This window comes from Streptomyces sp. NK15101 (genome assembly GCF_020400725.1).
In the GTDB taxonomy this organism is placed as follows: domain Bacteria; phylum Actinomycetota; class Actinomycetes; order Streptomycetales; family Streptomycetaceae; genus Streptomyces.
In genome coordinates this window covers 56,878-113,243 of the sequence record NZ_JAINVG010000015.1, presented here as the reverse complement: position 1 = coordinate 113,243, position 56,366 = coordinate 56,878, and the positions used below count along the sequence as shown (strand labels likewise).

Genomic DNA, 56,366 nt, shown 5'->3' with positions numbered 1-56,366 from the left:
CTCCTGCTTCCCGGAGCCCACCTCGGTGCGGATGCTCTCGATGTGGCTCAGCCCCGCCGACTGCGCCCGCCTCCTGCACGCGGCGCTCACCGCCGAGGACGTGGCCCACACGGTCGTGTACGGCTCGTCCGCCAACACGCGCGCGTGGTGGGACCTCTCCACGGCCCGGGCACTCGGCTACGCGCCGGAGGACGACTCGGAGGTCTACGCGGAGAAGATCGTCGCCGAGAAGGGCCTCCCGGCCGAGGGCAGCCCCGACGACCTCTACGTGGGCGGCCACTTCTGCGCCGACCCGCCCCGCTGGCCGCACTGACCGGAGGGGGTACACGGGCCCCGGCCGGACTGATACGGGGGAGCCGGCCGGGGCCCGGGCCTCGGTGCGCCGACGCACCTGACCAGCTCACCGTAGGTCCGGCCGAAGATCATCGCGAGCCGCGGAACGCGGTACCTGTCCGGATTGCGCGGTGGGCCGGTGCACCGGAAGCACACCCGCCCACGCGGACGCGCCCCCTCCTCGGCCCAGCGGCCCTCCGCCCAGCGCCCCTTCCTCGGCTCAGCGGCCCGCGCGGAGCGTCCGGGACGGCGACTCGCCGAACCTCTCCCGGTAGCGGGCCGCGAACCGGCCCTGATGGGCGAAGCCCCAGCGCCAGGCCACCTCGCTCACGCTCACCTCGTCCGGTGCGGCCGCCCGCAGCTCCTCGCGGACCCGGTCGAGCCGGACCTCCCGCACGTACGCCATCGGCGACATCCCCACGTACTCCCGGAAGGACTCCTGCAGACGCCGCACGCTCACCCGGCCCAGGGCGGCGAGCTCGGTGGTCGTGAACGGGTGCTCGGGGCGCTCCCGCACCGCGTCCATGGCGCGTTTGACCGGGGCCGGCCGCCGCGCCTCCCCCGGATGGGCGAGCGCCTCCCGCCACGGGTGCTCGGCGGCCAGCAGCAGCCCGTTCAGCAGCGCCTCCTGCAGGGGCCTCGCGACCAGCTCGTGCGTGGCGAGCCCCTCCCCGGCGAGCGCCTCGGCGGCGACCTGGCGGGCGAAGCGCACCCAGCTCAGGCCGGGGCCGCGCGTGATGTCCAGGCGGGGCTCGAAGACCAGCGGGCCACGCGGCGGGCGGCCCGTCAGCTTTTCGAGGCGGTCACGCAGTTCGGCCGCGCCGATCTTCACGGACAGGGTCCGGCAGTCCCCGCTCCAGCGGTCGAGGAAGGTGTCACCGGCCGGGTCGAGGAGCAGCGCCTCGGCGGGCGTCGCGACGATCCGGGAGCCGCCGCCCTGGCGCATCTCCATCGTCCCGCTCAGCGGCGCGTTGAGGTGGTACGCGCCGAGCTCGCCGAAGCTCATCCGCACATCGGCGCCGCAGCTGAGGTCGCCGATGACCAGCGGCCCGAGCGAAACGGTGTCGAAGCGGGCCGCGAAGGGGCGCCGTTCCCCGTCGACGACGGCCATGCGGTTGGCGTAGTAGCGCGCGTCGAGCTCCTCTCGCGCCTCGTCCACGTCCCCCGTCCGGAACGAGCTCCCGCCCGTCACCCCCGCGCCGCCCGCGGGCCCCACAGCTCCCATGAACCGAAAGAATATTCATATGACGGATCTGACCGGGAACGGCAGGATGCCCGGCATGCCACGACCCCATGGATTCGCCTACGAACGGCGCCGCGACGGCTCCGTCGCCCTCACCCACCGGGGACGCGCCGCGGGCGTGCTGCGCGGCGGGCGCGCCGAGAAGTTCCTCGCCGAGGTGGAGACGGGCGACGCCCAGCTGGTGATGGCCCGCTGGACGGGCTCGTACCGCTTCGGCAACGAGCGGCAGGCCGGGAACCACCCGCGTAACCGGAGTGGCCGAACCGGCCGCCGGTAAGGGAACGGCAAAGGGGGCCGGATCGTTACCCCTGGCATGACCGCTATGACCCCCGGCTCGAACATCCCTCTCACCGCCGCGCGCGTGGCGGTGGACGTGGCCGCCCCCGTGCGGCTCGACGTCTCGGGCCTGCTGCTCGGCGCCAACGGCAAGGTGCGCTCGGACGACGACTTCATCTTCTACAACCAGCCGGCCGGGCCGGGTGTCACCTACCGCTCCGGCGGCGGGGCCACGCCCGACGCGATCCTGGTGGACACCGGCGCCCTCCCGGCCGGCATCGAGAGGATCGTCGTCACGGCGAGCCCGGACGCCGCGGGCCAGACCTTCCAGGGCATCGAGCCGACGGCCACCATCCGGAACGCGGACGACGGCGCCGTGATCGCCACGTTCACGCCGCCGCGCCTGGCCACGGAGACGGCACTGGTGGTCGTCGAGATCTACCTGCGCAACGGCGTCTGGAAGGCCCGCGCGGTGGGCCAGGGGTACGCGAACGGGCTGGCCGGCATCGCGACCGACTTCGGCGTCTCGGTGGACGACGAGCCCGCCGCCGCCCCGTCCCCCGCGCCCGCCGCCCCCGCGCCCGCCGCCCCCGCGCCCGTCGCCGCGGCCCCCGTGGCCCCGCCGGTGCCGCCCGCCGCCCCGGTGGACCCGCGCATCGCGGCCCCGGTCCCGCCGGCCCCGGCCGCCGCCCCCGTCTCCACCGGCAAGATCAACCTCGACAAGGGCCGGGTCAGCCTCCAGAAGAACCAGACGGTGTCCCTGGTCAAGGGCGGCCGCCCGCTGCTCTCCCAGGTCAAGATGGGTCTCGGCTGGGAGCCCGCCTACCGGGGCAAGGACATCGACCTGGACGCCTCCGTCATCGCGTACGGCCCGCAGCGCAACCACCTGGACAGCTGCTACTTCGGCAAGCTGTCCATCCTGAACGGCTCGGTCAAGCACTCCGGCGACAACCTCACCGGCGAGGGCGCGGGCGACGACGAGGTGATCACGGTCGACCTCGGCCGGCTGCCGGCCGACGCCACCGGCCTGGTCTTCACGGTCAACTCCTTCTCGGGCCAGAAGTTCACCGAGGTCGCCAAGGCCTACTGCCGGCTCCTCGACGGGACGACGGGCGAGGAGCTGGTCCGCTTCGACCTGACCACCGCCGAGCCGCAGACCGGCGTGATGATGGCCAAGCTGATCAAGCAGTTCTCCGGCGAGTGGGAGATGACGGCGATGGGCGAGTTCGTGAAGTCGCGGACCGTCCGGGGCATGGTGAAGCCGGCCGCCCAGGCGCTCTAGGGCCGTCCGGCCCCGATCCGCCGGACGGCCCTCGGCGACGGGACGCCTCTCAGAACAGCGCGCTGTAGGCGTTGAGGGCGGGCTGGCCGCCCAGGTGGGCGTAGAGCACGGTCGAGTCCCGGCCGATCTCTCCCCGGTCCACCAGGTCGACCAGACCCGCCATCGACTTCCCCTCGTAGACGGGGTCGGTGACCATGCCCTCGGTGCGGGCGGCGAGCCGCATCGCGTCGAGGGTGGTCTCGTCCGGAACGCCGTACGTCCCGGCGTGGTAGCGCTCGTCCAGTTCGACGTCGGCCGCCGTCACCTCGCGCTCGACGCCGATGAGGGCGGCGGTGCTCCGGGCGATCCGGGTGATCTGCTCGCGCGTGGGGACGGGCTTCGCGGACGCGTCGATCCCGATGATCCGCCGGGCCGGGCCGCCCTCCTCGGCGAGCGCGGCGAAGCCCGCGACCATGCCGGCCTGGGTGGAGCCGGTCACCGAGCAGACGACGACCGTGTCGAAGAAGACACCGAGCTCGCGCTCCTGCTCGGCCACCTCGTAGGCCCAGTTGGCGAAGCCGAGACCGCCGAGGCGGTGGTCGGAGGCGCCCGCCGGGATCGCGTACGGCTTCCCGCCGCCCTCCTCGACCTCGCGCAGGGCCTGCTCCCAGCTCTCCTTGAAGCCGATGCCGAAACCGGCCTTCACCAGGCGCACGTCGGCGCCCGCGAGGCGGCTGATCAGGATGTTGCCGACCTTGTCGTAGACGGAGTCGGGCCAGTCGACCCAGCTCTCCTGGACGAGGACGCACCCGAGTCCGGCGCGGGCCGCGACGGCGGCGACCTGGCGGGTGTGGTTGGACTGGACCCCGCCGATGGAGACGAGGGTGTCGCAGCCCTGGGCGAGCGCGTCGGCGACCAGGTACTCCAGCTTGCGGGTCTTGTTCCCGCCGTACGCCACGCCGGAGTTGCAGTCCTCGCGCTTGGCCCAGAGGGCGGCGCCGCCGAGGCGGTGCGTCAGCCGTTCGAGGGGGTGGACCGGGGAGGGCCCGAAGAGGAGCGGGTAGCGGTCGAAGTCGGTGATCGGCAAAGCGGCTCCCGGTGGATGCGGCGACGGGTCGACGGTCCTGGACGCTCTACGGGACGGGCGGCGGGCTCCCCGGGGCTGGGGCGCCGGCGGGCGGGGGCGCGGGGATGCCGGTCACCTCGGCCACCTCGATGGCGTCGTCCGCGAGCTGTTCGAGCGCGGCCCAGATCTCCGTGGTGACCCGCACCGCCTCCTCCGCGTCCCCCGCCTCGCACGCCTCGATGAGCCGGGCGTGCAGCTCGGCCGATCCGCAGCTCCCGGCATCGCCGAAGAGGCGCCGCTCGACGCGGCGGATCAGAGGGGTGTACCGCGCGATCGTGGCGGCGGCCGCGTGGTTGCCGCTGGCGACGACGAGGACCTGGTGGAGCTCGTCGTCGGCGTTCAGGGCGGCCTCCACGTCGGAGGAGCGGACGGCCGCCGCGAAGCGCTCGTTGGCCTCGCGCATGGTCCGGATGCCCTCGGGGCCGAGCAGCGGCACCCCGGTCCTGGCGGCGAGCTCGTGCATCACCCGCACCACCGAGGCGGCGTCCCGGACGACCCTGCTGACCGGCCGGGTGACCCGGGTGTAGCTCTGCGGCTTGGACTCGACGAGCCCCTCGTCGCCGAGCCGGGCCAGGGCCTCGCGCACGGGTGCGCGCGAGAGCCCGAGCCGTTCGGCGAGATCGGCGTCCTTCAGCGGGGAGCCGGGGGCGAGGTCGCCGCGGACGATGGCCTCGCGCAGCGCCTCGTACGCCCGGTCACGCAGCAGGGTCCGGCCCACGGGCCGCAGTGCGTCCATGGACTGACATGTTAGATGTCGGTCCACGGGTCCGGCCAGAGATCGGTTCCGGCGTCAGCGGCGGGGCTGGCGGCGCCAGGGACCGGTGATCGCGACCATGATGCCCGGACTCTGGATGCAGGCGAACAGCGTGTCGCCGTCGGGCGAGAAGACGACGCCCGTGAACTCGCTGTCGTTGAGGTCGTTGCGTGCGATGGGGTAGGTGCGGCCCGAGTCGGTCGCGCCGAAGAGGTGCTGGACGCCCTCGCCGTCCTCGGCGATGACGAGCCCGCCGTACGGGGAGACGGTGATGTTGTCGGGGCCGTCGAAGGCGCCGTCCTCGTCCGGGGCCGCGTTCACCCCGAGGAGCACCTTGAGGGTGAGGGTGCGGCGCTTGGGGTCGTAGAACCAGACCTGACCGTCGTGCGCGGTGCCGGGGCTCTCCTCGCGCGCGTAGGAGGAGACGACGTAGGCGCCGCCGTCGGCCCACCACATGCCCTCCAGCTTGCGGGCGCGGGTGACCTGGCCGTCCGTGAACTGCTTGCGGACGGGGGTGGTGCGGGCGTCGCGGTCGGGGACGTCGACCCAGTCGACGCCGTAGACGGTGCCGATCCGGGTGGCGCGGGACAGGTCGTCCACGAAGCGGCCGGAGGAGTCGATGCACCTGAAGGCCTGGAGCACACCGGCGTCGTCGGCCAGGGCGCGGAGCTTGCCGCGGCCGTGCTCGAAGCCCTGCGGCGGCACCCAGCGGAAGAACAGCCCGTTGGGGCCGGAGGCGTCCTCGGTCAGGTAGGCGTGGCCGCGCTTGGGGTCGACGACGACGGCCTCGTGGGCGTAGCGGCCGAAGGCCTTGACCGGCTTCGGGGCGAGGTTGGCGCGGCGGTCGTACGGGTCGACCTCGAAGACGTAGCCGTGGTCCTTGGTCATGCCGTTCTTGCCGGCCAGGTCCTCGGTCTCCTCGCCGGTCAGCCAGGTGCCCCAGGCGGTGCGGCCGCCCGCGCAGTTGGTGGAGGTGCCGGCGATGCCGACCCACTCGGCGACGGTGCCGTCGCGGTGCACCTCGACGACCGTGCAGCCGCCGGCCGCGGCCGGGTCGTAGACGAGCCCCTCGGTGAGCGGGACGGGGTGCTCCCACTTGCCGCGGGGGCCCTTGAGCTCGTGGTTGTTGACGAGGTACGTGGTGCCGCGCGGTCCGGCGAAGGCGGCGGTGCCGTCGTGGTTGGAGGGCGTGAACTCGCCGGACTCCAGGCGCGTCACGCCGCTGTGGGTGATGACGCGGTACGAGAAGCCCTCGGGCAGGGCGAGGATCCCGTCGGGGTCGGCGACCAGCGGGCCGTACCCGAGCGTCCGCCCGTGATCGTGGCCCGCGCCGTACGCCTCCGGCTCGTCGGACGCGAGCGCCTCGGGCGCGGTGGCGAGGGCCCCGACGGCTCCGGTGAGGGCGAGGCCCGCGCCGGCGACGGCGGACTGCTTGGTGAACTCTCTGCGGTTGAGCGGCATGGTGGTGGGTTCTCCCTGTGATGGCCGGATCTCGCGCCGCTACCCTCCCGCGCCGCTACGAACACCGCCTGAACACCACGGGAACACCACAGGGCCGCCCTGACGGGGCACCACGCCCCGCGCCTTGCTCCCCCGGCGCCGCTTTCCGGACATCCGCGCGGAGCGCCTTGGAAGGGGGTGTCCCGCGCGGAGCGCCACGAAAGGGGCGTCCCGCGCGGGGGCGCCCCTTTCCGTGGCCCCGGGTCAGGAGCCCGAGCGGGAGCGGGCCTTGAAGGCGGCCTTGCGGGCCTCCTTCGCCGACGCCTTGTCCCGGTGCAGGCGGCCCATCGCCTCCAGGACCTCCGCCGTGGCCGGGTGCTCCACCCGCCAGGCCGCCTCGAAGAAACCGCTGTGGCGGCCGGTCAGGCCCTCGATCAGCTCCTGGAGCTCCTGGAGGTAGCCGTCCGAGGAGAGCTGGGCCGCGATCGTGTCGATCGCCAGCCAGAAGATCATCGACTCCGGCGGCGCGGGCACGTCCGCCGCGCCGCGCTCCGCAAGCCAGACCCGGGCGAGGCCGCCGAGTTCCGCGTCGTCCAGGACCTCCCGGACGGCGGGCTCCGCCTCGGCGCCCACGAGGGAGAGCGTCTGCTGGCAGTGGAGGCGGCGGAGCGGGGAGCCGGCGTCGGCGCCCCGGGCGGCGTGCAGCAGTTCGCGGGCGGCGCCGAGCGCGTCGCGGCCGGCCAGCCACGCGGCGGTCTCCTCGCGGGCGGCGGCCGCCGGGTAGCCGGCGATCCCGTCGAGGAGCGCGTCGGCGTCCTTCTCCGTCAGGTCGCCGACGGCGGGCGCGTCCACGCCGGCCTCCAGCATCCTGGTCCGGACGCCGTAGAGCCCGAGCGGGGTGAGCCGGACCATGCCGTAGCGGGTGACGTCCTCGTCGTCGACGGGCGGCGCGGGCTCCTCGCCCTCCTCGGCCATGAGGGCCTCGTCGACGGGCTGGTACTCGACGAGCCCGATCGGTTCGAGCAGCCGGAACTGCTCGTCGAGCCGCATCATCGCGTCCGAGACCTGCTCCAGGACGTCGTCGGTGGGCTCGCCCATGTCGTCGGGGACGACCATCGACGCGGCGAGCGCGGGCAGCGGCACGGGACCCTCGCCGGCTCCGCCCTCGCTGACGGTCAGCAGGTAGAGGTTGCCGAGGACGCCCTCCAGGAACTCGGCCTCGGCCTCGGGGTCCCAGTCGAGCGCCTCGATGTCGATCTCGCCGTCCTCGCCGAGGATCGCGTCCAGGTCGTCGAGGACGGGCGCGACGGCGTCGGCGAAGACGGCGTCGAAGCCGTCCAGCCAGAGTCCGAGGACGTCCTGGGGCGAACCGCCCGTGACCAGCGCGAGGTTCTCGCCGGGGCCGGCCCGGCCGGGGAGGTCGGCGTCCTCGCCCTCCTCGCCGTCCTCGACGGTGACGAGGCCGGTGTCGACGGCGAGCCGCCAGGCGTCGCCGGCCCAGGTCTCGCCGTCCTCGTCGTCGGCGAGGCCCAGCACTTCGGCGGCCTCGGGGAGTTGTTCGTCGACGAGATCGCCGCCCGCGTCGACCCGGGTCGCGGGTCCGGCCCAGCGGGCGAGCCGTACCGCCTGGGCGAGAAGGGGTGCGGCCAGGGCGTCCCGCGCCAGCTCCGCGTCCGCAGGCAGCCGAACGGGGGGAAGGGTGGGGTGCTCCGCTGACATCTGGGGGGTCTCCTCGACGCGTGCGTGGGTGAAGGGGATGAGGGGCTCATCGAGCGTCCTCAGGGTAGACGCATCCGGGACCCCGCCCGTCGGTTCACGGATCCGTCAGCCTTCGTACACCGTTCTTGGCGTTGTCAGCCGGTGTCGGCAGCACGCACGAAGCCGGGCCGGTGAGGGCCCGGTGACCTCGCGAACGGTCTTCGAGGTCGGGGAACAGCGCGAGCTGGTCACCTCGGCACGGTCGAGTCTTGCCGCCTCCGTGTGGCGTGCTCGCCGTCCTGGGTGGGCTCGCGGCCCCACGTGCCCTGGGGACGAGTGCGGCCTGGCCGGTAGCTCTCCGTGCCACGATCCTCCGGTCGTGGACGGTCACACCTGGCCGACGCCGCACTCGGTGCCCCAGGGCGCGTCGTCCGATGGCCACCGAGGCACCGTGGTGCCCGGTGACGGTGGCCTGCCGGTTGTTCTGCTGGAGCGGGGCCTTCCAGTACCGCCCGCCCCAGACGCTGGTGTACGCCGGATCGACCGCGATCACCACGAGTCCGGCGTGAAAGGCCATAGAGCGCAGCCGCTCCCGGAAGCGGGCGGTGGGGATGGCGGCGACGGTGCGGCGGAACTTCTTCCCGCGCCCGCCGCGCCCCATGGTCTCCCGGCCGGTGGCGCGGGCGTCGCCGAAGCCCAGGTCCTCGATCGCGATGCCCGTGCAGTGATGCGCACGGGCAACGGCGAGGAGCCGGCTGATCGCGGCCCGCAGACGGCCGTCCCGCTGGGACGCCGGTCCCTCGACGGCGATCGGCACGGTGATGGGTTCGCCGACGGGGTTGCCGTGCGGGTCGAGGACGTACGCGGCGAGGTGTTCGGCGTTGAGGTCGACGCCGAGGAGACGTTCGCCGCGGGACCGGATCTCCTCCGGCGTGGGCAGCACGGCCGCCTCGACGGCCCAGGAGGCGTCGAGGTACCAGCGGCCGCGCACCGGATCGTGCACGATGTCGTACCGCACGGCCCGGTTCGCGGTGGCCCGGTCCAGCCACTCCTCCCGCCGGTGCGAGAACCGCACGGGGCACGACAGCTCGTAGCGGCCCCTGGGGGCGTTCGCCAGATGCCGCAGCGGCTCGGGCAGCACCATCGACACCTCGCCGGTCTCCGGCGCGACGGTGATGGTGTAGTTGCCGTGCGGGGCGCCGGATTCGCCGTCGGCGGTCAGGAACAGACGGGCGGCGTCCCACCGCTGCCGCCACTCCGCCTCGGTGAGCCGGGCGTCGGCCAGGTTGTGGCGGGTCTTCAGCAGGCGCCGACCCCCGGCCGTGATCGTAGGGCGCCCGGCTTCGATGCGCTGCTCGACGCCCGCAAGTCGGCCGGTGAGGACCTGGAGGCGGCGCTGCTTCTCGAAGCGTTCGGCTTGGGTGGAATAACCTCGCGCACGGGACTTCGAGCGCTGCCCGCACGGCACCGCGAGCCGCTTCTCCACGGTGCGCACGGCACGGCGCAGGGAGGACCTCTCATTGAACAGGGCCCGGACCGAAAGCTGGTATTGGTCCTCCGAGGCACGGGTCATGGCCCCGGCCCAACGGGAGGAGGAGACGGCCGTGAGGGACTTCTTTCGCGGTGCGCGCCGATTGTCCTTCGCCGCGACCCTGCCAAGGCCGATGCGCTGGGCGAGATCGGCCCGCTGGTGCCGGCCCAGGTGCTCACCGACGAGCCGCAGCACCTCCGCCTCACCCGCACTCACCCGCAGCCGGTCCCGGATACGGGCCCCGGTGGGCGCGGAAACCGTGAACGGGGCCGCGACGGCCCGCAGCTCCCGCTTCCTGCCGCGCCTGCGCGCCACCGGCCACCCTCCCCCGACCGCATCGAACCCGTCTGCCACCACCGATCGTCCGTGCCGCAGAGCACAAGATCCCGGGAACCGCCCCCGTTCACCCCATCGAGGGACACACCGGCCAACCACGACCGACAGCCGAGCCAGCAGCTGCCAACCCGTCGACTCTTGACAAGTGCGGGGCTCTCACAAGAGATTGACGCGCGTAGATTCATCTGCCTTTCCTCCAAGCACCCTCGGAGCCTCTGATGTCTTCGTCCATACCGAGATTCGCCGCGGTCTCCGCCGTCGTCGCCTCCGCCCTCGCCGCCGGTCTGCTCGCGGGCCCGTCGAGCGTCGCCGCGGAGATCACCACCGCGGAGGCCGCCGCCGCGGACGGCGCGGCCGCCGGCGTCCGCATCCACGACATCCAGGGCACGACGCGCGTCTCCCCCCTCGTCGGCAAGCAGGTCACCGGCGTCACGGGCATCGTCACCGGCGTCCGCACCTACGGCTCGCGCGGATTCTGGATCCAGGACCCGGAGGCCGACGCGGACCCGGCCACCAGCGAGGGCATCTTCGTCTTCACGAGCTCCGTCCCGACCGTCGCCGTCGGCGACGCCGTCAGCCTGAACGGCACGGTCACCGAGTACGTCCCCGGCGGCCTGAACTCGGGCAACCAGTCGCTGACCCAGATCTCCAAGCCGGTCGTCACGGTCGTCTCGAAGGGCAACCCGGTCCCGGCCCCGGTGACGATCTCGGGCTGGTCGGTCCCCGACGCGTACACCCCCGAGGGCGACCCGGCCGCGGGCGGATCGATCAACGGCCTGACCCTGGACCCCGAGACGTACGCCCTGGACTACTACGAGTCCCTGGAGGGCACCAACGTCCGGATCGACTCCTCGCGGGTGGTCGGCGCCACCGACGCGTACGCGGAGCTCTGGGTGACGGTGAAGCCCTGGGAGAACCCCAACCTGCGCGGCGGCACGGTCTACGGCTCGTACGAGTCCCAGAACACCGGTCGGCTCCAGATCCAGTCGCTGACCCCGCTCGCCCAGCAGCCCTTCCCCAAGGCGAACGTGGGCGACCGGCTGACCGGCACCACCGAGGGCCCCCTCGACTTCAACCAGTTCGGCGGCTACACGCTGACCGCCCGCACCCTCGGCACGGTCGTCGACGAGGGCCTGGAGCGCGAGACCACGGACAGGCAGCACAAGAACGAGCTGGCCGTGGCGACGTACAACGTGGAGAACCTCGACCCGGGCGACCCGCAGGAGAAGTTCGACGCGCTCGCGAAGGCGGTCGTCGAGAACCTCGCCTCGCCCGACATCGTCGCCCTGGAGGAGATCCAGGACAACAACGGCGCCAAGAACGACGGCACGGTCGCCGCCGACGCGACGGTGAAGAAGTTCACCGACGCGATCGTGGCGGCCGGCGGCCCGGCGTACGAGTGGCGCTCCATCGACCCGGTGAACGGCAAGGACGGCGGCGAGCCCGGCGGCAACATCCGTCAGGTCTTCCTCTTCAACCCCGAGCGGGTCTCCTTCACGGACCGCGCCGGTGGCGACGCGACCACCGCCACCGCCGTCACGGGCACCAAGGGCCGCGCCGCGCTGACCCTCTCCCCCGGCCGCATCGACCCGGCGAACGCCGCCTGGGAGGCCAGCCGCAAGCCGCTCGCGGGCGAGTTCGTCTTCCGCGGCCGCACGGTCTTCGTGATCGCCAACCACTTCGGCTCGAAGGGCGGCGACGAGTCCATCGTCTCGCACCACCAGCCGCCGAACCGTTCCTCCGAGGCGAAGCGACTCCTCCAGGCGCAGGCCGTCAACGCCTTCGTGAAGGACATCGTCGCGGTCGACAAGCAGGCCGACGTGCTCGTGGTCGGCGACATCAACGACTTCGAGTTCTCCGGCACGGCGCAGGCGCTGACGGACGGCGGCGTGCTCTACCCGGCCGTGAAGTCGCTGCCGGCCGGCGAGCGCTACTCGTACGTCTACCAGGGCAACAGCCAGGTCCTCGACCAGATCCTGACCAGCCCGGGCGTGCACCACTTCGAGTACGACAGCGTGCACATCAACGCCGAGTTCGCCGACCAGGACAGCGACCACGACCCGCAGGTCCTGCGCTTCCGCCCCTGACGGCCGGGGCCGTCACACGCCCGCGCTCAGACTGAGCGCGGGCGTGTACCGCCGCACCCGGCTGCCCGCGAGTCCCGGGTGGTGATGCACCCGCTTCCAGGCCTCGCTCAGCCGGGCGTCGTCCGCCAGCCACTCCGCGTGGGCCTGCTCGCTCTCCCACTCGGCGTAGTTCAGGACCCGGCCGCCGTCGGTGGACAGGTGGAACTGGGCGCTGATCCCGCCGGAGGCCGGCCGCTTCGCCGCGTCCTCGTCCAGGGCGGTGAACACGGTGTCCACCCAGTCCTCCCGGCGCCCCGCCCCGGGCCCGTCGAAGTCGGCCTCGACGACCACGACGACCCCCGGCAGCTCGCCGGTGCCCGTCCCGCCGCGGACGGCGGAACGGTGGATCGGCGCGTAGCGGCGGAGCTCCACCCGCTCGATGCCGGGCACGGCGGCGTCGATCTCGGCGTTCCGGTCGTCGCGGTAGGTGCGGACGAAGTCGTCGTAGGCCTTCTGCTCGGTCCACTGCGAGTAGTGCAGCAGCGTGTCCCCGTCGGTCCCGGCGGAGACGCTGTACGAGAGCAGGCCGAGGTCCGGCCACTCGCGGCTCTCCCAGGCCCTCCGGATGGCCTCGACGGCGGCGCGCTGGCGCTCGGGGGTGCCGACGCTCCAGGTGCTGACGAGGACGGCGCCGACGCCGGGGCGGTGGAGGTCGGGGCGGGCATCGGGGCGTGCGACGGCGTTCATGGAGTGTCTCCTCCTGCTCGGTTCGGATGGCTCCACCGTCCTCCCTCAACCATGGTTGAGGTCAAGGGGATCCACCGTGGGAGACTTCGTCCCGTGATCCTTCGCCCCGCCACCCGCGCCGAACTGCCCGCCGTCCTCGCCCTGCTCGCCGACGAGGACAGGGTCGTGGACCCCGCCTCGGTCGTCGTCACCGAGGCGTACGAGCGGGCCTTCGCGGACATCGGGGGCGATCCGCGCAACGAGATGCTGGTCCTGGTGGACGGCGGTCCCGTCCTGGGCTGCCTCCAGGCCACGTACATCCCGGGGCTCGGCAGGGGCGGCGCCGAACGGGCCCTGATCGAGGCGGTCCGGATCAGGGCCGACCGGCGCGGCGGCGGGCTCGGCCGGGAGCTGATGGAGCGGGCCGTGGCGCGGGCGAAGGAGCGCGGCTGCGCGCTCGTCCAGCTGACCAGCGACAAGCGGCGGACGGACGCCCACCGCTTCTACGCCTCGCTGGGCTTCGCGCGCAGCCACGACGGCTTCAAGCTGAAGCTCTGACGGCGCCTTCGGACGGGCGGTGTCAGCCCAGCAGATGTCCGCCGCCGTCGACCAGGAGGACCTCGCCGGTGATGTACGACGCGTGGGCCAGGTCGAAGACGGCGCCGGCGATGTCCTCGGGGCGGCCGATCCTGCGCAGCGGGACGACCCCGGCGACGTGCTCCTTGGCGGCGTCGGCGCCCTCGACCCCGTCGAACCAGGGGGTGTCGACGAGGCCGGGCGCGACCGCGTTGACGCGGACGTCGGGGCCGAGGGTCTTGGCGAGGAGCTTCGTCATGTGGTTGACGGCGGCCTTGGAGACGGCGTACGGGATGGAGCTGCCGCCGGGCCGGACGCCGGCCTGGGAGGAGACGGTGACGACGTTGCCGCGGGTCTTCCGCAGGTGCGGGACGGCGGCGGTGACGGTCTGCCAGACGCCGATGACGTTGACGTCGTAGAGGTGGCGCCAGACCTCGGGCGAGGCGGCTTCCAGGTCGTCGTGCGGGATGAACCGGGTGGTGCCCGCGCAGTTGACGAGGAGGTCAAGGCGGCCGAGGGTGTCCACGGTCCGCTCGACGAGTTCCCCGGCCTGGGTCTCGTCGGAGACGTCCGCCCGGAGGTAGACGGCGCCGGGCAGTTCGGCGGCGAGGCGCTCGCCGGCCTCGACGGAGCGCGCGGAGTTGACCGCGACCCGGTAGCCGGCCTCGGCGAGGCGGCGGGCGACGGCGGCGCCGATGCCCGAGGACGATCCGGTGACGAGTGCGACGCGCCGTTCGGCGGCGGTGCTGTGTGAGCTCATGCGGTGCGTTTCTCCATGTCCCCCTGTCGCGCCCGCCGATCATGCCAGACGGACCCCACTCTTCAGCGGCCCTTATCTCTCGGACCAAGCAGATCTAAGTGGACCTTCACGGTCGGGCGCGGCCAGACTTCCGGAATGAGCACTGCTTCCGGAATCACCCCCGAACGACCCTTCGGGCGCGCCCTCTGCGCGATGATCACCCCGTTCACCGCCGCCGGCGCGCTCGACCTCGACGCGGCGGGGGAGCTCGCCGTCCGGCTCGTCGCGGAGGGCTGCGACGGCCTGGTCCTCAACGGCACGACGGGAGAGTCCCCGACCACCACCGACGCCGAGAAGGCCGCGCTGATCCGCGCCGTCCGCGAGGCGGTCGGCCCCGGCCCGTCGGTCCTGGCGGGGGTGGGCACCGCCGACACCCGCCACACCGCGGAGCTGGCCCGGCAGGCCGAGGAGGCGGGGGCGGACGGGCTGCTCGTCGTCACCCCGTACTACAGCCGCCCCCCGCAGTCGGCCGTCGAGGCGCACTTCCTGAAGGTCGCGGACGCGACCGGGCTGCCGGTGATGGTCTACGACATCCCCGGCCGCACCGGCACCCGGGTCGAGCCCGCGACGATGCGACGGCTCGCCCGGCACCCGCGGATCGTGGCGGTGAAGGACTGCGCGAACGACCTGCTCGGCTCGGCCCGGCTGATCGCGGAGACGGGGCTCGCCTACTACTCGGGCAGCGAGGAGCTGAACCTGCCGCTGTACGCGGTGGGCGGCGCCGGCTACGTCAGTACGGTGGCGAACGTGGTGCCGCGTCACCTGCGCGCGGTCCTGGACGCCTTCGACGCGGGCGACACCGCCGGCGCGGCCCGGCTCAACGCCGGGCTCCTGCCGCTGGCGGAGCTGATGATGGCCTCGGGCCTGCCGGGCACGGTGACCACGAAGGCGCTCCTCGGCGGTCCGGTGCGCGAACCGCTGCAGCCCGCGGACCGGGAGACGGCCGACGGGCTGCGCGCGGCCCACGAGGCCCTCCTCCGCGCGGAGCGGGCGGAGGCGCGGGCGACCGGCTCACCGGAACCCGTCGCCGTGTGACAGGAGCTTCACGACGCCGTCCCGTCGCGTACCGCGCCCGGGGGACGGCGGTGCCCCGCGTGGCCTGAGCGCGCTTCGGGCGGCGGACGGCGACGCGTTCACCACCCCGCCGCCGGACACCGCCCCGCGCCCCCTGTGGCGGTGGGGCGGCCGCCGCCCCGCGCGGGAGGCGGCCGACCGCCCTCCCGGCCGTGCGAGGAGACCGGGAGGGCGACTCGCGGACCGTCAGTTGTGGCTGTGCAGGATCTCGTTCAGTCCGCCCCAGACCGCGTTGTTCGGGCGGGCCTCGACAGCGCCGGTGACCGAGTTGCGGCGGAAGAGGATGTTGGAGGCGCCGGAGAGCTCGCGGGCCTTCACGATCTGGCCGTCGGGCATGCTGACCCGGGTGCCGGCGGTGACGTACAGGCCGGCCTCGACGACGCACTCGTCGCCCAGCGCGATGCCGACGCCCGCCTCGGCGCCGATCAGGCAGCGCTCGCCGATCGAGATGACGACGTTGCCACCGCCGGAGAGGGTGCCCATGGTGGAGGCGCCGCCGCCGATGTCGGAGCCGTCGCCGACGACGACGCCGGCGGAGATGCGGCCCTCGACCATGGAGGTGCCGAGGGTGCCGGCGTTGAAGTTGACGAAGCCCTCGTGCATGACGGTGGTGCCGGCGGCGAGGTGGGCGCCGAGGCGGACGCGGTCGGCGTCGGCGATGCGGACGCCGGCGGGCACGACGTAGTCGGTCATGCGCGGGAACTTGTCGATCGAGGTGACCGAGAGGTTCAGGCCCTCGGCGCGGGCGTTGAGCCGCACCTTCTCGATGTCGTCGACGGCGACCGGGCCGAGCGAGGTCCAGGCGACGTTGGCCAGGTGGCCGAAGATGCCGTCCAGGCTCACGCCGTGCGGCTTGACCAGGCGGTGGCTCAGCAGGTGGAGGCGCAGGTAGGCGTCGTGGGCGTCGAGCGGCTTCTCGTCGAGCGAGGCGATGACGGTACGGACGGCGACCACCTCGACGCCCCGGCGGGCGTCCACGCCGAGGGCCTTGGCGGCGCCTTCGCCGAGGGCGTTGACGGCCTCGTCGGGGGTGAGGCGCTCGGTGCCGGCCGGGCCGGCGGCGTCGGTCAGCTCGGGGGCGGGGAACCAGGTGTCGAGGACGGTGCCGTCGCCGGCGATGGTGGCGAGGCCGGCGGCGACGGCGCCGGTGGTGCGAGGAGCAGTGGTCATGACGGAAAACCTAACGGGCGGCCCCCTGCCCGGGCCAACCGGTCTCAGGTGTCGGTCTGGTCCGTGGGCGGTTCCGACGAGGCTCCGGCCTGCCGGTTCGGGTCTTCGTTCAGGATCCGGGCCAGCATCTCCCGGGCGTACCCCTCGTCGTACGCGGCGCCGGTGAGCAGCACCTGGAGGCTGATGCCGTCCATGAGGGCGACCAGGGCGCGGGCGGTGACGGGCCCGGTGCGCGGGGCGAGGGCGGCGACGGCCTCGTCGGTCCACTCGGCGGCGACGGGACGCAGGGCGGGGCGGCGCAGGGCGGCGAGGTAGAGCTCGTACTCCAGCGCCACGCCGGTGGGTTCGGCGCCCAGCCGCTCCCGCAGGAGCGCGGCGAGGCCGGCGGCGAGGTCGGGCGCGTCGATCTCTGGGTCCCGCCGCAGCCGCGCCCCGAAGGTGCCGTCGACCCGGCGCAGCGCCGCGACGAGGAGTTCGTCGAGGGAGGCGAAGTGGTACGTGGTGGAGCCGAGCGGCACGTCGGCCTCGGCGGCCACCGTGCGGTGGCTGAGGCCGCCGATCCCGGCGCGTCCGACGACGGCGAGGGCGGCGTCGACGATCCGCTCGCGCCGGTCGGGGTCGTGCCTCCGGGGCCGTGCCATCAGTGCGCGCCGCCGAGGTTGAGGACGGCGACCCCGGCGATGATGAGGACGATTCCGGCGATCTTGGCGGCGTTGAGGCTCTCGCCGAGGAAGAGGTAGCCGATGAGGGCGACGACGGCGGTGCCGACACCGGACCAGATGGCGTAGGCGGTGCCGACCTGGAGGGTCTTGAGCGCCCGGGCGAGGAGCACGAAGGAGAGGAGGTAGCCGGCGCCGGTGACGAGGGAGGGCCAGAGCCGGGTGAAGCCCTCGCTGTACTTCATCGAGGTGGTGGCGAGTATCTCCGCCGCGATGGCGCCCGCGAGCAGTCCGTAACCCATGCGTACGAGCGTACACATCACGGCGTGCAGGTGTACATGTCAGCCACCGATACGGTGTCCCGCATGACCTATCCCCCAGGCCCGCCGGGGCCGCCGTACGGCTACGGCTACCCGCCGCCGCCCCCGCCGCCGCAACCCGGCGTGATACCCCTGGCGCCGCTCCGCTTCGGCGCGATCCTGACCGGCGCCTTCACGACCATCGGCCGTTACTGGAAGCAGCTGCTCGGGGTGACGGGGGCCGTCTACGGGGGCGCGCTCCTCGTCGTCGGGGCGGCGCTCGGCATCGCGTACGCCGCCGTCGGCGACCTCCTGCCCGCCGTGTTCGACCTGCCGGAGGGCCAGGAGCCCCGGTGGGACGACGTCCGGCCGCTGGTCACCGCCTTCGTCTGCGTCTGGATCGTCGCCCTGGTCGTGATGGTCTGCGCCACCACGGTGGTGGCGGCGGCCTGCCCGGCGGTGGTCCAGGAAGCGGTCCTCGGCCGGCCCACGACCTTCGGCGCGGTCTGGCGCCGCTCCTGGTCCCGGATGCCGGCGGTCCTGGGCACGGTGGTGCTGACGAGCCTCGCCCTGGTGATCCCGATGGCGCTGTTCGTCGCGGCCTTCGTCGGGCTGGTCGTGGCGCTGCTCCTGGCCGCGGACGACGCGACGGGCACCCCGGTGGGCGGCCTGTTGCTGGCCCCTCTGGTCGCCATCGGCCTGGCACTGCTCATCGCCCCGCTCGCGCTGTGGATCTGGGTGAAGTTCAGCCTGGCCCCGGCGGCCGCGGTGGTCGAGGGGCAGGGCGCCTTCGCCTCGATGCGCCGCTCCTCGTCCCTGGTCCGCGGCTCCTGGTGGCGCGTGTTCGGCTGCCTGCTCGCGGCCGGTCTGATGGCCGCCGTGGTGAGCGGGTTCATCCAGCAGCTGCTCTCGATGCTGGTCTCGGCCCCCCTCTCGGCCACCGACCTCTCCGGTGACGACCGGGGCGCCCTGATCGCCTCCCTGGCGGTCCTCGTCGGCGCCCTGGCGATCGGCCAGATGATCACCCAGGCGGTCGTCTCGCTCTTCCCGCCGATCGTCACCGCCCTGCTCTACATCGACCAGCGCATCCGCAGGGAGAACCTGGCCCCGGAACTGGCCCGCGCGGCCGGACTCCTCTGAGAACGCGGAACGGCCGTGCCCCGGAGGGCACGGCCGTTCGTCCGCGAACGGATCAGACGTTGAAGCCGAGCGCGCGCAGCTGCTCGCGGCCGTCGTCCGTGATCTTGTCCGGGCCCCACGGGGGCATCCAGACCCAGTTGATCTTCAGCTCGCTGACGATCCCGTCCGTCGCGGACTTCGCCTGGTCCTCGATCACATCGGTCAGCGGGCAGGCCGCCGACGTCAGGGTCATGTCCAGCGTCGCGACGTTCGAGTCGTCGATGTGGATGCCGTAGATCAGGCCCAGGTTGACGACGTCGATGCCCAGCTCGGGGTCGACGACGTCGTACAGCGCCTCACGGACTTCTTCCTCGGAGGCCGGCTTCATCGTGGCCTCGGCGTTCTCGGTCATGCCGACTTCCTCTCCGCGTCGCCCAGCGCCTGGGCGGTCGCGTCCTTCCACGCCATCCAGCTGAGCAGCGCGCACTTCACACGGGCCGGGTACTTGGAGACCCCGGCGAACGCGACCGCGTCCTCCAGGACCTCCTCCATCGCCTCGTCCGGCTCGATCTGGCCCTTGGACTGCATCAGCTCCAGGAAGGTGCCCTGGATCTTCTGCGCCTCGGCCAGCTCCTTGCCGACGAGCAGCTCGTTGAGGACGGAGGCCGAGGCCTGGCTGATGGAGCAGCCCTGGCCCTCGTACGACACGTCCTCGATGCGCGAGCCGTCGTACTTCACGCGAAGCGTGATCTCGTCGCCGCACGTGGGGTTGACGTGGTGCACCTCGGCGTCGCCGTCCCGAAGACCGCGCCCGTGCGGGTGCTTGTAGTGGTCCAGGATGACGTCCTGGTACATCGAATCCAGCTTCACGAGCCGTTCCCCTAGCCGAAGAAGTTACGGACGTGCTCCAGCCCCTCGACCAGGGCGTCGACCTCGGCCGGAGTGGAGTACAGATAGAACGACGCTCGCGTGGTCGCGGGAATTCCGTACCGCAGGCAGACCGGCCGCGCGCAGTGGTGGCCGACCCGGACCGCGATGCCCTGCTCGTCGAGGACCTGGCCCACGTCGTGCGGGTGGATGTCGCCCAGCGTGAAGGAGATCGCCGCGCCGCGGTCCTCGGCCGTGGTGGGACCGATGATCCGCAGGTCGGGCACCTCCTGGAGGCGCCGGACGGCGTACTCGGTGATCGCGTGCTCGTGACGCGCGATGTTCTCCATGCCGATCGCCGACAGGTAGTCCACGGCCGCGCCGAGGCCGACGGCCTGGGCGATCGGGGGCGTACCCGCCTCGAACTTGTGCGGGGCCGGCGCGTACGTGGAGGAGTGCATCGAGACGGTCTCGATCATCTCGCCGCCGCCGAGGAAGGGCGGCAGGTCCTCCAGGAGTTCCTGCCGTCCCCACAGCACGCCGATGCCGGTCGGGCCGCACATCTTGTGGCCGGTGAAGGCCACGAAGTCGGCCTGGAGCGCCTGCACGTCCAGGACCATGTGCGGGGCCGCCTGGGAGGCGTCGATGCAGACGAGCGCACCGACCTCCTGGGCGCGGCGGATGATCGTCTCCACCGGGTTGACCGTGCCGAGCAGGTTCGAGACCAGCGTGAACGAGACGATCTTGGTCTTCTCGGTGATGACCTCCTCGATGTTCGAGAGGTCGAGACGGCCGTCGTCGGTGAGGCCGAACCACTTCAGCTTCGCGCCCGTGCGCTGCGAGAGCAGCTGCCACGGCACGATGTTGGAGTGGTGCTCCATCTCCGTGATGGCGATCTCGGTCTCGTGGTCCACGCGGTAGGGCTCGTCGGCCCAGCCCAGCATGTTGGCCACGAGGTTGAGCGACTCGGAGGCGTTCTTGGTGAAGATCACCTCGTCGCGGCTCGGCGCGTTGATGAAGGCCGCGACCTTGTCACGGGCGCCTTCGTACAGCGCCGTCGCCTCCTCGGCGACCGTGTAGACGCCGCGGTGGACGTTGGCGTTGTGACGCTCGTAGTACTGGTTGAGCGCGTCGAGGACCTGCCGCGGCTTCTGGGAGGTCGCCGCGGAGTCGAGGTACACGATCTTCTTGCCGTCGTGGACCACGCGATCCAGCAGCGGGAAGTCCTTGCGGATCGCCTCGGTGTCGAGGAGGCCGGTCAGCCCCTGATGGGCGGAAGTCACGCGGATGCGCCACCCTTCACGTACTTGTCGTAGCCCTCGTTCTCCAGGACGTCGGCGAGCTCGGCGCCACCGGACTCGGCGATGCGGCCGTTCGCGAAGACGTGCACGAAGTCGGGCTTGATGTAGCGCAGGATGCGCGTGTAGTGGGTGATCAGCAGGGTGCCGACCTCACCGGTCTCGCGGACGCGGTTGACGCCCTCGGAGACGATGCGCAGGGCGTCGACGTCGAGGCCGGAGTCGGTCTCGTCGAGGATCGCGATCTTCGGCTTGAGGAGCTCCAGCTGGAGGATCTCGTGGCGCTTCTTCTCACCGCCGGAGAAGCCCTCGTTGACGTTGCGCTCGGCGAAGGCCGGGTCCATCTGGAGCTGCTCCATGGCGGACTTGACCTCCTTCACCCAGGTGCGCAGCTTGGGGGCCTCGCCGCGGACGGCGGTGGCGGAGGTGCGCAGGAAGTTGGAGACCGAGACGCCGGGGACCTCGACCGGGTACTGCATGGCGAGGAAGACGCCGGCGCGGGCGCGCTCGTCGACCGACATCTCCAGGACGTCCTCGCCGTCGAGGGTGACGGTGCCGCCGGTGACCGTGTACTTCGGGTGACCCGCGAGGGAGTACGCCAGGGTCGACTTGCCGGAGCCGTTGGGGCCCATGACGGCGTGGGTCTCGCCCTGCTTGATGGTCAGGTCGACGCCCTTGAGGATCTCGCGGGGGCCGTTCTCCGCCTCGACGGAGACGTGCAGGTCGTGGATTTCAAGCGTAGCCATGGGTGACTCAGGACTCCTGGGTGACGGAGACGAGCACATCGTCCCCTTCGATCTTTACGGGGTATACGGGGACGGGGCGCGTCGCGGGAAGGCCGGAGGGCTTGCCCGTGCGCAGGTCGAAGCTGGAGCCGTGCAGCCAGCACTCGATCGCGCAGTCCTCGACCTCGCCCTCCGAGAGGGAGACGTTCGCGTGCGAGCAGATGTCGTTGATCGCGTACACCTCGCCCTCGGTGTGCACGACCGACACCGGCGTGCCGTCGACCTCGACCCGCTTCGGGGTGTCGGCCTCCAGCTCGCTCAGCGCGCAGACTCGGACGAAGGCCATCAGACGGAGGCCTCCAGCTCGGCCTCGATCTTGGCGAGGAGTCGCTCCTGGACGTCCGGCAGACCGATCTGCTGGACGAGCTCCGCGAAGAAGCCGCGGACGACGAGGCGGCGGGCCTCGGCCTCCGGGATGCCGCGGGCCATCAGGTAGAAGAGCTGCTCGTCGTCGAAGCGGCCGGTGGCCGAGGCGTGACCGGCGCCGGCGATCTCGCCGGTCTCGATCTCCAGGTTCGGCACGGAGTCGACGCGGGCGCCGTCCGTGAGGACCAGGTTCCGGTTGAGCTCGTACGTGTCGGTGCCCTCGGCGGCGGCCTGGATGAGCACGTCGCCGATCCAGACGGCGTGCGCGTCCTGGCCCTGCAGCGCGCCCTTGTAGGCCACGTTGGACTTGCAGTGCGGGGTGTTGTGGTCGACCAGGAGGCGGTGCTCCTGGTGCTGGCCGGCGTCGGTGAAGTACAGGCCGAAGAGCTCGGCCTCGCCGCCGGGGGCCGCGTACCGCACGCGCGGGTGGATGCGGACGACGTCGCCGCCGAAGGTGACGACGACCGACTTGAAGGAGGCGTCGCGGCCGACCAGCGCGTTGTGCTGGGCGACGTGGACGGCGTTCTCGTCCCAGTCCTGGACGGAGACGACGGTCAGCTTGGCTCCGTCGCCGAGGACGTAGTCCACGTTGGCGGCGAGCACCGCGTCACCGGTGTGGTCGAGGACCACGACGGCCTCGGCGAAGGCACCGAGCTCGATCACCTGGTGACCGAAGGCGACGCCGCCCTGGCCGTGCACGGAGATGCGGATCGGCTCGGTGAGCACCGTCTCCTTGGCGACGGTGACGACCGAGGCCTTCTCGAAGGAGGAGTACGCCTGGGCGGCGACGCGGTCGACGGGCGTGCCGGCCCTGCCGAGGCGCTCGTCGTCGCGGCCGACGGTCTCCACGGTGACGCCCTCGGGGGCCTCGACCTCGACCTTGACACCCTCGCCGGAGGTGACGGCGGTGCCGTCGTGGAGGCCGCGCAGGCGCGCCAGCGGGGTGAACCGCCACTCCTCCTCGCGGCCGTGCGGGACGGGGAAGTCCGCGACGTCGAAGGACGGGGGCGCGCTCATGCGCGTGGCGACGGTGGACTCGGCGGCCACCGCGATCGAGCCGGCGGTGGTGGATCCCGCCGGGATGTTCTGAGCCTCAGCCATGGCTGTCGTGTTGCTCTCTTCCTGCGTACGTGTGAGTCGGTCGCTGCGGGTGCGGTGGCTGTTAGCCGACCGCGCCTTCCATCTGCAGCTCGATCAGCCGGTTGAGCTCCAGGGCGTACTCCATGGGGAGCTCCTTGGCGATGGGCTCGACGAAGCCGCGGACGATCATCGCCATGGCCTCGAACTCGGTGAGGCCGCGGCTCATCAGGTAGAAGAGCTGGTCCTCGGAGACCTTGGAGACGGTGGCCTCGTGGCCCATGGAGACGTCGTCCTCGCGCACGTCCACGTAGGGGTACGTGTCGGAGCGGGAGATCGTGTCGACGAGCAGCGCGTCGCAGAGGACGTTGGACTTGGCGCCCGGGGCACCCTCGCCGATCTCGATGAGACCGCGGTAGGAGGTGCGGCCGCCGCCTCGCGCCACCGACTTGGAGACGATGTTCGAGGAGGTGTTCGGGGCCATGTGGACCATCTTGGCGCCGGCGTCCTGGTGCTGGCCCTCGCCCGCGAAGGCGATGGAGAGGGTCTCGCCCTTGGCGTGCTCGCCCATCAGGTAGACCGCCGGGTACTTCATGGTGACCTTGGAGCCGATGTTGCCGTCGACCCACTCCATGGTGGCGCCCTCGTAGGCGACGGCGCGCTTGGTCACCAGGTTGTAGACGTTGTTCGACCAGTTCTGGATGGTCGTGTAGCGGCAGCGGCCGCCCTTCTTCACGATGATCTCGACGACGGCGCTGTGCAGCGAGTCGGAGGAGTAGATCGGGGCGGTGCAGCCCTCGACGTAGTGGACGTAGGCGTCCTCGTCGACGATGATCAGCGTCCGCTCGAACTGGCCCATGTTCTCCGTGTTGATGCGGAAGTAGGCCTGGAGCGGGATCTCGACGTGCACGCCCTTCGGCACGTAGATGAACGAGCCGCCGGACCAGACGGCCGTGTTCAGGGAGGCGAACTTGTTGTCGCCGACCGGGATGACGGTGCCGAAGTACTCCTTGAAGAGCTCCTCGTGCTCCTTCAGCGCGGTGTCGGTGTCGACGAAGATGACGCCCTGCTCCTCCAGGTCCTCGCGGATCTGGTGGTAGACGACCTCGGACTCGTACTGGGCGGCGACACCGGCGACGAGGCGCTGCTTCTCCGCCTCCGGGATGCCGAGCTTGTCGTACGTGTTCTTGATGTCCTCCGGCAGGTCCTCCCAGGACTCGGCCTGCTTCTCGGTGGACCGCACGAAGTACTTGATGTTGTCGAAGTCGATGCCGGAGAGGTCGGAGCCCCAGGTCGGCATGGGCTTCTTGTCGAAGAGCCGCAGACCCTTGAGACGCAGCTTGAGCATCCACTCGGGCTCGTTCTTCTTCGCGGAGATGTCGCGGACGACGTCCTCGTTGAGACCGCGCTTGGCGGCGGCACCGGCCGCGTCGGAGTCGGCCCAGCCGTACTCGTACCGACCCAGGCCCTCGAGCTCGGGGTGGCTGATCTCGGTGGTCATGCGGGGTTCCTCCCGGCCGTGCTTGCGGATGCTGATTCGGTGGTCTGTGGGGCGCCGTGCGGGATGAACGTGGTGCAGACGCCGTCACCATGCGCGATGGTGGCCAGACGCTGGACGTGCGTTCCCAGGAGGCGGGAGAAGAATTCCGTCTCCGCCTCACACAGCTGGGGATACTGCTCGGCGACGTGGGCGACCGGGCAGTGGTGCTGGCAGAGCTGCTCGCCGACCGGCGCGTTCCGCGCAGTGGCAGCGTACCCGTCCGCCGTGAGGGCCTTGGCCAGTGCCTCGGTCCGCTGCTCGGGCTCGGCCGCCTCGACGGCCTCGCGGTACGCCCCGGCCTGCGCCTCGATCCGGTCTCGGGCGAAGGCGGCGACGGCCGCCTCCCCTCCGGCGTTGCGCTCGATCCAGCGGAGCGCCTCGACGGCGAGGGAGTCGTACGACTGGTCGAAGGCGTCCCGGCCGCAGTCGGTGAGCGCGAAGACCTTCGCGGGGCGGCCACGGGTCCGGGTCCCGTAGACGCGCTTCTCGCGGGCTTCGACGACGTTCTCGGCGACCAGCGAGTCGAGGTGGCGGCGGACGGCCGCCTGGGTGAGGCTGAGCCGTCCGGCCAGATCGGCGACGGTCGAGGGACCGTGGTCCAGGATCGACCGCGCGACCCGGTTGCGCGTGGAACGCTCTCGGGTTGCGAGTTCCTCCACCGGAGCCGCGCCAACGTTTTTCACAACGCCATTGTTGCGTAATTAATCGAGAGGTGACAAGCGGCGTCCGGACCGACGACGGTGCGGTACGTCACTCAGGTAAGGCTTACCTGACCTGCGGAAACGATCATTCGTGGGATGAATCCCCAGCCCTCCGACCAGGCCCTTCGGGCCCGCCCCGGCCCCCCGGCCACGCCGTCGTCCGGGCCACCGTCCGGCCGCGCGAACGCATCAGACGCGCGAAGAACTCCGCGTCGCGGACGGCCGCGCCGCCGGGATCGTTGTTGAAGAACGCGAACACGTCCGCGCCCTCCGGCCAGGCCCCCGCGATCCGGTCCGCCCAGGCTCCCAGCGCCTGGCGGCCGTAACGGGGCCAGGGCCGGGCCCGTCCCTCGTGGAAGCGCACGTACCCCCAGTCCGCCGTCCGCCACAGCGGCGTCGCGGGCCGCGAGCCGCGGTCGGCCCAGCACAGGACGGCCCCGCGGTCCCTCAGGACCCCGGCGATCCCCTCGGTCCACCACGAGTCGTGCCGCGGCTCGACCGCCACCCGCACCCCGGGCGGGAAGCACGCGACCACCGCGTCCAGCAGCCCCGCGTCCGCGCGCAGCGTCGGAGGCAGCTGGAGCAGGACGGGACCGAGCCGGTCCCCCAGCGCGTCCGCCCGTCCCATCAGCCGTTCCACGGGCTCCTCGGGATCCCTCAGACGCTTGATGTGGGTGAGGAAGCGGCTCGCCTTCACCGCCATGACGAAGCCGGGGGGCGTCCGCTCCCGCCACGCGGCGAAGGTGTGGCGCTCGGGCAGCCGGTAGAAGGCGTTGTTGTTCTCCACGGTCGCGAACACGCGCGCGTACTCCTCCAGCCAGAGCCGCTGCGGCAGGCCCTCGGGATAGAGCACGCCCCGCCAGTCCCGGTACTGCCAGCCGGACGTGCCGATGTACACGGCCATGTGCCGCCCCTTCCCCGTACGGGACGGCTCACCCGGGCCGGGGAGGGGGCGTCCGGGGCCGGGAGCGCGTCTCGGGGCCGAGGGGACGTTCCCGGGCCGGAAGGGCGCCCCCGGATTCCGGTCGCGGCCGGAACCCGGGGGCGCGGCCCGCGCGCACCCGCCGGGTCCTTAGACTTCCGGACATGTCATACGAGTCCGTCGTCCGGGTCCGCGGCCTGGTCAAGCGGTACGGAAGCAAGACCGCCGTCGACGGCCTCGACCTCGACGTCCGCGCGGGCACCGTCACCGCCGTCCTCGGCCCCAACGGGGCCGGCAAGACCACCACCGTCGAGACCTGCGAGGGATACCGCAGGCCCGACGACGGCACCGTCCGCGTCCTGGGCCTCGACCCGGTCGCCGACGCCGCCGCCCTGCGCCCCAGGATCGGCGTGATGCTCCAGTCCGGCGGCGTCTACTCCGGCGCCCGCGCCGACGAGATGCTCCGCCACATGGCGAAGCTCCACGCCCACCCGCTGGACGTCGACGCCCTGATCGAGCGCCTCGGCCTCGGCTCCTGCGGCCGTACGGCCTACCGGCGGCTCTCCGGCGGCCAGCAGCAGCGCCTGTCGCTCGCCATGGCCGTCGTGGGCCGCCCCGAGCTGGTCTTCCTCGACGAGCCCACCGCCGGGCTCGACCCGCAGGCCCGCCGCGCCACCTGGGAGCTGGTCCGCGAGCTGCGCGCCGACGGCGTGACCGTGGTCCTCACCACCCACTTCATGCAGGAGGCCGAGGAGCTCGCCGACGACGTCGCCATCGTCGACGCCGGCCGGGTCGTCGCCCAGGGCAGCCCCGAGGAGCTGTGCCGCGGCGGCGCCGAGAACACCCTGCGCTTCTCCGGCCGCCCCGGCCTCGACCTCGGCTCCCTGCTCAAGGCGCTCCCGGACGGCTCGGCCGCCGCGGAGACGCTGCCCGGCACGTACCGGATCACCGGCGCCGTCGACCCCCAGCTGCTCGCCACCGTCACCACCTGGTGCGCCCAGCACGGGGTCATGCCCGACCGCATCTCGGTCGAGCGCCACACCCTCGAAGACGTCTTCCTCGAACTGACCGGCAAGGAGCTGCGGTCGTGAGCACCGGTACGTACACGCCGAATCCGGGGGCCGCCCCCGTCGGGCGGATGATCGCCGCGCAGACCGCCCTGGAGACCAGGATGCTGCTGCGCAACGGCGAGCAGCTGCTCCTCACCGTGATCATCCCCTCGCTGCTCCTGGTGCTCTTCTCGACGGTCGACGTGGTCGACACGGGCTCCGGCGAGGCCGTCGACTTCCTCGCCCCCGGCGTCCTCGCGCTCGCCGTGCTGTCCACCGCCTTCACCGGCCAGGCCATCGCCACCGGTTTCGAGCGGCGGTACGGGGTGCTCAAGCGGCTCGGCGCCTCACCGCTCCCCCGCTGGGCGCTCATGACCGCCAAGACGCTCTCCGTCCTCGTGACCGAGGTCCTCCAGGTCGTGCTCCTGACGGTGATCGCCCTCGCCCTGGGCTGGTCGCCGCAGGGGAACCCGCTGTCCGTCCTGCTGCTCCTGGTCCTCGGCACCGCCGCGTTCTCCGGGCTGGGCCTGCTGATGGCCGGCACCCTGAAGGCCGAGGCCACCCTCGCCGCCGCGAACCTGGTCTTCCTGCTGCTCCTGGTGGGCGGCGGCGTCATCGTCCCGCTGGAGAAGTTCGGCGCGGCGGGCGACGTGCTCGCGCTGCTCCCGATCTCCGCGCTCTCGGACGGGCTGCGCGACGTCCTCCAGCACGGGGCGTCGATGCCGTGGGGCGACGCGCTGATCCTGGCCGTCTGGGCGGTCCTGGGGCTCGGTGCGGCGGCGAGGTTCTTCCGCTGGGAGTAACCGTAAGGTTCCGTTCCGCCATATACGCCCCCCTCGTGAAAGCGCGCACAAGCACCGCCCTACGATAGGGCCCGTGCAGACCCCCCTCGCCTCCATCGCCCAGCGCTGGACCCCGTCCCCCCGGACGCTCCGGCGCGCCGCGCTCGCCGCCGTCGTGATGAGCGTGCTCATCATCGTCACGGGTGGCGCGGTCCGGCTGACCGGTTCCGGTCTCGGCTGCGACACCTGGCCGAAGTGCACGGACGACAGCCTCATCGTGACGCCAGAGCAGGGCTACCGGGGCGCGATCGAGTTCGGCAACCGGATGCTGACGTACGTCCTGTCGGCGGCGGTCGGCTGGGCGATCGTCTCCGCCCGGTCCACCAAGCCCTGGCGCCGCGGGCTCACCCGGCTCGCCTGGGCCCAGTTCTGGATCGTGATGAGCAACGCCGTCATCGGCGGCATCACGGTGTGGATGGGCCTCAACCCGTGGACGGTGGCCGGCCACTTCCTCGCCGCGAACTCCCTGCTCACGGTCGCCGTCATCACCTGGCACCGCACCGGCGAGGGCGACACCGCCCCCCGGCCGCGGGTGCCGCGCCCGGTCCGGAAGCTGTCCTGGGCGATCACCGGCGTCTCCGCGCTGCTCATCGTGCTCGGCACGACCGTGACCGGCGCCGGCAAGCACGCCGGCGACAGCAGCGACGTCCCGCGCATGCCGTGGGACTGGACGGACGCCGCCCACGTCCACGCGATCGCCGCCTGGGTCGTCTGCGCCCTCGCGCTCGCCATGTGGCTGGTCCTGCGCGTGGTGGACGCCCCCGACGACACCAGGGCCCGCGCCCGCGACCTGCTGATCGTGCTGCTGGGCCAGGGGGCCATCGGTTACGTCCAGTACTTCACGGGCGTCCCGGAGCTCCTGGTCGCCGCCCACATGCTCGGCTCCTCGCTGATGTGGATCGCCGTCCTGCGCCTCGCCCTGAGCCTGCGCGAGCGCCCGCTCGTCGCCCCCGGCATCCCGGCCCAGGCGGACCCGGAGCTGGCGGCCACGGCCTGACGGCCTTTGGATCCTGGATACGGATCTCGGATCCGAGATCCGTATCCAGGATCCGAAATCCCCACGGGTCTACCGGCTCCCCTCGAGCCGGTAGACCCTTTTCGCGTTCTCCGCCGCGATCATCCCGGCCACCCGCTGCGCGTCCGTACGGGACCAGGCGCCGTCCATGACCCACTCCCCGAGCACCCGGGTGAGCGCCGAGCGGAACGTGCTCGCCGCGACCACGTGGAGCTCGGGCAGTCCCCGCGCGCCGCTGGAGAACAGCAGCTTGCCGAACGGCGCCCGCTCCAGGACCTCGGCGAGGACGGCCGCCGCCCGGGCCCCCGTGTGGGCGAGTACGGGGCCCAGGTCGGCGTACACGTGCGGGTGAAGTCCGGTCAGGTGGGCCGCCGCCCGGTGGTGCGGATAGGCGTGCAGCAGGACGAGGTCGGAGCCGAGGCCCGCGGTCGCGGCGGCGAAACCGGCCAGGACGGCCGGGTCCCGGTCCCCCGTGTGCAGTTGGAGGGGGCGCCCGGCGGTGACCGCGATCCAGAGCAGGTGGCGCAGCAGGACGGGGTCGGTGAGCGGGCCGCCGGCCGGGCGGGCGGCCAGCCAGCGGCCCGCAGCCCCGCGCACCTCGCCCGGTCCGGGCGGCTCCGGCGAACTCGCGAGCCCTCGGGGCGCTCCCGGGACGGAGGCGAAGGCCACCGCGTCGGCGGCGGCCCCGTGGACGGCCTCGGCGAGGTCGGCGAGGAAGGCCTCGACGGTGTCCGAGGCGTCGGCGACCCGCTCGGCGAGGGGTTCGAGGCGGACGATCTCGTGGGCCTCGGCGGCACCCGCGGCGCCGAGTTCGGCGGGGGGCGTGAGGTCCCCGGGGAGCCCGGTGTCGACCAGGTAGGCGGAGATCCCGGAGGCGCGGAGGAGCCGGCGGCCGGCCTCGGCGGCGCCGAGTTCGCGGCGGCGGGCGAGGTAGCGGGCGGGCGGGCAGTGCGGCTCCAGACCGAGGAGCGGCGGGCACCAGCGGCGCACGGCGAAGCCGGTCTGGGTGTCGAAGAAGGTGGTGCCCGCGGCGGGCAGTGCGGCGGCTCCGCCCAGGTGGGCGCCGAGGTGGGCCTCGAAGGTGCCGAGGCCGAGCTCCGTACGGAGCACCCCGTGGCAGTGCTGGTCCACCAGGTGCGGCGTGTCGATCATCTCGGGGGGCTCCCTGCGTGGACGTGTCTCCACACGTCCTAACGGGTGAGCCCCGCGCGAGGTTGTCGCCTCAGCTGTTGGAGGGTCCGCCGATCTGGATGCCGGCCATCCGGGTCCACTCGTACGGGCCCGTGGCGACCTTGGCGGCGAACTCGCCGTCGAACTCCTCGTGAAGGGTCAGACCGGCCTTCTCGGCGGCCTGCCGCGCGATCTCGTGCGTGCGCGCGACGAGGTCGCCCCAGCCGCCGTCGGCGCCGACCAGGACGATCCGGGTGCCCGCCTGGCCGATGTGCGCGAGGTGCCCCTCGCAGCCGCCGTGCGCCTTGGAGAAGGCCTGGATCTCCTTGGCGAGCCTGGCCGCCCTGCGCTCTTCCTGCTTCGTTTCTGCCATGACACGGATGCTACCGAGGGGTAGATCCAGTGGCGACGGCCGGGCCGTGTGGGCTGTCCCACGTGACCCGGCCGTACGCCGTACGTCCTCAGATGAGCGCGCCGAGCGCCCAGGGCGTGTCCGGCGATTCGCGTCGGATCAGGCCCTAGCGCAGGAAGGGGTCCACCGCGACCGCGACGAAGAGCAGCGAGACGTAGGTGATGGACCAGTGGAAGAGGCGCATCTCCTTGAGCTTGGCGCCCGTCACCTCCGCCTTGGCGCGGTTGAGGAGCGCGTGCGCCTCCCAGAGCCACCAGCCGCCGGTGAGCAGCGCCACCGCCGTGTAGAACCAGCCCGTGTAGCCCAGCGGGGTGAGCAGCAGGGAGACGGCGACCATGACCCAGCTGTAGATCACGATCTGCTTGGCGACGACCTTGTTGGAGGCGAGGACCGGCAGCATCGGCACGCCCGCGCGCGCGTAGTCCTCCTTCACCTTCATCGACAGCGGCCAGTAGTGCGGCGGCGTCCAGAAGAAGATGACCAGGAAGAGGATGACCGCGGCCCACGACATCGAGTTGGTCACCGCCGACCAGCCGATGAGCACCGGCAGGCAGCCGGCGATGCCGCCCCAGACGATGTTCTGCGCGGTGCGCCGCTTCAGGATCATCGTGTAGATCACGACGTAGAAGAGGAGCGCGCCGAGCGAGAGCGCGGCGGACAGCCAGTTGACGAGCAGGCCGAACCAGAGCGTGGAGACCACGGCGAGGGTGAGGCCGAAGACCAGGCCCTCGCGCGGGGTCAGCACGCCCGTGACGAGCGGGCGCTGGGACGTGCGGTCCATCAGGGCGTCGATGTCCCGGTCGATGTACATGTTCAGCGCGTTGGCGCCGCCCGCCGAGAGGTAGCCGCCGAAGCAGGTGGCGAGCACCAGCCAGAGGTCCGGCACACCCTGTTCGGCGAGGAACATCACCGGAACGGTCGTGATGAGCAGCAGTTCGATGATCCGCGGCTTGGTCAGCGCCACGAATGCCTTGACGCGGGCCCCGAACGGCCTATGGCCCCCCGGGCTGGGAGTCAAGACGACCCCTGCGGGTCGGGACTCGACGGCCGTCACGCACACCCCTGACAGAGAAATTCCCAGCAAGCTCCCCCGGTGAAGAAGGGGTAAAGCTTGCGCGTACCACGCCACTGTAGACGTTGCCCAGACGCCGATCTTCGCGGGGGTGGGGTCGTGTTGGTGCGGTGCGTCCCAAGGGGTGGACACGGTTCGGGGCGGCTCCGGGTGAACCTCGGGAGGCGAACTCGTACGACCACCGGCAGTCTTGCTGTGTCCTTTCATTTCTCCGCTCATTTGAGGGGCATGGACACGAAAAGAGGGGCGTTCCGCGGGGGTAGGCTCGACAACGCCGGTACACCCTCAGTCACCGGCTCAAGACATGTGGAGAGGAGCCCTGACCCAGGGTGAGCACTAAGCCGACCACCACAGACCTCGAGTGGACCGAATTGGACCAGCGGGCCGTCGACACCGCCCGCCTTCTGGCCGCGGACGCCGTACAGAAGGTCGGCAACGGCCATCCCGGTACCGCGATGAGCCTTGCGCCTGCCGCGTACACCCTCTTCCAGAAGGTGATGCGGCACGACCCGGCCGACCCCGAGTGGGTCGGGCGCGACCGGTTCGTCCTCTCCGCCGGCCACTCGTCCCTGACCCTCTACACCCAGCTCTACCTGGGTGGCTTCGGTCTCGAACTGGACGATCTGAAGGCCTTCCGCACCTGGGGCTCGAAGACCCCGGGCCACCCGGAGTACGGCCACACCGCCGGCGTCGAGACGACCACGGGCCCGCTGGGCCAGGGTGTCGCCAACGCCGTGGGCATGGCGATGGCCGCCCGCTACGAGCGCGGCCTGTTCGACCCGGAGGCCGCCGACGGCACCTCGCCGTTCGACCACCGGATCTACGTGATCGCCGGTGACGGCTGCCTGCAGGAGGGCATCTCCGCGGAGGCGTCCTCGCTCGCCGGCCACCAGAAGCTCGGCAACCTGATCATGCTGTGGGACGACAACCACATCTCGATCGAGGGCGACACCGAGACCGCCGTGTCCGAGGACACGATGAAGCGGTACGAGGCCTACGGCTGGCACGTCCAGCGCGTCGAGCCCAAGGCCGACGGCGACCTGGACCCGGCCGCGCTGTACGCGGCGATCAAGGCCGCCGAGGCCGAGACCGAGCGTCCGTCGTTCATCGCGATGCGCTCGATCATCGCCTGGCCCGCGCCGAACGCGCAGAACACCGAGGCCGCGCACGGCTCGGCGCTCGGCGACGAGGAGATCGCGGCCACCAAGCGCGTCCTGGGCTTCGACCCGGAGCAGACCTTCGAGGTCTCCGACGAGGTCATCGCGCACACCCGCGCGCTCGGCGACCGCGGCCGCGAGGCCCGCGCCGAGTGGGAGAAGCGGCTCTCCGAGTGGCGTACGGCCAACCCGGAGCGCGCCGCCGAGTTCGACCGCATCCAGGCGAACGAGCTGCCGGCCGGCTGGGCCGAGAAGCTCCCGGTCTTCGAGACGGGCAAGGGCGTCGCCACCCGTGCCGCCTCGGGCCAGGTCCTCAAGGCGCTCGGCGCGGTCATCCCGGAGCTGTGGGGCGGTTCGGCCGACCTCGCCGGCTCGAACAACACGACGATCGACAAGGACTCGTCGTTCCTGCCGGAGGGCAACCCGCTTCCGGAGGCCGACAAGTACGGCCGCACGATCCACTTCGGCATCCGCGAGCACTCCATGGCCGCGGAGATGAACGGCATCGCGCTGCACGGCAACACGCGGATCTACGGCGGCACCTTCCTGGTGTTCTCCGACTACATGCGCAACGCCGTGCGCCTGTCGGCCCTGATGCACCTGCCCGTGACCTACGTCTGGACCCACGACTCGATCGGTCTGGGCGAGGACGGCCCGACGCACCAGCCGGTGGAGCACCTCGCCTCGCTGCGCGCGATCCCGGGTCTGAACGTGGTCCGTCCGGCCGACGCCAACGAGACGGCGCTCGCCTGGCGCGAGATCATGCAGCGCCACACCAAGGTCTTCGGCAAGGGCGCCCCGCACGGTCTGGCGCTCACCCGCCAGGGCGTGCCGACGTACGCCCCGAACGAGGACACCGTCAAGGGCGGCTACGTGCTCTTCGACGCCGAGGGCGGCGAGGCGCAGGTCGTGCTGATCGCGACCGGCTCCGAGGTGCACCTGGCCGTCGAGGCCCGGGAGCAGCTCCAGGCCGCCGGCGTCCCGACCCGGGTGGTCTCGATGCCGTCCGTGGAGTGGTTCGAGGAGCAGGACCAGGCGTACAGGGACTCGGTCCTGCCGCCGTCGGTCAAGGCCCGCGTCGCGGTCGAGGCCGGCATCGGTCTCACCTGGCACAAGTACGTCGGTGACGCCGGCCGGATCGTCTCCCTGGAGCACTTCGGCGCCTCGGCGGACGCGAAGGTCCTCTTCCGCGAGTTCGGATTCACGCCGGAGGCGATCGTCGCCGCCGCCCGGGAATCCCTGGCCGCCGCCGCGCGCTGACGTCCGTACGTACGACTTAATTGGAGATGCAACTCCCATGACAGACGCTCTCAAGCGCCTCTCCGACGAAGGCGTCGCGATCTGGCTGGACGACCTCTCGCGCCAGCGGATCACGTCCGGCAACCTGGCCGAGCTGATCGACCAGAGCCACGTGGTCGGTGTCACCACGAACCCGTCCATCTTCCAGAAGGCCATCTCGGAGGGGCACGGCTACGACCAGCAGCTCGCCGACCTCGCGGCCCGCAAGGTGACCGTCGACGAGGCCATCCGCATGATCACGACGGCGGACGTCCGTGACGCCGCCGACATCCTGCGGCCGGTCTTCGACGCGACCGACGGCCAGGACGGCCGGGTCTCCATCGAGGTCGACCCCCGTCTCGCCCACGAGACGGCCGCCACCATCGCCGAGGCCAAGCAGCTGGCCTGGCTGGTGGACCGCCCCAACACCCTGATCAAGATCCCGGCCACCAAGGCGGGTCTGCCGGCGATCACCGAGGTCATCGGCCTCGGCATCAGCGTCAACGTCACGCTGATCTTCTCGCTGGAGCGCTACCGCGCGGTCATGGACGCCTACCTGGCGGGTCTGGAGAAGGCCCGCGAGCGCGGCCTCGACCTCTCCAAGATCCACTCGGTGGCGTCCTTCTTCGTCTCCCGCGTGGACACGGAGATCGACAAGCGCCTGGAGGCCCTCGGCACCGACGAGGCCAAGGCGCTCAAGGGCAAGGCCGCCCTGGCCAACGCCCGTCTGGCCTACGAGGCGTACGAGGAGGTCTTCTCCTCCGACCGCTGGGCCGCCCTCGACAAGGCGCAGGCCAACAAGCAGCGTCCGCTGTGGGCCTCGACCGGCGTCAAGGACCCGGCGTACAAGGACACGCTGTACGTCGTGGACCTGGTCGCCCCCGGCACGGTGAACACCATGCCGGAGGCCACCCTGGAGGCCACCGCCGACCACGGCGAGGTCACCGGTGACACCGTCCGCGGCACCTACGAGCAGTCCCGCGCCGAGCTGGAGGCCGTCGAGAAGCTGGGCATCAGCTACGACGACGTCGTCCAGCTCCTGGAGGACGAGGGCGTCGACAAGTTCGAGGCGTCCTGGAACGACCTGCTCAAGTCCACCGAGGCGGAGCTTCAGCGCCTCGCACCTTCGGAGGCGTAAGCACTTTGAGCGCAGTCCACGGAGCCAACCCGCTCCGTGACGCCGCAGACCGACGGCTCCCGCGCATCGCGGGGCCGTCGGGTCTGGTGATCTTCGGCGTCACGGGCGATTTGTCCCGTAAGAAGCTGATGCCTGCCGTCTACGACCTGGCCAACCGCGGCCTGCTGCCGCCGGGCTTCTCGCTCATCGGCTTCGCCCGCCGCGAATGGGCGGACGAGGACTTCGCGCAGGAGGTCTACGAAGCCGTCAAGCAGCACGCGCGCACCCCCTTCCGCGAGGAGGTGTGGCAGCAGCTGATCCAGGGCATGCGGTTCGTCCAGGGCGACTTCGACGACGACACGGCCTTCGAGCAGCTCAAGTCGACGATCGAGGAGCTCGACAAGGCACAGGGCACGGGCGGCAACTTCGCCTTCTACCTGTCGGTGCCGCCGAAGTTCTTCCCCCTCGTCGTCCAGCAGCTCAAGAAGCACGGCCTGGCCGACCAGAAGGACGGTTCCTGGCGCCGCGCGGTCATCGAGAAGCCCTTCGGCCACGACCTGGTCTCCGCCAAGGAGCTCAACGAGGTCGTCCACGAGGTCTTCCCGCCCGAGGCGGTCTTCCGGATCGACCACTACCTCGGCAAGGAGACCGTCCAGAACATCCTGGCGCTCCGCTTCGCCAACACGCTCTTCGAGCCGATCTGGAACCGGTCGTACGTCGACCACGTGCAGATCACCATGGCCGAGGACATCGGCATCGGCGGCCGCGCCGGCTACTACGACGGCATCGGCGCCGCCCGTGACGTCATCCAGAACCACCTGCTCCAGCTGCTCGCGCTGACCGCGATGGAGGAGCCCGCCTCCTTCGACGCCGACGCGCTGGCCGCCGAGAAGACCAAGGTCCTCGGCGCGGTGAGGCTGCCCAAGGACCTGGGCAAGTCCACGGTCCGCGGCCAGTACGCAGCCGGGTGGCAGGGCGGCGCGAAGGCCGTCGGCTACCTCCAGGAAGACGGCATCGACCCCCAGTCGAAGACCGACACCTACGCGGCCATCAAGCTGGAGATCGACAACCGCCGCTGGGCGGGCGTCCCGTTCTACCTGCGGACCGGCAAGCGCCTGGGCCGCCGCGTCACCGAGATCGCGGTCGTCTTCCAGCGCGCCCCGCACTCCCCCTTCGACCACACCGCGACCGAGGAGCTCGGCCGCAACGCCATCGTCATCCGGGTCCAGCCGGACGAGGGCGTGACGGTGCGGTTCGGCTCCAAGGTGCCCGGCACCCAGATGGAGATCCGGGACGTGTCGATGGACTTCGCGTACGGCGAGTCCTTCACGGAGTCCAGCCCCGAGGCGTACGAGCGGCTCATCCTCGACGTCCTGCTCGGCGACTCCAACCTCTTCCCGCGGGTCGAGGAGGTCGAGCTGTCCTGGAAGATCCTCGACCCGATCGAGCAGTTCTGGGACACGCACGGCAAGCCCGCGCAGTACCAGTCCGGGACCTGGGGTCCGGTCGAGGCGGACGAGATGCTCGCACGAGACGGCAGGAGCTGGCGCCGGCCATGAAGACCGACCTGACGGACACCACGTCCTCCAAGATCAACAAGGCGCTGGTGCTCGGGCGGCGGGCGATCGGCACGCCGGCCGTCGGCATGGTGCTCACCCTCGTGATCGTCACCGACGAGGAGAACGCCTACGACGCGCTCAAGGCGGCCAACGAGGCGTCCCGCGAGCACCCCTCGCGGACCCTCGTCGTCATCAAGCGGGTCTCGCGCTCCCCGCGGGACCGCGCGAAGGCGCGGCTCGACGCCGAGGTCCGCCTCGGCGCCGATGCCAGCACCGGCGAGACGGTGGTGCTCCGGCTGTACGGCGAGGTCGTCGACCACGCCCAGTCGGTGGTGCTGCCGCTGCTCCTCCCGGACGCCCCCGTCGTCGTCTGGTGGCCGGTGAACGCGCCTGCCGACCCGGCGAACGACCCGCTGGGTGCGCTCGCCCAGCGCCGGGTGACCGACACGTACGCCGCCGAGCAGCCCATCCAGGAGCTGACCGCGCGCGCGGACGCGTACACCCCGGGCGACACGGACCTCTCGTGGACCCGGATCACCCCGTGGCGCTCGATGCTGGCCGCCGCGCTCGACCAGGTCGTGTGCGAGGTCACCTCGGCCGAGGTGGAGGGCGAGGAGTTCAACCCGAGCGTCGAGCTGCTCGCGATGTGGCTCGCGGACCGGCTGAAGGTGCCGGTCCGGCGCTCGAAGTCGGCCGGCCCCGGTCTCACCTCCGTACGGATGGAGACCGACGCAGGCCCGATCGTGCTCGACCGGCCCGACGGCTCGCTCGCCACGCTCTCCATCCAGGGGCAGCCGGACCGTGCGGTGGCGCTCAAGCGCCGCGAGACGGCCGAGCTGATCGCGGAGGAGCTGCGCCGGCTCGACCCGGACGACACCTATGCGACGGCGCTCAGGTTCGGTCTGGAGCGGCTCGACGAGGAGGCGGCGACCATAGCCCCCGAAACCGTCGTGGACACGGTCGTGGAGACCGTCGTGGCGGCCGTCGAGGAGACGGCCGCCGAAGCGGCTCCCGCGGCCAAGCCCGCCCCCAAGAAGGCCCCGGCCAAGAAGGCGGCGGCCAAGTGAGCACTCCTCAGCTGGTCGTCCACCGCGACAAGGAGCTGATGGCCGAGGCCGCCGCGGCCCGGCTGATCACGAAGATCGTGGACGCCCAGGCCGCCCGCGGTTCCGCCTCGATCGTGCTCACCGGCGGTCGCAACGGCAACGGCGTGCTCGCGGCGCTCGGCTCGGCGCCCGCGCGGGACGCGGTCGACTGGTCGCGGCTCGACCTGTGGTGGGGCGACGAGCGGTACCTGCCCGAGGACGACCCCGAGCGGAACGTCACCCAGGCCCGTGCCGCGCTGCTCGACCGGGTGCCGCTCGATCCGGCGCGGGTGCACGCCATGCCGGCCTCGGACGGGCCGTACGGCGGCGACGTCGACGCCGCCGCGGCGGCGTACGCGGAGGAGCTGGCCGCCGCCGCGGGTCCCGGTGACCACGGCGGGGTGCCGACCTTCGACGTGCTGATGCTGGGCGTCGGCCCGGACACGCACGTGGCCTCGCTCTTCCCGGAACTGCCGGCGGTCCGCGAGACCGAGCGGACGGTGGTCGGTGTGCACGGCGCGCCGAAGCCGCCGCCGGTCCGGATCTCGCTGACCCTCCCGGCCATCCGGGCGGCGCACGAGGTCTGGCTGCTCGCGGCCGGAGAGGACAAGGCGAAGGCCGCGGCGATCGCGCTGTCGGGCGCGGGCGAGGTGCAGGCCCCGGCGGCCGGGGCCTACGGGCTCTCGCGCACGCTGTGGCTGCTCGACGCGGCGGCCGCGTCGGAGCTGCCGCGGAGCATGTATCCGCCGGCCTCGGCCTGACTCCCCTCGTACGGGGCTCGACGCCCCCGTACGGAGGCCCGGTTCACCCCCTCCCCGACTTCGTCCGGGGACCCTCAGGTGGGCCGGGCCTCCGGCTTTTCCAGGAACGGCGCGAGGAGCCCCGGTACGGCCTCGGCCGCGAAGTTCAGGCCCTGGCTCTCGCCCGCGTCGAGGATGTCGTACGCGCCGTCGCCCGCCGCCGTGGTGGCGGTGAGGGTCAGGACTCCGGCGCGGCGCTGGAAGCAGGACTGCTTGACGGTCCAGCCGATGACGCCGGAGCGCTGGAGGGCGACCGTCGTCCGCCGGACGGTGCCCGAACGGGTCACGAGGAAGCCGCCGCTGACGCCGTGTCCGAGGGCGCGGTACGCGTCGAGGGCGAGCAGCACGGCGACCGGTCCGAGGACGAGGGCCCAGCCGACCGCCACGTACAGCAGGACCGGCGTGAGGAGCGCGCCGAGGACGGCGAACACCACGGCCGGCCCGAGGGAGCCCCACAGCGCCCGGCGCAGCCGCCGGGCGCGGGCGGCCCGGGGGTGGGCGGCGAGGGGCGCACCGGTCGGCGGCTCCGGCTCGCGCAGCACCAGGGCGGCGATCAGCTCGGCCCGCTCCCGGGGGACGGCGGGCAGCAGGTTCTTCAGGTCGGCGTGCTCGTCCTCGTCGTCCTGGGCGAGGCCGGTGGCGACGGCGTCGACGCGGGCGGCGCCGAACAGCCGCACCCCGAGCGGCTCGACGAGCTCGATCCCGCGCAGCCGGCGCTCCTCCAGCGTGACCGACCGGGCGGTGAACAGGCCCCGGCGGACGCGGAGGGTGCCGCCGGGCTCGCGCTCCAGGCGGTAGTTCCACCACATCTCGATCCACAGGCCGAGGGCGCCGGCGGCCCCGGCGACGGTGGCGATCAGCACCAGGTCGACGATCGTCCAGGTCAGGGAGGTGTCCCGGAAGCGGTCCCCTATCCAGTCGATGACCTCCGCCTGGGCGCCGAACCACTCGCTGACCTGCAGGACGGCGCCGGCAGCGGCACCGCCGAGGGCGGGGGCGAGGAAGGAGACGGGGGCGTAGCGGATCCAGCGCGGGTCGAGGACGGCCAGGACTCCGTCGTGGTCCGGCTCCCCGGCGACGGCGGCGCGGGCGAGGAGCTCCCGGCGGAGCCGCTCGCCCTCGGCGCGGGCGACCAGGTCCAGTTCGAGGGTGGACTCGGCGCCGCCGGTGCTCTCGCCGGTCCCGATGCGGACCTTGACGAGGCCGAGGACGCGCTGGAGGGCGTTGGCGGTGAGGTCGACGCTGCGGATCCGCTCGCGGGCCAGCGAGCGGCGCTTGAGGAGCACGAGCCCGGTGTGGAGTTCGATCCTCTCGGGGCCGATGCGGTAGCGGGTGCGGCGCAGCCGGACCAGGTCGGCGGCCGTCCCCCCGAGCACGAGCAGCGCGGCGCCGGCGAGGACCCAGGAGACGGCCTGCCACAGCGGCCGGCTTCCCGAGAGGCCGGCCACGACCGGGAGGGCCGCGCCGCCGGCCGCCCCGCAGAGGACGGCGGCGCCGGCGAGCAGGGTGCGCGGGTCGAGCCGCCGCCACCCCTCGCTCATGTGGCGTCCCCGGGGGTGGCCCGGGTGAGCGCGGTGAGCCGCTCGGCGAGCTCGGCGGCGCGCTCGTGGTCGAGGCCCCCGATGCGGATCGCCCCCTTGGAGGAGGCGGTGGTGACGGTGACCGTGGCGAGCCCGAAGGTCTGCTCCAGCGGGCCGCGTACGGTGTCGACCGTCTGGATGCGGGACATCGGGGCGATCCGCCACTCCTGCCAGAGGGCTCCGGTGCGCACGTAGACGGCCTCGTCCGTGACCTCCCAGCGGTGCACCCGGAACCACCAGGCGGGGAAGAACGCGGTGCAGCCGAGGCCCAGGGCCGCCACGGCCCCGGCCGCGAGCAGCAGCCAGGACCGGGCGGGTCCGATGAACGCCCCGAGGGCGGCGAGCACCACCACCGGTACGGCGGTGGTCGCCAGGAGCCGGCTGCGCCACCAGGTGACGGCCCGCTCGTCGACGGCGTTCCTGGGCGGCCGCAGCCGCACCGCGTCCTCCCCCGTCATCCGGTTACCGTCCGCGCAGCGAACGGTAGGCCGAGACGAGTCCGGCGGTGGAGCTGTCGAGCTGCCCGGCCCCCTCGCCCCGGGTCAGGACCGGCTCGATCTTCTTGGCGAGGACCTTGCCGAGCTCGACGCCCCACTGGTCGAAGGAGTCGATGTTCCAGATGGCGCCCTGGACGAAGACCTTGTGCTCGTAGAGCGCGATCAGCTGGCCGAGGACGGACGGGGTGAGCGAGTCGGCGAGGATCGTGGTGGTCGGGTGGTTGCCCTGGAAGGTCTTGTGCGGGACGAGCTCCTCGGCGACGCCCTCGGCCCGTACCTCCTCGGGCGTCTTGCCGAAGGCGAGCGCCTGGGTCTGGGCGAAGAAGTTGGCCATGAGCAGGTCGTGCTGGGCGACGAGCCCGGGCAGCAGGTCCTCGACGGGGCGGGCGAAGCCGATGAAGTCGGCGGGGATGACCTTGGTGCCCTGGTGGATCAACTGGTAGTAGGCGTGCTGGCCGTTGGTCCCGGGGGTGCCCCAGACGACGGGCCCGGTCTGCCAGTCGACCCGGTTGCCCTCGCGGTCCACCGACTTGCCGTTGGACTCCATGTCGAGCTGCTGGAGGTAGGCGGTGAACTTGGACAGGTAGTGGGAGTACGGCAGGACGGCGTGCGACTGGGCGTCGAAGAAGGCGCCGTACCAGACGCCGAGGAGACCGAGCAGCAGCGGCGCGTTCTCCTCGGGCGGGGCGGTGCGGAAGTGCTCGTCGACGAGGTGGAAGCCGTCGAGCATCTCGCGGAAGCGCTCCGGGCCGATGGCGATCATCAGGGAGAGGCCGATGGCGGAGTCGTAGGAGTAGCGGCCGCCGACCCAGTCCCAGAACTCGAACATGTTCGCGGTGTCGATGCCGAACTCCTCGACCTTCTCGGCGTTGGTCGAGAGGGCCACGAAGTGCTTGGCGACGGCATCCTGGCCGGCGCGCAGCTCGGTGAGGAGCCAGTTCCGCGCGGAGGTGGCGTTGGTGATCGTCTCGATGGTGGTGAAGGTCTTCGAGGCGACGACGAACAGCGTCTCGGCGGGGTCGAGGTCGCGGACGGCCTCGTGGAGGTCGGCGCCGTCGACGTTGGAGACGAAACGGAACGTCAGGTCCCGCTGGGTGTAGGAGCGCAGGACCTCGTAGGCCATGGCGGGACCGAGGTCGGAGCCGCCGATGCCGATGTTGACGATGTTCCGGATGGGCCGGCCGGTGTGGCCGGTCCACTCGCCCGCGCGGACCTTGTCGGCGAAGGCGGCCATCTTGTCGAGGACGGCGTGGACGCCGGGGACGACGTTCTCCCCGTCGACCTCGATGACGGCCTCCCGGGGGGCGCGCAGCGCGGTGTGGAGGACCGCCCGGTCCTCGGTGGTGTTGATCTTCTCGCCGCGGAACATGGCGTCGCGGAGCTCGGCGACGCCGGTGACGGCGGCCAGTTCGCGCAGCAGGGTCAGCGTCTCGCCGGTGACGAGGTGCTTGGAGTAGTCCAGGTAGAGGTCGCCGACGCGCAGGGTGTAGTCGGTGCCCCGCTCCGGGTCGGCGGCGAACAGTTCGCGCAGATGGGTGTCGCCCAGCTGCTCACGGTGCTTGCCGAGGGCCGCCCACTCGGGCAGCCGGTTGAGCCTGTTGCGGCCTTCGCTTGTCATCTCGGACATCGCCCACTTCTTCTCGTACTGCTTGTCTGCCCCGCTGCACCCCCCAACCTAATTGATCAGGGGGCCCAGCGACGCGACGGCGAGCGCGAACAGCGCCGCCGCGAGGAGGGCCGGTGCGTGCGGTCCCGGACCGGCGGCCGCGGCGCCGCCGAGGAGCGCGCCGAGCGGCGCGCCCGCGACGGCGAGGGTGCGGAAGGCCGCGGCGATGCGGCCGAGCATCCCCTCGGGGGCACGCTCCTGCACGAGGGTCGTCTGCTGGACGTTCCACACCGTCCCCATGAGGCCGAACACCGCCATGGCCCCGATCGACACCCCGAGGACGGGCACCGCGCCCATCAGGACCAGGCAGGCGGTCTGGACGGTTCCGGCGAGGAACACGGCGCGCACGCGTCCCGTCCGCTCGGCGATCCGCCGGGCCGGGGAGCCGCCGGCGACGGCGCCCAGGGCGTAGGCCGTGATCGTGGCGGCGTACGCCGTGTTCCCCGCGGTTCCCGCCGGGCGGCCGTCCGTCACGTGGACGACGAGGGTGGCGATGAGGGCGCCCATGCCGACGTTGCAGAGGGTGGTCGCGGTGCAGAGCCGGCGCAGGGTCCGGTCCGCGCGCAGTGCGGCGAGGCCTTCGGCCATCTCGGCGCGGAGCGTGGACCCGGCCGGGCGGGGCGGCCGCTCGGGCGCGCCGGTCCGCAGGGAGGCGACGAAGAGGGCGGCCAGGACGTACGTGACGGCGTCGGCCGCGTAGGGGACGGCGGGCCCGGCGAGCAGCAGGACGGGCACGGCGGGTCCGGCGAGGAGGCCGCCGGCGAGCTGCTGACCGGACACGAGGCGCGCGTTGGCCCCGGCCAGGGTCTCGGCGGGGACGAGCGCGGGCAGCAGGGCGGTGGCCGCGTTGTCGAAGAGGGTCTGGAGGGTGGTGAGGGCGAAGGCGAGGAGGAGGAGCAGGGCGATGGAGACGTGTCCGAGGGCGACGGCGGCGGCGAAGGCGGCGACGAGTCCGGCGCGGACGAGGTCGACGGCCCACATGGCCCGCCGCTGGTCGACGCGGTCGGCGACGGCGCCGCCGAGGAGTCCGAAGAGCAGCCAGGGCAGGAAGCCGCAGGCGGTGACGGAGGCGATGAGGAGGGGGTCGTCGGTGAGCGAGGCGGCGAGCAGCGGCAGCGCGGCGGTGCGCAGCGAGTCGCCGAACCGGGAGACGACCGCGGCCGTCCACAGCCGTCCGAAGCCGCCCCGCCAGGTGGGCGCCGCCCTGCTGCCGCCCACCGCCTCCGTCACCGCCACGGCGCCCCCTCGGTCCGGTGATCCCCCGTCGTACCGACCGTAGAGGACGCCACTGACAACGCCGCCCGCACGGCGGACGAGCACCCGTGGCACACGGAACGGGCCTTGCCCGCGAACTCGGTTCGCGGGCAAGGCCCGTTCGTCACACCGTCACACCACGCTTCAGATCTCGCCGCGCAGTTTGGCCAGCGCCTCGGCGAGGATCGCCTCGCCGTCCGCGTCGCTGCGCCGCTCACGCACATAGGCGAGGTGGGTCTTGTACGGCTCCGTGCGCGGCGGGTCCGGCGGGTTGTCCCGGTCCTGACCTGCCGGGAAGCCGCAGCGCGGGCAGTCCCAGGTATCCGGGACCGCCGCGTCGCTGGCGAAGCTCGGCTGTGTCTCGTGCCCGTTCGAGCACCAGAAGGAGATGCGGAGGCGCGGTGCCGACTCGCCCCGCTCGGCCTCCCCCATCGGCCCCGCTCCGACCCGGCTTCCCCGGATCGCGTTGCCACTTGCCACGGTCGTAACTCCCTGCGTGATGGTGCTCGAAGATGCCCCAGTCTACGTAAGGCCCAACGCGCGTCCAGTGATTGGAGTTACCCGTCCAACTTCATCAGCAGACCGAGCACCACAATGCAGGCGAACCAGAGCAGACCGACCACGACGGTGATCCGGTCAAGGTTCCGCTCGGCGACCGAGGAGCCGCCCACGGAGGACTGCATGCCGCCTCCGAACATGTCGGAGAGGCCGCCGCCCTTCCCCTTGTGCATCAGCACGAGCAGCATCAGCAGCGCGCTGAAGACGATCAGGGCGATCGAGAACCCCATAACCACGGCTGGACCAACTTCCTCGGACTTATACGGACGGGGGCCGGGCACCTGCCCGACCCCCGCAAGGGTACGACGTAACTCCGCTACCGCATACTCACTGGTCGCGGAAGCGCACGATCTTGACGAACTCGTCGGCGTCCAGCGAGGCGCCGCCGACCAGGGCGCCGTCGATGTCGGCCTTCGCCATGATCTCGGCGACGTTGCCGCTCTTGACGGAGCCGCCGTACTGGATGCGGATCTTCTCCGCGATCTCCTGCGTGTACAGCTCGGCGAGCTTGCCGCGGATCGCCGCGCAGACCTCCTGGGCGTCGTCGGCGCCGCAGACCTTGCCGGTGCCGATGGCCCAGACCGGCTCGTACGCGATCACGATCGTCTCGGCCTGCTCGGCCGGGACGTCCTTGAGGCCGCCCTCGACCTGGGCGAGGGTGTGCGCGACGGCGTTGCCGGCCTCGCGCACCTCCAGCTCCTCGCCGACGCAGAGGATCGGGGTGACGCCGTGCTTGAAGGCGGCCTTCACCTTGGCGTTGCAGACCTCGTCGTTCTCGGCGTGGTACTGGCGGCGCTCGGAGTGGCCGACGGCGACGTAGGCGCACTTCAGCTTGGACAGCATCGGGCCCGAGACCTCGCCGGTGTAGGCGCCGGAGTCGTGCTCCGAGATGTCCTGGGCACCGTACTTGATCTTGAGCTTGTCCCCGTCGACCAGGGTCTGGACGGACCGCAGGTCGGTGAAGGGGACCAGGACCGCGACCTCACAGGCGTCGTAGTCCTTGTCGGTCAGGGCGAAGGCGAGCTTCTGGACGTGGGCGATGGCCTCGAGGTGGTTGAGGTTCATCTTCCAGTTGCCCGCCATCAGCGGGGTTCGCGTGGTCATAAGGGGGTCAGTCCTCCAGTGCGGCGAGGCCGGGCAGCGTCTTGCCCTCGAGGTACTCGAGGGAGGCGCCGCCGCCGGTCGAAATGTGGCCGAATGCGTTCTCGTCGAAGCCCAGGATGCGGACGGCCGCGGCGGAGTCGCCACCGCCGACGACCGTGAAGGCCGGGGAGTCGAGGAGCGCCTGGGCGACGGCCTTGGTGCCCTCGGCGTAGTCGGGGTGCTCGAAGACGCCCATCGGGCCGTTCCAGAAGACGGTGCCGGCGTCGGCGAGCTTCGAGGCGTAGAGCTTACGGGTCTCCGGACCGATGTCCAGGCCCTCCTGGTCGGCCGGGATGGCGTCCGAGGCGACCGTGGTCGGGTTGGCCGGAGCCTTGGTCTTCAGGTCCGGGAAGTCGGGCGAGACCAGGACGTCGACGGGGAGCACGAACTCCACGCCGCGCTCCTCGGCGCGCTGGAGGTAGGCCCGGACCGCCGGGATCTGGTCCTCCTGGAGCAGCGAGATGCCGACCTCGTGGCCCTGGGCCTTGAGGAAGGTGTACGCCATGCCGCCGCCGATGAGGATGCGGTCGGCCTTCTCCAGGAGGTGCTCGATCACGCCGAGCTTGTCGGAGACCTTGGCACCGCCGAGCACGACCGCGTACGGCCGCTGGACGTCCTCGGTGAGCTTCTTCAGGACGCCGACCTCGGTGGCGATGAGGTAGCCCGCGGCGTGCGGGAGGCGCGCCGGGAGGTCGAAGACCGAGGCGTGCTTGCGGTGCACGGCGCCGAAGCCGTCGCCGACGTACAGGTCGGCGAGGGCGGCCAGCTGGTCCGCGAAGGCGCCGCGCTCGGCGTCGTCCTTCGAGGTCTCGCCGGCGTTGAAGCGGAGGTTCTCGATGACGGCCACCTGGCCGTCGGCGAGGCCCGCGACGGTCTCCCGGGCGGAGTCGCCGACGGTGTCGGTCGCGAAGGCCACCTCGGCGCCGAGCAGCTCGCCGAGGCGCGCGGCGGCCGGGGCCAGCGAGAACGCCGGGTCCGGGGCACCCTTGGGGCGGCCCAGGTGCGAGGCGACCACGACGCGGGCGCCGGCGCCGGCGAGCGCCTTGACCGTGGGCACGACGGCGCGGATGCGGCCGTCGTCGGTGATGGTCGTGCCGTCGAGCGGCACGTTGAGGTCGGCGCGGACGAACACGCGCTTTCCTTCGACGCCCTCGTGGAGGAGCTCGTCGATCGTCTTCATCTGTTAACAGACTCCTTGGTACGCGGTGGAGCACACAAACAGGGCTCGCACAGCGCGGCGTTGCGCTGCCCGAGCCCTGCTCACATCGATGGCCTGCCCTGAACCCTAGAGCCTAGAGCCGGCCGCCGACGAAGACGGTGAGGTCGACGAGACGGTTGGAGTAGCCCCACTCGTTGTCGTACCAGCCGAGGATCTTGACCGTGTTGCCCTCCTGGACCATGGTCAGGGAGGCGTCGAAGGTGCAGGACGCCGGGTCGCTGACGATGTCCGAGGAGACGATCGGGTCCTCGGTGTAGAAGAGGATGCCCTTGAGGTCGCCGTCGTCGGCGGCCTTCTTGAACGCGGCGTTGACCTCGTCCTTGGTGACCTCGCGGTCGAGGGTGACGACCAGGTCGGTGGCGGAGCCGGTCGGGACCGGGACGCGCATGGCGATGCCGTCGAGCTTGCCCTTGAGCTGCGGGAGGACCAGGGCGGTGGCCTTGGCGGCACCCGTCGTGGTCGGGATGATGTTCTCCGCGGCGGCGCGGGCGCGGCGCAGGTCCTTGTGCGGGAAGTCCAGGATGCGCTGGTCGTTGGTGTACGCGTGGACCGTGGTCATCAGGCCCTTGACGATGCCGAAGTTCTCGTCGAGGACCTTGGCCATCGGCGCCACGCAGTTGGTGGTGCAGGAGGCGTTGGAGATGACGTCGTGCTGCGCCGGGTCGTACTTGTCCTGGTTGACGCCCATGACGATGGTGATGTCCTCGTCGGTGGCCGGAGCCGAGATGAGGACCTTCTTGGCGCCGCCGGTGAGGTGCTTCGCCGCGTCCGCCTTCTTCGTGAAGATGCCGGTCGACTCGATGACGATGTCGACGCCCAGGTCGCCCCAGGGGATGTCGGCCGGGTCGCGCTCGGACAGCACCTTGATGGTGTGGCCGTCGACGGTGATGGTGTCGGCGGTGTGGGTCACCTCGGCCTTGAGGCGACCGAGGATGGTGTCGTACTTCAGCAGGTGTGCGGTGGTCGCGGTGTCACCCAGGTCGTTGACTGCCACGACCTCGATGTCGGCACCCTGCTCAAGGAGCGCTCGGAAATAGTTCCGGCCGATGCGGCCAAAGCCGTTGATGCCTACGCGGATCGTCACGAACCGATCTCCTCGTTAGGTACGCCGGTGTGCTCGACGCCGGCGAGATTTTTGTTTTTTGGGATGTCCCCGACCGCTTACGACCCTACCTCCCCAGCCGCCGACGAGTGACATCCTGCACATCCGGATGAGCCCGGAAAGTAAGGAAAAACGGCCGACGGCCCGCCCCTACCACCGGGTACGGGCCGCCTTGGGACCTTTGTCCCCGCTACTCTCCGTCAGCGCCGGAGCGCCCCGAGGGCGCGGCCGACGACCCGTGCGCGCTCCGCCGCGCCGGGCACGTGCTCCAGGCCGTAGCCGAGGAGGACGGTGTCGCTCGTGGTGACCGCCGCCCGGGAGTGGAAGAGCGCCGCGGAGCGCGTCCAGTCGGAGGCGTTGCCGGGGCTGCCGGCCGGAGCGCCCGGTGCGGACCAGGCGCCGAGGGAGGTCTCGAAGCCCTCCGCCTCGGTGCCGGCGCCGGTGACGAGCCGGGTGTCGTCGACGAAGGCGCCCGTCTCTCCCGTGCCCGGGTCGGAGACGTAGGAGAGGGCGAGCTCGACCTTCTTGCCGGCCCAGGCGCTCAGGTCCACGGAGGCCTGCCGCCAGCCGTTGGAGGGGCCGGTGAAGGCGTTCCAGGAGCCGGTGGTGCCGGTGGGCGCGCAGCCGTCCTCACCGACGGTGAGGTAGTGGGCGAGGAAGGGGTGGCCGCGGACGTAGTAGCCCTCGCCGCAGTCGGCCGGGGGCTCGGCGGAGGTGCCGCCGTTGAGGTCGGGCAGCGTCGTCCAGTCGTCCTGGCCGACGGTGTGGGCCTCGACGACGAGGTTGTCGTAGCCGGGCTCGGTGTCGTAGCTGACCTGGAAGTCCAGGCGCGGCTTCGACCCGGCGGCGACGCCGGTGAGGTCGACGGTCCTGGCGAGCCGGGCCCAGGTGTCGTCGGTGTGCTTGACGGCCGCGAAGGCCGATCCCTCGGCGGGCTCGAACGGGGTGCGGATGCCCGGGTAGTCGCCGGCGGAGGCGCTGCTCGCGAACTGCGGGAACTCCTCCGGCCCGAGCGTGTCCGAAGTGACGGTGTACGCGCCCGCGTTGTCCAGCGGGTTGTCGGCGGCGGCGCCGAGCGTCGCGCCGACGCCCGCGAAGGCGCCCGTGCCGCTGAAGGCGGGCGGGTTCTTGAGGCCCGCGCGGTGGTAGGCGCCGAGGTAGTACTGGGCGAAGTCGTTGGACTCGGCCCGGCCGACCTGGGTGAGCCCGCCGGACTTCTCACCGGCGTTGATCAGCTTGCCGCCCTCGTTGAGGTAGGCGCGGACGGCGAGCTGGGCGGCCCCGGAGGGACGCTCGGCGCCGGTGTACCAGACGACGGTGCGGAAGTGGGAGAGCACGCCGAGGGCGTCCGGGGCGCCCTGGGTGGCGACGTCCCAGACGGCGGCCCTGCGGCCGTTGTCGGCGAGCGCCCGGACGTACGCGTCGGCGTGCCGGGCGGCGGTGCCCTCGTCGGCGAGGACGAGCACGTCGCCGCGGGGACGCTCGGCCACCTTGTAGGTGAAGGGGGCGGAGGAGGTGGTGCGGCCCTCGCGGGTGCGGGCGGTGAACCGGACCTCGACGGAGTCGCCGGGACGGGCTCCCTCGACCTCGGCGCGGTACTCGTCGAAGTAGAGGTTGTCCTCGCCTCCGAAGGTCTCGCCGCCCTTCCAGGCCTCCAGCTCCTCGCTGTGGACGCGGCCGCCGTTGATCCGGTACGTGAGGGTCTTGCCGCGCAGCGACTTGCGCGCGGTGACGGCGACCTGCTGCCCCTGGCCCCGGGCGTAGGAGGTGGTGAAGGTCTTCGGGGTGAGGTCGGGGGCGTCGATGCCGACCGGGGAGACGGGCCGGTCCGGGTGGGCGGCGGTCTCGGCGACGGCGAGCGCGAAGGGGACGTTCTTGGCGAACTCGGCCTGGATCAGCTTCTCGTCGTCCGGGAAGGTGAAGACGGAGGCGCAGTCGGCCGGGTTCCAGGCGTCGTTCGGGTCGACGCGGGAGGCGGTGGCGCAGGTCGACATCTCCGGGGTGAACATCTGCATCCCGTTGACGTTGGCGGCGTGTCCGTCCGCCTCGCCGTTGGTGATGTAGAGCTCCGAGGAGACCTGCGGGCGGTAGCCGGGCACGGCGGACTTCTGCGGGGTGCCGGCGAGGGCCTTGAGCGCCACGTCGTCGGGGGTGTCGGTGGCGACCTGCCAGCCGACGCCGTACAGCAGGAGCTGGGCGGCCGAGTGGTAGTTGATGCCGTACGCGAAGCCGATGCGCTTCTGGAAGGCGTCGAGGGCACGGGTCTCGGGCTCCGACATGGGGCCCTTGCCGCGGAAGGTCTCGTCGGCCGGGTCGGGGGACGAGCCCTCGTTGTCGTAGCCCCACTTGTAGGCGAAGTTGCGGTTGAGGTCGACGCCGTCGCCGGGGGCGATCCTCCCGTCGCCGTCGTTGTCGCGGAGGTTCTTGCGCCACTGCCGGTTGGCGGGGTCCGCGTGCGTGTGGTCGTAGCCGTCCGGGTTGGCGGAGAGCACGAACCACAGCTCGGTGGAGTCGACGATGCGGGTGATCCGCTCGTCCTTGCCGTAGTTGTCGAGGTAGTGGTGCATCAGCCGCCGGGTCATCTCCGGGGTGATCCACTCGCGCGCGTGCTGGTTGGACATGTACAGCGTGGCGGGCTTCGAGCCGTCCTTGGTGCGCTGGGCGCCCTTGGTCAGCTTGAGGGCGAGGATGTCCTGGCCCCTGAGGGTCTTGCCGATGGAGACGACCTTGGTCAGGCCGGGGTTGGCCCGTGCGGTGTCCAGGATCTCCTGCTTGAGGCCGTTCGGTCCTCCGTACGGGCGGAAGACGCCGTCCCCGGCGGCGGCGACCCGCTTCTCGGTCTGGGCGGTGAGGCTGTGCTCGACGATCTCGACGCCCTGGCCGCGCAGCTGCCCGGCCTGCCGGCCGGTGAGGAAGAGCTCGACCGTCGCGGAGCCCTTCGCCGGGACCTGCTCGGTGAGTTCATGGGCGTCGGCACCGGCTTCGAGGAGCAGCGGGACCTGCTCCTCGGTGACCTCGGCCCGCCACACGGAGAGGGCGTCGCCGCCGTCCCGGTCGTTCGGCTGCGCTCCGGCGACGGGCGCCGCCGCCACTCCCGCGATCAGCAGTGAAGCCGCGGCGAGGATCGATCTCGCTCTGCGTCTCATGTGCCCCCCTTGCTGTTGTCTGCCTCGAAGGTGAACAGACGCCAGGCTCTTGGGCGCTCATGGGACTGTCAAGGGTGCCTCGCGGGGTGTACGAAAAAGCTGCCGGTGCCTCAGAAAGGCACCGGCAGCACGGAGTTCGGGTTCCGTGCGGTGACGGATCGGGTCAGCCGACGAGGCTGTCGTCGAGCTCCTCCGTCAGGTTGGACTCGGTCCCGGGGATGCCCAGGTCCTGCGCCCGCTTGTCGGCCATCGCGAGCAGCCGGCGGATCCGGCCGGCCACCGCGTCCTTGGTCAGCGGCGGGTCGGCGAGCGCGCCCAGCTCCTCCAGGGAGGCCTGCTTGTGCTCCATGCGGAGCCGGCCGGCGGCGGCGAGGTGCTCCGGCACCTCCTCGCCGAGGATCTCCAGGGCACGCTGCACGCGGGCGCCGGCGGCCACCGCGGCGCGGGCCGAGCGGCGCAGGTTGGCGTCGTCGAAGTTGGCCAGGCGGTTGGCGGTGGCGCGGACCTCGCGCCGCATCCGCCGCTCCTCCCAGGCCAGCACCGACTCGTGCGCGCCGAGCCGGGTGAGGAGGGCGCCGATCGCGTCGCCGTCGCGGACGACGACCCGGTCCACGCCCCGCACCTCGCGGGCCTTCGCCGCGATGGAGAGCCGCCGCGCCGCGCCGACCAGGGCGAGGGCGGCCTCCGGACCCGGGCAGGTCACCTCCAGGGAGGAGGACCGGCCGGGCTCGGTCAGCGAGCCGTGCGCGAGGAACGCGCCGCGCCAGGCTGCCTCGGCGTCACAGGTGGCCCCGGAGACCACCTGCGGGGGAAGGCCCCGGATGGGGCGGCCGCGGCCGTCCACGAGACCCGTCTGCCGAGCCAGCTGGTCGCCTCCGGCCACCACCCGCACCACGAAGCGCGAGCCGCGCCGCAGCCCGCCGGGGGCCATCACGATCAGCTCCGAGCTGTGCCCGAAGATCTCCAGGACGTCCCGCTTGAGGCGGCGGGCCGCCATCGCGGTGTCGAGCTCCGCCTCGATCACGATGCGGCCGCTCACCAGGTGCAGCCCGCCCGCGAACCGCAGGATCGACGAGACCTCTGCCTTCCTGCAGCAGGTCCGGGTGACGGGGAGCCGGGAGATCTCGTCCTTCACCGCTGCGGTCATCGCCATGGGCCGATCCTTCCATGCATCCGAAAAATACGGTCGTACGCGGCGGCCAACAGCTCCGGGTCATGCTTCGCGGAGCCGTCGGGCCCGGCCACCGGCGCCAGCTCGACCGCGGCGCCGAGCCGCTTGGCGGCATCGACGAGGGGCTCCCTCGCTGACACGTCGGGCACGGCGGCCTCGTCGGCCAGCACCACGTCCAGGGCGAGTTTAGGGGCGTGTCGTCCCAAAACCTCCAAATGACGCTGCGGGGAGAAGCCCTCGGTTTCTCCGGGCTGCGGTGCGAGGTTCAGCGAGAGCACCTTCCGGGCCTTCGTCTCGACCAGGGCGTCGAGGAGCTCGGGGACCAGGAGGTGGGGGATCACCGAGGAGAACCAGGAGCCGGGACCGAGCACCACCCAGTCCGCGTCCAGGACCGCCGCGACCGCCTCGGGCACGGCCGGCGGGTCGTTCGGCACGAGGTGCACGGACTGCACCTCGCCGGGGGTGAGCGCCACGGTCGCCTGGCCGCGGACGGTGTCCACGTCGTCCGGCCGCTCCGGGTCGTGGCCCCTGACCAGGGCCTGGAGCTCCAGGGGCACGGCGGACATGGGCAGCACCCGGCCCTGGGCGCCGAGCAGCCGGCCGACCAGGTCGAGGGCCTGCACGGGATCGCCGAGCTGTTCCCAGAGGGCGACGATCAGCAGATTGCCGACGGCGTGGCCGCCCATCTCGCCCTTGGACTGGAAGCGGTGCTGGATCACCCGGGCCCAGGTCTGGCCCCAGTCGTCGTCGCCGCAGAGGGCGGCGAGCGCCTTGCGCAGGTCGCCCGGGGGCAGCACGCCGAGCTCCTCCCGGAGCCGGCCGCTGGAGCCCCCGTCGTCGGCGACGGTGACGACGGCGGTGAGGTCGCCGGTGATCCGGCGGAGCGCGGCGAGGGACGCCGAAAGCCCCATGCCGCCACCGAGCGCGACCACCTTGGGCTGGGCGCCGCGCCTGCGGAGCGTACGCCGCACCGCGAGGGTGGAGGCACGCCGACGGTACGGCTTCACTCGCGCCCCATGTCCCGGTGGACGACGACGGTCTCGACCCCTTCGGAGGCGAGGCGGGCGGCGAGGCGCTCGGCGGTGGCCACGGAGCGGTGCTTGCCGCCCGTGCAGCCCACGGCGATGGTCACGTACCGCTTGCCCTCGCGGCGGTAGCCCGCGGCGATCAGCTGGAGCAGCTCCGTGTAGCGGTCGAGGAACTCCTTGGCACCCGGCTGGTTGTAGACGTAGTTCGACACCTCCTCGTTGAGGCCGGTGAAGGGGCGCAGCTCGGGGACCCAGTGCGGGTTCGGCAGGAAGCGCATGTCGACGACGAGGTCGGCGTCGACCGGCAGGCCGTACTTGAAGCCGAAGGACATCACGGTGGCCCGGAGCTCGGGCTCCTCGTCGCCGGCGAACTGGGCGTCCATCTTGGCGCGCAGCTCGTGGACGTTGAGGCTGGAGGTGTCGATCACCAGGTCGGCGTCGCCGCGCAGCTCGCGCAGCAGGTCGCGCTCGGCGGCGATGCCGTCGGTGATGCGGCCGTCGCCCTGGAGCGGGTGCGGCCTGCGGACCGACTCGAAGCGCCGGACCAGGGCCTCGTCGGAGGACTCCAGGAAGACGATCCGGCGGGTGACCTGCTTGGCGTCCAGGTCGGCGAGGGACTCCCTGAGGTTGTCGAAGAACTGCCGGCCGCGGACGTCCACGACGACGGCGATCCGGGCGACGTTGCCCTGGGAGCGGGCGCCGAGCTCCACCATGGTGGGGATCAGCGCGGGCGGCAGGTTGTCCACGACGAACCAGCCGAGGTCCTCCAGACACTTCGCCGCGGTGGACCGGCCGGCTCCGGACATGCCGGAGATGATCACCAGCTCGGGAATGGCCGCCTCGGCGCCGTTGTCGCCGGGGGTCTCCTTCGTGCCCGTACTCACGTGTCCTGCTCCGTCTTCTCGGTCGTGCTCGTCGTGCGCGTGGCGCTCGGTCATGCGGTGGTGCCCCCGTCGTCTTCCATGATCTCTCCTGTGGCCGTGTTCACGGCGGGTGCGGCGGGGGCCGCCTGGGCCAGGGCCACGGCGACCGCCTCCGCGGTCTTCCGGCCGAAGCCGGGGACCTCACAGATCTGCTCGATTGTCGCCTGCTTCAGCCGCTTCACCGAGCCGAAATGCTTGATCAGGGCCTGCTTGCGGGACTCGCCGAGGCCGGGGACGGCGTCGAGCGGGCTGGTCCGGAGACGTTTGGTCCGCTTGGACCGCTGGTAGCGGATGGCGAAGTCGTGAGCCGTGTCACGCACCCGCTGGAGCAGATAGAGGCCCTCGCTGGAGCGGGGCAGGACCACCGGGTCGTCGTCGCCGGGCAGCCAGACCTCCTCCAGGCGCTTGGCGAGGCCGCAGACCGCGACGTCGTCGATGCCGAGTTCGTCGAGGGCGCGACGGGCCGCGGCGACCTGCGGCTGCCCGCCGTCGACGACGACGAGCTGCGGCGGGTACGCGAAGCGCCTGGGCCGCCCGTCGTCCTCGGTCGGCTCCGCCGGAACCTCGCCGTCGGGCGCCGGTCCCCACTCCCCCGTACGGTCCTTCTCGGCCAGGTACCGCTTGAAGCGGCGGCTGATCACCTCGTGCATGGACCGGACGTCGTCCTGGCCCTCGAAGCCCTTGATCTGGAAACGGCGGTACTCGCCCTTGCGGGGCAGCCCGTCCTCGAAGACGACCATCGAGGCGACGACGTCCTCGCCCTGGAGGTGCGAGATGTCGAAGCACTCGATCCGCAGCGGCGCCGAGTCCAGGTCCAGGGCCTCGGCGATCTCCTCCAGGGCCCGGGAGCGGGTGGTCAGGTCGCTGGCCCGCTTGGTCTTGTGCAGCACGAGCGCCTGCTGGGCGTTGCGCGCGACCGTCTCCATCAGGTCCTTCTTGTCGCCGCGCTGCGGGACGCGCAGCGAGACGAGGGAGCCGCGGCGGCCGGAGAGCCAGGCGGAGACGGCCTCCGTGTCCTCGGGCAGCGCCGGGACCAGGACCTCCTTGGGGACCGTGTCGCCGCTCTCCTCGCCGTACAGCTGCTGGAGGGCGTGCTCCACGAGCCCCGCCGTGTCGACGGCCTCGACCTTGTCCGTGACCCAGCCGCGCTGGCCCCGGACGCGGCCGCCGCGCACGTGGAAGATCTGGACGGCGGCCTCCAGCTCGTCCTCGGCGAGGGCGATCAGGTCGGCGTCGGTCGCGTCGGCGAGGACGACCGCGTTCTTCTCCATGGCCTTGCGCAGGGCCTCTATGTCGTCGCGGAGCCGGGCGGCCTTCTCGTACTCCATGTCCTCGGCCGCGATCGTCATCTGCTTCTCGAGCCGGCGGATGTGCGTGCCGGTGCGGCCGGCCATGAAGTCGCAGAAGTCCTCGGCCAGTTCGCGGTGCTCCTCGGGCGTGACCCGGCCGACGCAGGGCGCCGAGCACTTGCCGATGTAGCCGAGCAGGCAGGGCCGTCCGGCGGAGGCGGCGTTGCGGAAGACACCCGCCGAGCACGTCCGCACGGGGAACACCCGCAGCATCAGGTCGACGGTCTCGCGGATCGCCCACGCGTGCGCGTACGGCCCGAAGTAGCGCACGCCCTTCTTCTTGTGCCCGCGCATGACCTGCACGCGCGGGAACTCCTCGTTCATGGTGACCGCGAGGTACGGGTAGCTCTTGTCGTCCCGGTACTTCACGTTGAACCGGGGGTCGAACTCCTTGATCCAGGAGTACTCCAGCTGCAGCGCCTCGACCTCGGTGGACACCACCGTCCACTCCACGGAGGCCGCGGTCGTCACCATGGTGGCCGTGCGCGGGTGCAGGCTCGTCAGCGGCTGGAAGTAGTTCGCCAGCCGCTGGCGCAGGGACTTCGCCTTCCCCACGTAGATCACCCGGCGGTGCTCGTCGCGGAACTTGTAGACCCCCGGGGAGTCGGGGATCTGACCCGGCTTGGGGCGGTAGCTGGAGGGGTCTGCCATGCCCACCACCCTACTGGCGGGGACCGACACTCAGAGCGGGCGCGCTCGTTGCCCGGACATGGCTCAGGACACTTCAGGACGGCTGGCGGACCGGGTGTGCGTGATCACGGGCGCGGCGAGCGGAATCGGGCGGGCGACGGCGGAGCGCTTCCTCCGCGAGGGTGCGCACGTGGTCGCCGCCGACGTCGACGAGGAGCGGCTGGCGACCCTCGCCGGCGTGATCCCGGTGGTCGGCGACGTCTCCCGGGAGGAGGACGCCCGACGGATGATCGGCACGGCGGTGGAGCGCTTCGGACGGCTGGACGTCCTGGTGGCGAACGCGGGCGTGATCCCGCTGCTCTCCGTCACCGAGGCGGAGGCCTCGGACTTCGACCGGGTGATGGCCGTCGACGGCAGGGGCATGTTCCTGACCTGCAAGTACGCGATCGAGGCCATGATCGTCTCGGGCGGCGGGGCCATCGTGTGCACCTCGTCGATCTCG

General features: G+C 72.0%; 53 protein-coding genes (2 of these 53 only partly in view). 16 read left to right on the top strand and 37 right to left on the bottom strand.

Going from position 1 to position 56,366, the window contains the following annotated elements; translation table 11 throughout:
• A protein-coding gene (locus K7G60_RS11630; RefSeq protein ID WP_225800757.1) for an NAD(P)-dependent oxidoreductase crosses the window boundary here: on the top strand, positions 1-313 show its 3' end. Its footprint begins 497 nt before the window's first position; only the last 313 of its 810 coding nucleotides appear in the window; the start codon falls outside the window, past its left edge; its stop codon occupies positions 311-313.
• A 240-nt stretch (positions 314-553) separates the two neighbouring features.
• On the opposite strand, the gene K7G60_RS11625 is transcribed toward K7G60_RS11630, so the two are convergent.
• Complete coding sequence (locus K7G60_RS11625) at positions 554-1,558, bottom strand: AraC family transcriptional regulator (RefSeq protein ID WP_225800756.1); 1,005 nt, start codon at positions 1,556-1,558, stop codon at positions 554-556.
• Between the two features lie 55 nt (positions 1,559-1,613).
• Here K7G60_RS11625 and K7G60_RS11620 point away from each other — a divergent pair, with 55 nt between their 5' ends.
• The gene (locus K7G60_RS11620) at positions 1,614-1,853 is read left to right on the top strand and encodes a hypothetical protein (protein WP_225800755.1); all 240 of its coding nucleotides are present in this window, start codon (positions 1,614-1,616) and stop codon (positions 1,851-1,853) included.
• 36 nt (positions 1,854-1,889) lie between these two features.
• Positions 1,890-3,134: a TerD family protein gene (locus K7G60_RS11615; RefSeq protein WP_225800754.1), complete on the top strand. Its 1,245-nt coding sequence runs from the start codon at positions 1,890-1,892 to the stop codon at positions 3,132-3,134.
• Positions 3,135-3,183: 49 nt separating this feature from the next.
• Here K7G60_RS11615 and K7G60_RS11610 read toward each other — a convergent pair whose 3' ends face one another.
• The 5 genes from K7G60_RS11610 to K7G60_RS11590 form a co-directional block, all read right to left on the bottom strand.
• Positions 3,184-4,200, bottom strand: coding sequence for a 1-aminocyclopropane-1-carboxylate deaminase (locus K7G60_RS11610; protein ID WP_225800753.1), 1,017 nt, complete (start codon positions 4,198-4,200; stop codon positions 3,184-3,186).
• 46 nt (positions 4,201-4,246) lie between these two features.
• Positions 4,247-4,975: a GntR family transcriptional regulator gene (locus tag K7G60_RS11605; RefSeq protein ID WP_225800752.1), complete on the bottom strand. Its 729-nt coding sequence runs from the start codon at positions 4,973-4,975 to the stop codon at positions 4,247-4,249.
• A 54-nt stretch (positions 4,976-5,029) separates the two neighbouring features.
• Entirely contained in the window at positions 5,030-6,454 is a 1,425-nt protein-coding gene (locus tag K7G60_RS11600; protein ID WP_225800751.1) for an alkaline phosphatase PhoX, read from the bottom strand.
• Between the two features lie 243 nt (positions 6,455-6,697).
• Positions 6,698-8,152, bottom strand: a complete 1,455-nt coding sequence (locus tag K7G60_RS11595) for a hypothetical protein (RefSeq protein WP_225800750.1) — start codon at positions 8,150-8,152, stop codon at positions 6,698-6,700.
• Positions 8,153-8,246: 94 nt separating this feature from the next.
• Positions 8,247-9,977: a hypothetical protein gene (locus K7G60_RS11590; RefSeq protein WP_225800749.1), complete on the bottom strand. Its 1,731-nt coding sequence runs from the start codon at positions 9,975-9,977 to the stop codon at positions 8,247-8,249.
• A 239-nt stretch (positions 9,978-10,216) separates the two neighbouring features.
• Between K7G60_RS11590 and K7G60_RS11585 the strand changes: the two genes are divergently transcribed.
• Positions 10,217-12,085, top strand: a complete 1,869-nt coding sequence (locus tag K7G60_RS11585; RefSeq protein ID WP_225800748.1) for an endonuclease/exonuclease/phosphatase family protein — start codon at positions 10,217-10,219, stop codon at positions 12,083-12,085.
• Between the two features lie 12 nt (positions 12,086-12,097).
• Here the strand turns inward: K7G60_RS11585 and K7G60_RS11580 are convergent, their stop codons facing one another.
• Positions 12,098-12,811, bottom strand: coding sequence for an antibiotic biosynthesis monooxygenase (locus tag K7G60_RS11580; RefSeq protein ID WP_225800747.1), 714 nt, complete (start codon positions 12,809-12,811; stop codon positions 12,098-12,100).
• Positions 12,812-12,904: 93 nt separating this feature from the next.
• Between K7G60_RS11580 and K7G60_RS11575 the strand changes: the two genes are divergently transcribed.
• Positions 12,905-13,348 (top strand): GNAT family N-acetyltransferase, encoded by a 444-nt coding sequence (locus K7G60_RS11575; protein ID WP_225800746.1) that lies wholly within the window; start codon positions 12,905-12,907, stop codon positions 13,346-13,348.
• A 22-nt stretch (positions 13,349-13,370) separates the two neighbouring features.
• Here the strand turns inward: K7G60_RS11575 and K7G60_RS11570 are convergent, their stop codons facing one another.
• Positions 13,371-14,126, bottom strand: coding sequence for an SDR family NAD(P)-dependent oxidoreductase (locus tag K7G60_RS11570; protein ID WP_225800745.1), 756 nt, complete (start codon positions 14,124-14,126; stop codon positions 13,371-13,373).
• Positions 14,127-14,261: 135 nt separating this feature from the next.
• Here K7G60_RS11570 and dapA point away from each other — a divergent pair, with 135 nt between their 5' ends.
• Complete coding sequence (gene dapA / locus K7G60_RS11565; protein WP_225800744.1) at positions 14,262-15,200, top strand: 4-hydroxy-tetrahydrodipicolinate synthase; 939 nt, start codon at positions 14,262-14,264, stop codon at positions 15,198-15,200.
• 225 nt (positions 15,201-15,425) lie between these two features.
• On the opposite strand, the gene dapD is transcribed toward dapA, so the two are convergent.
• Genes dapD through K7G60_RS11550 form a run of 3 tightly spaced genes read right to left on the bottom strand, consistent with a single transcriptional unit; the run spans position 15,426 to position 17,388 of the window.
• Entirely contained in the window at positions 15,426-16,409 is a 984-nt protein-coding gene (gene dapD, locus K7G60_RS11560) for a 2,3,4,5-tetrahydropyridine-2,6-dicarboxylate N-succinyltransferase (protein ID WP_225800743.1), read from the bottom strand.
• Positions 16,410-16,453: 44 nt separating this feature from the next.
• On the bottom strand, positions 16,454-17,050 hold the full coding sequence (locus tag K7G60_RS11555; protein WP_225800742.1) for a TetR/AcrR family transcriptional regulator: 597 nt from the start codon (positions 17,048-17,050) through the stop codon (positions 16,454-16,456).
• Positions 17,050-17,388 (bottom strand): multidrug efflux SMR transporter, encoded by a 339-nt coding sequence (locus K7G60_RS11550; RefSeq protein ID WP_225800765.1) that lies wholly within the window; start codon positions 17,386-17,388, stop codon positions 17,050-17,052. Before K7G60_RS11550 ends, K7G60_RS11555 begins: the two co-directional genes overlap by 1 nt.
• Before the next feature lie 45 nt (positions 17,389-17,433).
• Here K7G60_RS11550 and K7G60_RS11545 point away from each other — a divergent pair, with 45 nt between their 5' ends.
• Positions 17,434-18,507, top strand: a complete 1,074-nt coding sequence (locus tag K7G60_RS11545) for an oxidoreductase (protein WP_225800741.1) — start codon at positions 17,434-17,436, stop codon at positions 18,505-18,507.
• A gap of 52 nt (positions 18,508-18,559) precedes the next feature.
• On the opposite strand, the gene K7G60_RS11540 is transcribed toward K7G60_RS11545, so the two are convergent.
• The 9 genes from K7G60_RS11540 to K7G60_RS11500 all read right to left on the bottom strand — a co-directional run bounded on the left by K7G60_RS11540 (position 18,560) and on the right by K7G60_RS11500 (position 26,024).
• Entirely contained in the window at positions 18,560-18,898 is a 339-nt protein-coding gene (locus K7G60_RS11540) for a metal-sulfur cluster assembly factor (protein WP_030205917.1), read from the bottom strand.
• On the bottom strand, positions 18,895-19,356 hold the full coding sequence (sufU, locus tag K7G60_RS11535; RefSeq protein WP_116161626.1) for a Fe-S cluster assembly sulfur transfer protein SufU: 462 nt from the start codon (positions 19,354-19,356) through the stop codon (positions 18,895-18,897). The genes K7G60_RS11540 and sufU overlap by 4 nt, the downstream gene beginning before the upstream one ends.
• An 11-nt stretch (positions 19,357-19,367) precedes the next feature.
• Positions 19,368-20,636, bottom strand: a complete 1,269-nt coding sequence (locus K7G60_RS11530) for a cysteine desulfurase (RefSeq protein ID WP_093876689.1) — start codon at positions 20,634-20,636, stop codon at positions 19,368-19,370.
• On the bottom strand, positions 20,633-21,397 hold the full coding sequence (sufC, locus tag K7G60_RS11525; RefSeq protein WP_030692513.1) for a Fe-S cluster assembly ATPase SufC: 765 nt from the start codon (positions 21,395-21,397) through the stop codon (positions 20,633-20,635). The genes K7G60_RS11530 and sufC overlap by 4 nt, the downstream gene beginning before the upstream one ends.
• Before the next feature lie 7 nt (positions 21,398-21,404).
• Positions 21,405-21,722 (bottom strand): bifunctional 3-phenylpropionate/cinnamic acid dioxygenase ferredoxin subunit, encoded by a 318-nt coding sequence (locus tag K7G60_RS11520; RefSeq protein ID WP_030692512.1) that lies wholly within the window; start codon positions 21,720-21,722, stop codon positions 21,405-21,407.
• The gene (gene sufD, locus K7G60_RS11515) at positions 21,722-22,903 is read right to left on the bottom strand and encodes a Fe-S cluster assembly protein SufD (RefSeq protein WP_225800740.1); all 1,182 of its coding nucleotides are present in this window, start codon (positions 22,901-22,903) and stop codon (positions 21,722-21,724) included. Before sufD ends, K7G60_RS11520 begins: the two co-directional genes overlap by 1 nt.
• 61 nt (positions 22,904-22,964) lie before the next feature.
• On the bottom strand, positions 22,965-24,380 hold the full coding sequence (sufB, locus tag K7G60_RS11510; RefSeq protein ID WP_041128639.1) for a Fe-S cluster assembly protein SufB: 1,416 nt from the start codon (positions 24,378-24,380) through the stop codon (positions 22,965-22,967).
• Positions 24,377-25,102 carry a metalloregulator ArsR/SmtB family transcription factor gene (locus K7G60_RS11505; protein WP_225800739.1) on the bottom strand — a complete coding sequence of 242 codons (726 nt, stop codon included), beginning with the start codon at positions 25,100-25,102 and terminating at the stop codon, positions 24,377-24,379. The genes sufB and K7G60_RS11505 overlap by 4 nt, the downstream gene beginning before the upstream one ends.
• 103 nt (positions 25,103-25,205) lie before the next feature.
• Positions 25,206-26,024, bottom strand: a complete 819-nt coding sequence (locus K7G60_RS11500; RefSeq protein WP_225800738.1) for a DUF72 domain-containing protein — start codon at positions 26,022-26,024, stop codon at positions 25,206-25,208.
• A 182-nt stretch (positions 26,025-26,206) separates the two neighbouring features.
• On the opposite strand from K7G60_RS11500, the gene K7G60_RS11495 reads away from it, so the two are divergent.
• The 3 genes from K7G60_RS11495 to K7G60_RS11485 all read left to right on the top strand — a co-directional run bounded on the left by K7G60_RS11495 (position 26,207) and on the right by K7G60_RS11485 (position 28,930).
• Entirely contained in the window at positions 26,207-27,133 is a 927-nt protein-coding gene (locus K7G60_RS11495) for an ABC transporter ATP-binding protein (RefSeq protein ID WP_225800737.1), read from the top strand.
• A complete protein-coding gene (locus K7G60_RS11490) occupies positions 27,130-27,894 on the top strand; it encodes an ABC transporter permease (protein ID WP_225800736.1) in 765 nt (254 codons plus the stop codon). Before K7G60_RS11495 ends, K7G60_RS11490 begins: the two co-directional genes overlap by 4 nt.
• Before the next feature lie 73 nt (positions 27,895-27,967).
• On the top strand, positions 27,968-28,930 hold the full coding sequence (locus tag K7G60_RS11485; RefSeq protein ID WP_225800735.1) for a heme A synthase: 963 nt from the start codon (positions 27,968-27,970) through the stop codon (positions 28,928-28,930).
• Positions 28,931-28,999: 69 nt separating this feature from the next.
• Here the strand turns inward: K7G60_RS11485 and K7G60_RS11480 are convergent, their stop codons facing one another.
• The 3 genes from K7G60_RS11480 to K7G60_RS11470 form a co-directional block, all read right to left on the bottom strand.
• On the bottom strand, positions 29,000-30,100 hold the full coding sequence (locus K7G60_RS11480; protein WP_225800734.1) for an amidohydrolase: 1,101 nt from the start codon (positions 30,098-30,100) through the stop codon (positions 29,000-29,002).
• A 70-nt stretch (positions 30,101-30,170) separates the two neighbouring features.
• On the bottom strand, positions 30,171-30,491 hold the full coding sequence (locus tag K7G60_RS11475; RefSeq protein WP_225800733.1) for a hypothetical protein: 321 nt from the start codon (positions 30,489-30,491) through the stop codon (positions 30,171-30,173).
• Positions 30,492-30,636: 145 nt separating this feature from the next.
• Positions 30,637-31,590, bottom strand: coding sequence for a heme o synthase (locus K7G60_RS11470; RefSeq protein WP_225800732.1), 954 nt, complete (start codon positions 31,588-31,590; stop codon positions 30,637-30,639).
• A 341-nt stretch (positions 31,591-31,931) separates the two neighbouring features.
• On the opposite strand from K7G60_RS11470, the gene tkt reads away from it, so the two are divergent.
• From tkt to pgl, 5 genes are read left to right on the top strand one after another with little or no spacing between them, the layout of a single operon-like run.
• Positions 31,932-34,019 carry a transketolase gene (tkt, locus tag K7G60_RS11465; protein WP_225800731.1) on the top strand — a complete coding sequence of 696 codons (2,088 nt, stop codon included), beginning with the start codon at positions 31,932-31,934 and terminating at the stop codon, positions 34,017-34,019.
• 37 nt (positions 34,020-34,056) lie between these two features.
• Entirely contained in the window at positions 34,057-35,175 is a 1,119-nt protein-coding gene (gene tal / locus K7G60_RS11460) for a transaldolase (RefSeq protein WP_225800730.1), read from the top strand.
• A gap of 5 nt (positions 35,176-35,180) precedes the next feature.
• A complete protein-coding gene (gene zwf, locus K7G60_RS11455; RefSeq protein ID WP_225800729.1) occupies positions 35,181-36,713 on the top strand; it encodes a glucose-6-phosphate dehydrogenase in 1,533 nt (510 codons plus the stop codon).
• Complete coding sequence (gene opcA, locus K7G60_RS11450; protein WP_225800728.1) at positions 36,710-37,780, top strand: glucose-6-phosphate dehydrogenase assembly protein OpcA; 1,071 nt, start codon at positions 36,710-36,712, stop codon at positions 37,778-37,780. Before zwf ends, opcA begins: the two co-directional genes overlap by 4 nt.
• A complete protein-coding gene (gene pgl / locus K7G60_RS11445; RefSeq protein ID WP_225800727.1) occupies positions 37,777-38,559 on the top strand; it encodes a 6-phosphogluconolactonase in 783 nt (260 codons plus the stop codon). The genes opcA and pgl overlap by 4 nt, the downstream gene beginning before the upstream one ends.
• 74 nt (positions 38,560-38,633) lie before the next feature.
• Here pgl and K7G60_RS11440 read toward each other — a convergent pair whose 3' ends face one another.
• From K7G60_RS11440 to uvrC, 14 genes are all read right to left on the bottom strand, one after another.
• The gene (locus K7G60_RS11440) at positions 38,634-40,139 is read right to left on the bottom strand and encodes a PH domain-containing protein (protein ID WP_225800726.1); all 1,506 of its coding nucleotides are present in this window, start codon (positions 40,137-40,139) and stop codon (positions 38,634-38,636) included.
• Positions 40,136-40,636 (bottom strand): PH domain-containing protein, encoded by a 501-nt coding sequence (locus tag K7G60_RS11435; protein WP_225800725.1) that lies wholly within the window; start codon positions 40,634-40,636, stop codon positions 40,136-40,138. Before K7G60_RS11435 ends, K7G60_RS11440 begins: the two co-directional genes overlap by 4 nt.
• Positions 40,637-40,640: 4 nt before the next feature.
• Positions 40,641-42,302 (bottom strand): glucose-6-phosphate isomerase, encoded by a 1,662-nt coding sequence (pgi, locus tag K7G60_RS11430; protein WP_374115623.1) that lies wholly within the window; start codon positions 42,300-42,302, stop codon positions 40,641-40,643.
• A gap of 48 nt (positions 42,303-42,350) precedes the next feature.
• Positions 42,351-43,577 carry an MFS transporter gene (locus K7G60_RS11425; RefSeq protein WP_225800724.1) on the bottom strand — a complete coding sequence of 409 codons (1,227 nt, stop codon included), beginning with the start codon at positions 43,575-43,577 and terminating at the stop codon, positions 42,351-42,353.
• A 162-nt stretch (positions 43,578-43,739) separates the two neighbouring features.
• A complete protein-coding gene (locus K7G60_RS11420) occupies positions 43,740-44,075 on the bottom strand; it encodes an RNA polymerase-binding protein RbpA (RefSeq protein WP_078908267.1) in 336 nt (111 codons plus the stop codon).
• Between the two features lie 77 nt (positions 44,076-44,152).
• The gene (gene secG, locus K7G60_RS11415) at positions 44,153-44,383 is read right to left on the bottom strand and encodes a preprotein translocase subunit SecG (protein WP_030205174.1); all 231 of its coding nucleotides are present in this window, start codon (positions 44,381-44,383) and stop codon (positions 44,153-44,155) included.
• Between the two features lie 97 nt (positions 44,384-44,480).
• Positions 44,481-45,257 (bottom strand): triose-phosphate isomerase, encoded by a 777-nt coding sequence (gene tpiA, locus K7G60_RS11410; protein WP_225800723.1) that lies wholly within the window; start codon positions 45,255-45,257, stop codon positions 44,481-44,483.
• A 7-nt stretch (positions 45,258-45,264) separates the two neighbouring features.
• A complete protein-coding gene (pgk, locus tag K7G60_RS11405; RefSeq protein WP_225800722.1) occupies positions 45,265-46,476 on the bottom strand; it encodes a phosphoglycerate kinase in 1,212 nt (403 codons plus the stop codon).
• A gap of 112 nt (positions 46,477-46,588) precedes the next feature.
• The gene (gene gap, locus K7G60_RS11400; protein ID WP_225800721.1) at positions 46,589-47,599 is read right to left on the bottom strand and encodes a type I glyceraldehyde-3-phosphate dehydrogenase; all 1,011 of its coding nucleotides are present in this window, start codon (positions 47,597-47,599) and stop codon (positions 46,589-46,591) included.
• Positions 47,600-47,817: 218 nt separating this feature from the next.
• The gene (locus tag K7G60_RS11395) at positions 47,818-50,763 is read right to left on the bottom strand and encodes a M14 family metallopeptidase (RefSeq protein WP_225800720.1); all 2,946 of its coding nucleotides are present in this window, start codon (positions 50,761-50,763) and stop codon (positions 47,818-47,820) included.
• A gap of 163 nt (positions 50,764-50,926) precedes the next feature.
• On the bottom strand, positions 50,927-51,916 hold the full coding sequence (whiA, locus tag K7G60_RS11390) for a DNA-binding protein WhiA (RefSeq protein ID WP_121830017.1): 990 nt from the start codon (positions 51,914-51,916) through the stop codon (positions 50,927-50,929).
• A complete protein-coding gene (yvcK, locus tag K7G60_RS11385; protein WP_225800719.1) occupies positions 51,907-52,941 on the bottom strand; it encodes a uridine diphosphate-N-acetylglucosamine-binding protein YvcK in 1,035 nt (344 codons plus the stop codon). The genes whiA and yvcK overlap by 10 nt, the downstream gene beginning before the upstream one ends.
• Positions 52,938-53,900, bottom strand: a complete 963-nt coding sequence (rapZ, locus tag K7G60_RS11380) for an RNase adapter RapZ (RefSeq protein ID WP_225800718.1) — start codon at positions 53,898-53,900, stop codon at positions 52,938-52,940. Before rapZ ends, yvcK begins: the two co-directional genes overlap by 4 nt.
• Positions 53,897-55,885, bottom strand: coding sequence for an excinuclease ABC subunit UvrC (gene uvrC, locus K7G60_RS11375; protein WP_225800717.1), 1,989 nt, complete (start codon positions 55,883-55,885; stop codon positions 53,897-53,899). The genes rapZ and uvrC overlap by 4 nt, the downstream gene beginning before the upstream one ends.
• A 58-nt stretch (positions 55,886-55,943) precedes the next feature.
• On the opposite strand from uvrC, the gene K7G60_RS11370 reads away from it, so the two are divergent.
• On the top strand, positions 55,944-56,366 hold the 5' portion of the coding sequence (locus tag K7G60_RS11370; RefSeq protein WP_225800716.1) for an SDR family NAD(P)-dependent oxidoreductase. The gene runs 330 nt beyond the window's last position; only the first 423 of its 753 coding nucleotides appear in the window; it begins with the start codon at positions 55,944-55,946; its stop codon lies beyond the right edge, outside the window.

Coding starts and splice junctions, on each gene's coding strand:
- K7G60_RS11625 (WP_225800756.1), bottom strand. CDS start 1,558: ATGGGAGCTGTGGGGCCCGCGGGCGGCGCGGGGGTGACGGGCGGGAGC.
- K7G60_RS11620 (WP_225800755.1), top strand. CDS start 1,614: ATGCCACGACCCCATGGATTCGCCTACGAACGGCGCCGCGACGGCTCC.
- K7G60_RS11615 (WP_225800754.1), top strand. CDS start 1,890: ATGACCGCTATGACCCCCGGCTCGAACATCCCTCTCACCGCCGCGCGC.
- K7G60_RS11605 (WP_225800752.1), bottom strand. CDS start 4,975: ATGGACGCACTGCGGCCCGTGGGCCGGACCCTGCTGCGTGACCGGGCG.
- K7G60_RS11600 (WP_225800751.1), bottom strand. CDS start 6,454: ATGCCGCTCAACCGCAGAGAGTTCACCAAGCAGTCCGCCGTCGCCGGC.
- K7G60_RS11595 (WP_225800750.1), bottom strand. CDS start 8,152: ATGTCAGCGGAGCACCCCACCCTTCCCCCCGTTCGGCTGCCTGCGGAC.
- K7G60_RS11585 (WP_225800748.1), top strand. CDS start 10,217: ATGTCTTCGTCCATACCGAGATTCGCCGCGGTCTCCGCCGTCGTCGCC.
- K7G60_RS11580 (WP_225800747.1), bottom strand. CDS start 12,811: ATGAACGCCGTCGCACGCCCCGATGCCCGCCCCGACCTCCACCGCCCC.
- K7G60_RS11570 (WP_225800745.1), bottom strand. CDS start 14,126: ATGAGCTCACACAGCACCGCCGCCGAACGGCGCGTCGCACTCGTCACC.
- dapA (WP_225800744.1), top strand. CDS start 14,262: ATGAGCACTGCTTCCGGAATCACCCCCGAACGACCCTTCGGGCGCGCC.
- dapD (WP_225800743.1), bottom strand. CDS start 16,409: ATGACCACTGCTCCTCGCACCACCGGCGCCGTCGCCGCCGGCCTCGCC.
- K7G60_RS11555 (WP_225800742.1), bottom strand. CDS start 17,050: ATGGCACGGCCCCGGAGGCACGACCCCGACCGGCGCGAGCGGATCGTC.
- K7G60_RS11550 (WP_225800765.1), bottom strand. CDS start 17,388: ATGTGTACGCTCGTACGCATGGGTTACGGACTGCTCGCGGGCGCCATC.
- K7G60_RS11545 (WP_225800741.1), top strand. CDS start 17,434: ATGACCTATCCCCCAGGCCCGCCGGGGCCGCCGTACGGCTACGGCTAC.
- K7G60_RS11540 (WP_030205917.1), bottom strand. CDS start 18,898: ATGACCGAGAACGCCGAGGCCACGATGAAGCCGGCCTCCGAGGAAGAA.
- sufC (WP_030692513.1), bottom strand. CDS start 21,397: ATGGCTACGCTTGAAATCCACGACCTGCACGTCTCCGTCGAGGCGGAG.
- K7G60_RS11520 (WP_030692512.1), bottom strand. CDS start 21,722: ATGGCCTTCGTCCGAGTCTGCGCGCTGAGCGAGCTGGAGGCCGACACC.
- sufD (WP_225800740.1), bottom strand. CDS start 22,903: ATGGCTGAGGCTCAGAACATCCCGGCGGGATCCACCACCGCCGGCTCG.
- sufB (WP_041128639.1), bottom strand. CDS start 24,380: ATGACCACCGAGATCAGCCACCCCGAGCTCGAGGGCCTGGGTCGGTAC.
- K7G60_RS11500 (WP_225800738.1), bottom strand. CDS start 26,024: ATGGCCGTGTACATCGGCACGTCCGGCTGGCAGTACCGGGACTGGCGG.
- K7G60_RS11495 (WP_225800737.1), top strand. CDS start 26,207: ATGTCATACGAGTCCGTCGTCCGGGTCCGCGGCCTGGTCAAGCGGTAC.
- K7G60_RS11480 (WP_225800734.1), bottom strand. CDS start 30,100: ATGATCGACACGCCGCACCTGGTGGACCAGCACTGCCACGGGGTGCTC.
- K7G60_RS11475 (WP_225800733.1), bottom strand. CDS start 30,491: ATGGCAGAAACGAAGCAGGAAGAGCGCAGGGCGGCCAGGCTCGCCAAG.
- tal (WP_225800730.1), top strand. CDS start 34,057: ATGACAGACGCTCTCAAGCGCCTCTCCGACGAAGGCGTCGCGATCTGG.
- opcA (WP_225800728.1), top strand. CDS start 36,710: ATGAAGACCGACCTGACGGACACCACGTCCTCCAAGATCAACAAGGCG.
- K7G60_RS11440 (WP_225800726.1), bottom strand. CDS start 40,139: ATGAGCGAGGGGTGGCGGCGGCTCGACCCGCGCACCCTGCTCGCCGGC.
- K7G60_RS11435 (WP_225800725.1), bottom strand. CDS start 40,636: ATGACGGGGGAGGACGCGGTGCGGCTGCGGCCGCCCAGGAACGCCGTC.
- pgi (WP_374115623.1), bottom strand. CDS start 42,302: ATGTCCGAGATGACAAGCGAAGGCCGCAACAGGCTCAACCGGCTGCCC.
- secG (WP_030205174.1), bottom strand. CDS start 44,383: ATGGGGTTCTCGATCGCCCTGATCGTCTTCAGCGCGCTGCTGATGCTG.
- tpiA (WP_225800723.1), bottom strand. CDS start 45,257: ATGACCACGCGAACCCCGCTGATGGCGGGCAACTGGAAGATGAACCTC.
- pgk (WP_225800722.1), bottom strand. CDS start 46,476: ATGAAGACGATCGACGAGCTCCTCCACGAGGGCGTCGAAGGAAAGCGC.
- K7G60_RS11395 (WP_225800720.1), bottom strand. CDS start 50,763: ATGAGACGCAGAGCGAGATCGATCCTCGCCGCGGCTTCACTGCTGATC.
- whiA (WP_121830017.1), bottom strand. CDS start 51,916: ATGGCGATGACCGCAGCGGTGAAGGACGAGATCTCCCGGCTCCCCGTC.
- rapZ (WP_225800718.1), bottom strand. CDS start 53,900: ATGACCGAGCGCCACGCGCACGACGAGCACGACCGAGAAGACGGAGCA.
- uvrC (WP_225800717.1), bottom strand. CDS start 55,885: ATGGCAGACCCCTCCAGCTACCGCCCCAAGCCGGGTCAGATCCCCGAC.